49 protein-coding genes (1 of these 49 running past the window's edge) are annotated in these 57671 nt (G+C 55.2%); 17 read left to right on the plus strand and 32 right to left on the minus strand.

The genetic code is table 11. The annotated features are described in order from the left end of the window. Nucleotides 1–427: 427 nt before the first annotated feature. Complete coding sequence (gene fba, locus FHS21_RS24500; protein ID WP_112528799.1) at nucleotides 428–1492, minus strand: class II fructose-bisphosphate aldolase; 1065 nt, start codon at nucleotides 1490–1492, stop codon at nucleotides 428–430. Between the two features lie 260 nt (nucleotides 1493–1752). Further along, nucleotides 1753–2925: an acetate/propionate family kinase gene (locus tag FHS21_RS24505; RefSeq protein WP_112528262.1), complete on the minus strand. Its 1173-nt coding sequence runs from the start codon at nucleotides 2923–2925 to the stop codon at nucleotides 1753–1755. Between the two features lie 682 nt (nucleotides 2926–3607). On the opposite strand from FHS21_RS24505, the gene FHS21_RS24510 reads away from it, so the two are divergent. The 4 genes from FHS21_RS24510 (at nucleotide 3608) to FHS21_RS24525 (ending at nucleotide 13293) form a co-directional block, all read left to right on the plus strand. Further along, the gene (locus FHS21_RS24510; protein ID WP_183664584.1) at nucleotides 3608–5311 is read left to right on the plus strand and encodes an ABC transporter ATP-binding protein/permease; all 1704 of its coding nucleotides are present in this window, start codon (nucleotides 3608–3610) and stop codon (nucleotides 5309–5311) included. A 270-nt stretch (nucleotides 5312–5581) separates the two neighbouring features. Further along, nucleotides 5582–8047, plus strand: coding sequence for a phosphoketolase family protein (locus tag FHS21_RS24515; protein ID WP_112528266.1), 2466 nt, complete (start codon nucleotides 5582–5584; stop codon nucleotides 8045–8047). Nucleotides 8048–8080: 33 nt separating this feature from the next. Beyond that, entirely contained in the window at nucleotides 8081–11968 is a 3888-nt protein-coding gene (locus tag FHS21_RS24520; RefSeq protein ID WP_312879929.1) for a GH36-type glycosyl hydrolase domain-containing protein, read from the plus strand. A gap of 5 nt (nucleotides 11969–11973) precedes the next feature. After that, the gene (locus tag FHS21_RS24525) at nucleotides 11974–13293 is read left to right on the plus strand and encodes a glucoamylase family protein (RefSeq protein WP_112528270.1); all 1320 of its coding nucleotides are present in this window, start codon (nucleotides 11974–11976) and stop codon (nucleotides 13291–13293) included. 51 nt (nucleotides 13294–13344) lie between these two features. Here FHS21_RS24525 and FHS21_RS24530 read toward each other — a convergent pair whose 3' ends face one another. Both FHS21_RS24530 and FHS21_RS24535 read right to left on the minus strand, forming a co-directional pair. Beyond that, complete coding sequence (locus FHS21_RS24530) at nucleotides 13345–13719, minus strand: hypothetical protein (RefSeq protein ID WP_158482232.1); 375 nt, start codon at nucleotides 13717–13719, stop codon at nucleotides 13345–13347. Between the two features lie 539 nt (nucleotides 13720–14258). Then, a complete protein-coding gene (locus FHS21_RS24535; RefSeq protein ID WP_112528272.1) occupies nucleotides 14259–14828 on the minus strand; it encodes a histidine phosphatase family protein in 570 nt (189 codons plus the stop codon). Nucleotides 14829–15354: 526 nt separating this feature from the next. Here FHS21_RS24535 and FHS21_RS24540 point away from each other — a divergent pair. Beyond that, nucleotides 15355–15732, plus strand: a complete 378-nt coding sequence (locus FHS21_RS24540; RefSeq protein WP_112528274.1) for a nuclear transport factor 2 family protein — start codon at nucleotides 15355–15357, stop codon at nucleotides 15730–15732. Between the two features lie 153 nt (nucleotides 15733–15885). Here the strand turns inward: FHS21_RS24540 and FHS21_RS24545 are convergent, their stop codons facing one another. Both FHS21_RS24545 and FHS21_RS24550 read right to left on the minus strand, forming a co-directional pair. Next, nucleotides 15886–16149: a hypothetical protein gene (locus FHS21_RS24545; protein WP_112528276.1), complete on the minus strand. Its 264-nt coding sequence runs from the start codon at nucleotides 16147–16149 to the stop codon at nucleotides 15886–15888. Between the two features lie 872 nt (nucleotides 16150–17021). Further along, a complete protein-coding gene (locus FHS21_RS24550) occupies nucleotides 17022–17663 on the minus strand; it encodes a cysteine hydrolase family protein (RefSeq protein ID WP_112528278.1) in 642 nt (213 codons plus the stop codon). A 186-nt stretch (nucleotides 17664–17849) separates the two neighbouring features. On the opposite strand from FHS21_RS24550, the gene FHS21_RS24555 reads away from it, so the two are divergent. Next, complete coding sequence (locus FHS21_RS24555; RefSeq protein ID WP_112528280.1) at nucleotides 17850–18263, plus strand: winged helix-turn-helix domain-containing protein; 414 nt, start codon at nucleotides 17850–17852, stop codon at nucleotides 18261–18263. Here FHS21_RS24555 and modC read toward each other — a convergent pair. From modC to FHS21_RS24575, 4 genes are all read right to left on the minus strand, one after another. After that, nucleotides 18235–19308, minus strand: coding sequence for a molybdenum ABC transporter ATP-binding protein (modC, locus tag FHS21_RS24560; protein ID WP_183664586.1), 1074 nt, complete (start codon nucleotides 19306–19308; stop codon nucleotides 18235–18237). The genes FHS21_RS24555 and modC overlap by 29 nt on opposite strands. Next, nucleotides 19305–20006, minus strand: coding sequence for a molybdate ABC transporter permease subunit (gene modB / locus FHS21_RS24565; RefSeq protein ID WP_112528284.1), 702 nt, complete (start codon nucleotides 20004–20006; stop codon nucleotides 19305–19307). Before modB ends, modC begins: the two co-directional genes overlap by 4 nt. Nucleotides 20007–20080: 74 nt before the next feature. Further along, nucleotides 20081–20875 (minus strand): molybdate ABC transporter substrate-binding protein, encoded by a 795-nt coding sequence (gene modA / locus FHS21_RS24570; protein ID WP_183664588.1) that lies wholly within the window; start codon nucleotides 20873–20875, stop codon nucleotides 20081–20083. Nucleotides 20876–20978: 103 nt separating this feature from the next. Then, nucleotides 20979–21221, minus strand: a complete 243-nt coding sequence (locus FHS21_RS24575; RefSeq protein ID WP_162701882.1) for a DUF982 domain-containing protein — start codon at nucleotides 21219–21221, stop codon at nucleotides 20979–20981. A gap of 525 nt (nucleotides 21222–21746) precedes the next feature. Here FHS21_RS24575 and FHS21_RS24580 point away from each other — a divergent pair. Further along, on the plus strand, nucleotides 21747–22160 hold the full coding sequence (locus tag FHS21_RS24580) for a DoxX family protein (RefSeq protein ID WP_112528290.1): 414 nt from the start codon (nucleotides 21747–21749) through the stop codon (nucleotides 22158–22160). A 365-nt stretch (nucleotides 22161–22525) separates the two neighbouring features. On the opposite strand, the gene FHS21_RS24585 is transcribed toward FHS21_RS24580, so the two are convergent. The 4 genes from FHS21_RS24585 to FHS21_RS24600 form a co-directional block, all read right to left on the minus strand. After that, the gene (locus tag FHS21_RS24585; RefSeq protein WP_112528292.1) at nucleotides 22526–22918 is read right to left on the minus strand and encodes a UCP034077 family protein; all 393 of its coding nucleotides are present in this window, start codon (nucleotides 22916–22918) and stop codon (nucleotides 22526–22528) included. Between the two features lie 183 nt (nucleotides 22919–23101). After that, nucleotides 23102–24070, minus strand: coding sequence for a substrate-binding domain-containing protein (locus FHS21_RS24590; RefSeq protein WP_112528294.1), 969 nt, complete (start codon nucleotides 24068–24070; stop codon nucleotides 23102–23104). A 33-nt stretch (nucleotides 24071–24103) separates the two neighbouring features. Beyond that, nucleotides 24104–25426: an ABC transporter permease gene (locus FHS21_RS24595; RefSeq protein ID WP_183664590.1), complete on the minus strand. Its 1323-nt coding sequence runs from the start codon at nucleotides 25424–25426 to the stop codon at nucleotides 24104–24106. Beyond that, on the minus strand, nucleotides 25423–27021 hold the full coding sequence (locus FHS21_RS24600; RefSeq protein ID WP_183664592.1) for a sugar ABC transporter ATP-binding protein: 1599 nt from the start codon (nucleotides 27019–27021) through the stop codon (nucleotides 25423–25425). Before FHS21_RS24600 ends, FHS21_RS24595 begins: the two co-directional genes overlap by 4 nt. Before the next feature lie 83 nt (nucleotides 27022–27104). Here FHS21_RS24600 and FHS21_RS24605 point away from each other — a divergent pair, with 83 nt between their 5' ends. Continuing rightward, complete coding sequence (locus tag FHS21_RS24605) at nucleotides 27105–27809, plus strand: GntR family transcriptional regulator (RefSeq protein WP_112528300.1); 705 nt, start codon at nucleotides 27105–27107, stop codon at nucleotides 27807–27809. Here FHS21_RS24605 and FHS21_RS24610 read toward each other — a convergent pair. The 4 genes from FHS21_RS24610 to FHS21_RS24625 all read right to left on the minus strand — a co-directional run bounded on the left by FHS21_RS24610 (nucleotide 27806) and on the right by FHS21_RS24625 (nucleotide 32202). Further along, nucleotides 27806–28378, minus strand: coding sequence for a DUF1349 domain-containing protein (locus tag FHS21_RS24610; RefSeq protein ID WP_112528302.1), 573 nt, complete (start codon nucleotides 28376–28378; stop codon nucleotides 27806–27808). The genes FHS21_RS24605 and FHS21_RS24610 overlap by 4 nt on opposite strands. A 23-nt stretch (nucleotides 28379–28401) precedes the next feature. After that, nucleotides 28402–29463 (minus strand): ABC transporter ATP-binding protein, encoded by a 1062-nt coding sequence (locus FHS21_RS24615; protein ID WP_112528304.1) that lies wholly within the window; start codon nucleotides 29461–29463, stop codon nucleotides 28402–28404. Next, nucleotides 29460–30974: an ABC transporter permease gene (locus FHS21_RS24620; protein WP_112528306.1), complete on the minus strand. Its 1515-nt coding sequence runs from the start codon at nucleotides 30972–30974 to the stop codon at nucleotides 29460–29462. The genes FHS21_RS24615 and FHS21_RS24620 overlap by 4 nt, the downstream gene beginning before the upstream one ends. A gap of 208 nt (nucleotides 30975–31182) precedes the next feature. Next, nucleotides 31183–32202 (minus strand): iron ABC transporter substrate-binding protein, encoded by a 1020-nt coding sequence (locus tag FHS21_RS24625; protein ID WP_112528801.1) that lies wholly within the window; start codon nucleotides 32200–32202, stop codon nucleotides 31183–31185. A 248-nt stretch (nucleotides 32203–32450) separates the two neighbouring features. On the opposite strand from FHS21_RS24625, the gene FHS21_RS24630 reads away from it, so the two are divergent. Then, complete coding sequence (locus FHS21_RS24630; protein WP_112528308.1) at nucleotides 32451–33200, plus strand: DUF1868 domain-containing protein; 750 nt, start codon at nucleotides 32451–32453, stop codon at nucleotides 33198–33200. Between the two features lie 144 nt (nucleotides 33201–33344). Next, nucleotides 33345–35144, plus strand: a complete 1800-nt coding sequence (locus tag FHS21_RS24635; RefSeq protein WP_112528310.1) for a GGDEF domain-containing protein — start codon at nucleotides 33345–33347, stop codon at nucleotides 35142–35144. Between the two features lie 42 nt (nucleotides 35145–35186). Here the strand turns inward: FHS21_RS24635 and FHS21_RS24640 are convergent, their stop codons facing one another. From FHS21_RS24640 to FHS21_RS24655, 4 genes are all read right to left on the minus strand, one after another. Then, nucleotides 35187–36569 (minus strand): virulence factor family protein, encoded by a 1383-nt coding sequence (locus FHS21_RS24640; RefSeq protein ID WP_183664594.1) that lies wholly within the window; start codon nucleotides 36567–36569, stop codon nucleotides 35187–35189. After that, nucleotides 36566–39187, minus strand: coding sequence for a bifunctional lysylphosphatidylglycerol flippase/synthetase MprF (mprF, locus tag FHS21_RS24645; RefSeq protein ID WP_112528312.1), 2622 nt, complete (start codon nucleotides 39185–39187; stop codon nucleotides 36566–36568). The genes FHS21_RS24640 and mprF overlap by 4 nt, the downstream gene beginning before the upstream one ends. Nucleotides 39188–39373: 186 nt before the next feature. Then, nucleotides 39374–39853: a hypothetical protein gene (locus FHS21_RS24650; protein ID WP_112528314.1), complete on the minus strand. Its 480-nt coding sequence runs from the start codon at nucleotides 39851–39853 to the stop codon at nucleotides 39374–39376. A gap of 302 nt (nucleotides 39854–40155) precedes the next feature. Further along, entirely contained in the window at nucleotides 40156–40851 is a 696-nt protein-coding gene (locus FHS21_RS24655; RefSeq protein WP_112528318.1) for a fumarylacetoacetate hydrolase family protein, read from the minus strand. 155 nt (nucleotides 40852–41006) lie between these two features. Between FHS21_RS24655 and FHS21_RS24660 the strand changes: the two genes are divergently transcribed. Then, nucleotides 41007–42305: a glucoamylase family protein gene (locus tag FHS21_RS24660; RefSeq protein ID WP_112528320.1), complete on the plus strand. Its 1299-nt coding sequence runs from the start codon at nucleotides 41007–41009 to the stop codon at nucleotides 42303–42305. 71 nt (nucleotides 42306–42376) lie between these two features. Beyond that, a complete protein-coding gene (locus FHS21_RS24665; RefSeq protein ID WP_112528322.1) occupies nucleotides 42377–43288 on the plus strand; it encodes a diacylglycerol/lipid kinase family protein in 912 nt (303 codons plus the stop codon). A 47-nt stretch (nucleotides 43289–43335) separates the two neighbouring features. Here FHS21_RS24665 and FHS21_RS24670 read toward each other — a convergent pair whose 3' ends face one another. From FHS21_RS24670 to FHS21_RS24705, 8 genes are all read right to left on the minus strand, one after another. Beyond that, entirely contained in the window at nucleotides 43336–43758 is a 423-nt protein-coding gene (locus FHS21_RS24670) for a hypothetical protein (RefSeq protein ID WP_112528324.1), read from the minus strand. 124 nt (nucleotides 43759–43882) lie between these two features. Next, nucleotides 43883–44764, minus strand: a complete 882-nt coding sequence (locus tag FHS21_RS24675) for an alpha/beta hydrolase family protein (RefSeq protein ID WP_376772205.1) — start codon at nucleotides 44762–44764, stop codon at nucleotides 43883–43885. Between the two features lie 3 nt (nucleotides 44765–44767). After that, nucleotides 44768–46387 (minus strand): NTP transferase domain-containing protein, encoded by a 1620-nt coding sequence (locus FHS21_RS24680; RefSeq protein WP_183664596.1) that lies wholly within the window; start codon nucleotides 46385–46387, stop codon nucleotides 44768–44770. Then, on the minus strand, nucleotides 46384–47097 hold the full coding sequence (locus FHS21_RS24685) for an XdhC family protein (protein ID WP_112528328.1): 714 nt from the start codon (nucleotides 47095–47097) through the stop codon (nucleotides 46384–46386). Before FHS21_RS24685 ends, FHS21_RS24680 begins: the two co-directional genes overlap by 4 nt. A 2-nt stretch (nucleotides 47098–47099) precedes the next feature. Further along, nucleotides 47100–47432, minus strand: a complete 333-nt coding sequence (locus tag FHS21_RS24690; RefSeq protein WP_112528330.1) for an XdhC family protein — start codon at nucleotides 47430–47432, stop codon at nucleotides 47100–47102. A gap of 21 nt (nucleotides 47433–47453) precedes the next feature. Beyond that, complete coding sequence (locus tag FHS21_RS24695) at nucleotides 47454–48686, minus strand: vWA domain-containing protein (RefSeq protein ID WP_112528332.1); 1233 nt, start codon at nucleotides 48684–48686, stop codon at nucleotides 47454–47456. Between the two features lies 1 nt (nucleotide 48687). Further along, nucleotides 48688–49599 (minus strand): AAA family ATPase, encoded by a 912-nt coding sequence (locus tag FHS21_RS24700; protein ID WP_112528334.1) that lies wholly within the window; start codon nucleotides 49597–49599, stop codon nucleotides 48688–48690. Nucleotides 49600–49612: 13 nt separating this feature from the next. Continuing rightward, nucleotides 49613–50068, minus strand: a complete 456-nt coding sequence (locus tag FHS21_RS24705; protein ID WP_112528807.1) for a flavin reductase — start codon at nucleotides 50066–50068, stop codon at nucleotides 49613–49615. Nucleotides 50069–50293: 225 nt separating this feature from the next. On the opposite strand from FHS21_RS24705, the gene FHS21_RS24710 reads away from it, so the two are divergent. The 5 genes from FHS21_RS24710 (at nucleotide 50294) to purB (ending at nucleotide 55264) form a co-directional block, all read left to right on the plus strand. Continuing rightward, nucleotides 50294–51376, plus strand: coding sequence for a branched-chain amino acid ABC transporter substrate-binding protein (locus FHS21_RS24710; RefSeq protein WP_112528336.1), 1083 nt, complete (start codon nucleotides 50294–50296; stop codon nucleotides 51374–51376). Beyond that, nucleotides 51376–52380: a P1 family peptidase gene (locus FHS21_RS24715; RefSeq protein ID WP_112528338.1), complete on the plus strand. Its 1005-nt coding sequence runs from the start codon at nucleotides 51376–51378 to the stop codon at nucleotides 52378–52380. The genes FHS21_RS24710 and FHS21_RS24715 overlap by 1 nt, the downstream gene beginning before the upstream one ends. A 70-nt stretch (nucleotides 52381–52450) precedes the next feature. Continuing rightward, on the plus strand, nucleotides 52451–53128 hold the full coding sequence (rpe, locus tag FHS21_RS24720) for a ribulose-phosphate 3-epimerase (RefSeq protein WP_112528340.1): 678 nt from the start codon (nucleotides 52451–52453) through the stop codon (nucleotides 53126–53128). Further along, nucleotides 53125–53853 (plus strand): DUF2259 domain-containing protein, encoded by a 729-nt coding sequence (locus tag FHS21_RS24725; RefSeq protein ID WP_183664598.1) that lies wholly within the window; start codon nucleotides 53125–53127, stop codon nucleotides 53851–53853. Before rpe ends, FHS21_RS24725 begins: the two co-directional genes overlap by 4 nt. Nucleotides 53854–53947: 94 nt before the next feature. After that, nucleotides 53948–55264: an adenylosuccinate lyase gene (purB, locus tag FHS21_RS24730; protein WP_183664600.1), complete on the plus strand. Its 1317-nt coding sequence runs from the start codon at nucleotides 53948–53950 to the stop codon at nucleotides 55262–55264. A gap of 423 nt (nucleotides 55265–55687) precedes the next feature. Here purB and FHS21_RS24735 read toward each other — a convergent pair whose 3' ends face one another. Together FHS21_RS24735 and FHS21_RS24740 are read right to left on the minus strand one after the other, a co-directional pair. Then, nucleotides 55688–56497, minus strand: a complete 810-nt coding sequence (locus FHS21_RS24735; RefSeq protein ID WP_246411198.1) for a VOC family protein — start codon at nucleotides 56495–56497, stop codon at nucleotides 55688–55690. 306 nt (nucleotides 56498–56803) lie between these two features. Then, on the minus strand, nucleotides 56804–57671 hold the 3' portion of the coding sequence (locus FHS21_RS24740; RefSeq protein ID WP_112528348.1) for an NAD-dependent epimerase/dehydratase family protein. It continues 116 nt past the right edge of the window; 868 of the gene's 984 nt are visible here — the last part of the coding sequence; its start codon lies beyond the right edge, outside the window; the stop codon is at nucleotides 56804–56806.

A 57671-nucleotide genomic window follows, 5' to 3' on the forward strand; every position in this document is an offset into this window, starting at 1 on the left:
CCGCTTCAGGCAGCCAACGGTCTGATGATGTTCGGGGTCACCACGGCCCTCTTCATCTCCGTTATCCAGCAGGTCACCGCCAAATGGATCGCCGCGCAGTCAGCCCGCACATAGAATGCTGATCGGACGATAGTGGTTGAGTCCTCCAAGTGCCCCCAAGCTTCCGGATGGATACTATCTTGATAACACTACAGTGAGCGTTATCATCAAGTCATGTGCAATCTTTACAAGGCCACCACCACCCACGAGGACATGCGCCAGCTGTTCCTGCCGATCAACATCTGACCAATCGGCTGACGCAGATGGATGTCTTTCCCGACTACCCCGCTCCTATGCGAAGGCCCACCTAAAAACGCGCCGATTGGAATTGATTGATCCCGCCATCGCCGTGAAAGTGAGTTGCGCCCACGCGTCTACCCCGCATCCTTCAACTGAATATGGGATCCAGATTCCCAGACTGATAACGTTTCGCCATCTCGGAAACAGGCAGCACCTGGATCGCAGTAGCATTGCCAGACGCTCCGAATTCCTCGAAACGTTGACGACAGAGCTTGGTTAGCGCACCCATCGCGGGCCTAAGATATTTGCGAGGGTCGAATTCGCTGCGATCCTCCGTCAGAACTTTGCGTATTTGCCCGGTCATTGCCATACGGCAATCGGTATCGATGTTGATCTTGCGCACGCCATTCCCAATGCCCCGTAGGATTTCCTCCACAGGCACTCCCCAAGTCGGTTTCATCTCGCCGCCGTATTTGTTGATGATCTCTTGTAGTTCCTTTGGCACTGAAGATGAACCGTGCATCACGAGGTGCGTATTCGGCAGCTTGCGGTGAATTTCTTCGATCACATTCATTGCCAGCACCCTGCCATCAGGTTTTCGGCTAAACTTGTAGGCTCCATGTGACGTACCCATAGCAACAGCCAGCGCGTCGACTTTCGTTTCTGCGACGAATTTCACCGCCTCATCCGGATCGGTAAGCAGTTGATCGTGGCTAAGTGGCCCTTCGGCACCATGACCATCCTCTTTTTCGCCCATTCCAGTCTCTAGAGAGCCCAGAACGCCAAGTTCGCCTTCGACCGATATGCCTCCAAGATGCGCCATATCAACCACCGTTTTCGTGACCCCGACGTTGTATTCCCAGCTACCCGGAGTCTTGCCATCAGCCATGATGGAGCCATCCATCATCACCGAGGTGAACCCCGACTGGATGGCGGTCATGCAGGTGCCGGGCTCATTACCGTGATCAAGATGGACGCAGACCGGAATTCGGGGGTAGATTTCCGTCACTGCGTCCATCATGTGCTTCAACATAATATCGTTGGCATAAGCTCGAGCACCACGCGAGATTTGCAGGATGACAGGAGCGTCCACTGCGTGCGCCGCCTCCATTATTGCAAGCGCCTGCTCCATGTTGCTCATATTGAAGGCAGGTACGCCGTAGCCTTTCTCGGCTGCGTGGTCGAGCAATTGTCTGAGTGTGATGCGTGCCATCAGGTCCTCCATTCGATACGGTTGCGTTAGAGAACAGGTTTTTCCGGATGGGTCGCGAGCCCACCCGTCCGACGCATTGCCATTGGCCTGCATAAAAAGGAAGGCGATCACGCTGCATCGCGGATCGGCCCAATTGTCCTTCAGCGTGGTGTGGCTCGCTCGCCTAAGTACAAAATAGCCCATTTCGGCAAAGAATTCGATGACGTTCTGCTAGTGTGAAATAGCGGTGTCATGGAATTGGGCGACCACCGGTCTTGTTTCTATACAGAAACCATACCAAGGGTATGCTGGGCGATCATTAATTCTTCGTCCGTAGGCACTACATAGAGTGCGATCCGGCTATCGGCTGTTGAGACAAGGATTTCCCCGGCTTCGTTGCGCGCAGGATCCAACTGCGCCCCCAGCCAATTAAGCTTGTTTGCGATCCGCTCGCGCATGATTGGCGAGTTCTCGCCGATTCCAGCGGTGAACACGAACGCCTCAAGACCACCCAGCGCTGCAGCAAGCGCACCTGCATTGAGACTGATCCGATGGACGAAATGGTCGAGCGCCAACGCGGCGCGGGCGTCGTCGCTTGCCAGAAGATCGCGCACATCATTGCTGATGCCGGACAATCCTTTAAGCCCAGACTCATTGTAGAGCATGTCCTGCAGTTCTGACGAGGTCATACTGCCCTGGTCGATAAGATAGAGCAGAACGCCAGGATCGATCTGCCCGCATCGCGTCCCCATAGGCAACCCATCAAGGGCCGTAAATCCGAACGTGCACTCCAGGCTATGCCCGTCCCTTAAAGCACACATCGAAGCCCCACTGCCAAGATGCGCAACGATCACGCGTCCCTGGGCAACATCCGGTGCAATCTCCCTAAGACGACCTGCCACATATTCATAAGATAACCCGTGGAAGCCGTATCGCCGTACTCCCTCCGCAAAAAAATGCGCAGGTATTGCATAATGATCCGTTACAGGATCGTGCCCGCAATGAAACGCCGTGTCAAAGCAGGCAATCTGCGGGAGGCCTGGCTGGCGCTCCAGCAATGTCCGGATGGGGGCGAGGTTGTTGGGCTGGTGAAGCGGCGCAAGCGGTACATATCGCTCAAGATCATCGAGGACGTGTTGATCGACGCGTACTGGACGTGCGTAGTCCGGCCCGCCATGGACGACCCGATGACCAATCGCGACAAGCTGACCCTCATGTCGTTCCCGTAACCACGTTCCGACATGATGCATGGCCGCGGCGAGGTCTGGAACATCCCCGGATGTGTAGCTCCTGTCCACGACCTCCTCGCCGTCTGCGTTCTTGACCGTAAAGTGAGGCGCGGTTCCAAGGCCCTCCACTTGGCCCTTAACCAGCTTCACCAAGGCGGTTCCGACGGCGAACACCTCGAATTTCAGGCTAGACGAGCCAGCATTGACGACGAGAATCGTGTCCATTGATCACTCCTCTTCTGTCGGCGCAGTCCGGAGACGCAGCTCGGCAAACACCATGCAAATTTCTTGGCCGCAACGGACCTTTCTTAGCACATGACGCAACCAATAGGCAGCGCCACCGTGTCTTAGATATGGCTTTCATCGTGAGCGCGAACCTTGCGTCGCGACCTGCCTGATCCAAACAGGTTAGGCATTGCGCTTCCCGTGAGATAGTCGAAAACGAACGCGCGCCGTTCCCCGTTCCGACAACGATAGATTCCATGTTGCCGTTGTGGTCATGGTCAGGAAAAAAAGATAAAATCGAACTCTGTTGAATAGTTTCGATCCGCCAAGAACGTCGGACCTTTGCGAGCCTTTGATAAAACTCGGCACCGATCGGTTTCGAAACCGTCGTTGCTGGTCGCGAACCTAACTATGGTGGGATGAGGGTGCGCGGTCCGGTGGTCATTAGGATACGGAGCCGGCCCGCACAGAAGTCGGGTATCTTGCAAGGTGAGTCTGATCGCCAGCATACTGAATCGACCCGCTTCCCAGGGTAAGCATCCCATCGGAGCGCCAGCGCGCCCTGGTCCAGAGAATTTGGTGGGCAAGTACGAGGCTATCGGCCTTCTCGTCCGTCCCGCCGCGTCCTCACCGCCGGATGAGCGGTGTGCAACTCAATTCAATCAAAATGCCGAGGGACGTCATGGATAAACAGGAAACTCCCCTCAAGACAACAGCAGTTCGCTTTGTACGCGCGGTCAAGATCTTTATGACCTCCGAGGCCGGTATAAAAGCGAGATGGCTGCTTGTCGGCTTGGTCCTTCTCTTGTGCGGAATTAACGCACTGAATGTCGTTAACAGCTACGTTGGCAGGAATTTTATGACTGCTATTGCGGACCGAAAATCGGCGGAATTTATCCAGCAAGCGATCTTCTACATTGGGGTCTTCGCGGCCTCCACCGTCGTTGCCGTCTTTGCGCGATTCACTGAAGAGCGTTTGGCGCTGCTTTGGAGGGAGTTCCTCACCCGGCGGGCAGTCAAACTTTACCTGGCCGATGCAACCTATTTTCACTTGGGTTATTCGGGGACACTCACGCATCCCGATCAGCGGATTGCTGATGACGTGCGTGCCTTCACAATCACCACGCTCTCATTTATCCTTATGGTATTCAACAGCGCGCTCACAATCCTGGCCTTTTCGGGAGTGCTGTGGTCGATCAGTCCTTTGCTGTTTGTCGTGGCGATGTTCTATGCCGCCTGCGGCTCCTATGTAACGATTGCTCTCGGCCGCCCTCTCATCAAGCTGAACTATGATCAACTCGACAAGGAGGCCGGTTTCCGCTCCGGTCTTATTCACGTTAGAGAGAGAGCTGAAGCAGTCATGGTGGCGCGTTGTGAGGAGCAGCAGAATGCACGTCTACTGCAGCGCCTGGACGAGGCGATCGCCAACTTTCGCCAGGTCACGGCCATCAATCGGAACGTCGGTTTCTTTACGACGGGTTACAATTGGCTGATCCAGATCATCCCTGCCCTGATTGTCGCTCCCGCTTTCATCAGAGGCGATGCCGAATTTGGCGTCATTACCCAGTCGGCCGCAGCCTTCGCGTTGCTTGTGGGTGCGTTTTCGTTGATCGTCACGCAGTTCCAGTCAATCTCTACCTTCGCGGCAGTGGTCTCCCGCCTTAGCTCCCTTCTTCAGGCTATCGAACAGTCGCATGCACCCGGCTCGCCATTGGCCATCCAGGTTGACGAAGACGAAAACTGTCTTGGTCTCGAGCATCTGTTCTTGCTGTCTTCGACAGACGGCAAACCGCTCATACGGGATTTGTCGGTATCTATCGGGTTAGGAACCCGGGTACTGATCACAGGGCCAAATCAAGCAGGGAGCGTGGCTTTGTTCAAGGCGATGGCGGGTATTCCGACCACAGGCAGCGGCCGCATCATCCGCCCTGGCGCTGGCGGCATCCTGTTTCTCCCACAGCAGCCCTATCTGATGCCAGGTACATTGCGGCAGACACTCGTACCTCCGGATAAGTCTGCCGACATTTCGGATGACCGAATTCTGCATCTTTTACATGAATTCAATCTCGATGTCGGCCAAACAGGCGGGTTAGACAAAGAAAGCGACTGGGACGCGGTACTTTCGCTGCGCGAGCAACAGCTGTTGGCCTTGATCGGTATTATTCTCGCGAGGCCTCGGTTTGTCTTCCTTGACCGGCTCGACACAACGCTCGGGGCCGACGAATTCCGCAAAATCCTTCACACCCTTTCCGAGCATTCAATCACCTATCTCAACAGCGGGGCAGCTCGCGGGCCTGAGGGTCTGTACGACGCGATCTTGACCTGCAGCCAGAACGGCGAATGGACCTGGACAACCAACCCGCCTGAACACGAACCCATATTGTGAGAGACTGCAGAGCTGCTTCAGTCACTGAAATATAAAATACATATCGAGCGCGACGAAGCCGTTTAAGTCGTGTATAGTTCATAGCTGCCAAGTGCACGAGGATTTGTGTACGTCGGATGACGCGTGCGCGGTAAAGCGCTTCAACGCTATTAGCGAAAGCGCAGCCAAAATTGATTGCCGGGCAAGTTTCCGGAACGTTTCACATAAAACAAAAGCGCAGATCGATATTGAGCCACGGGACCCCGTCCGGGTCCTCAACGGGAGGCAACAATGGTTTCGCTTACAACTGCAAGTCGTGCTCGGGTCTCGAGTGAACCAAGTTCAGCGGATAAAAATCCACTCTCTGCCCAAGAACTGAACTCAATGGATGCTTATTGGCGCGCCTCGAATTACTTGTCGGTAGGCCAGATCTATCTTCTCGACAATCCGCTCCTGAAAGAGCCATTAAAGCGCGAGCACATCAAACCACGGCTGCTCGGACACTGGGGCACGTCGCCAGGTTTGAACATGCTCTACGTCCACCTCAATCGCGTGATCAAACGCGATGATCTCGACATGATCTATGTTATTGGACCCGGACACGGCGGACCTTCGCTTGTTGCACACGCTTATCTCGAAGGGACCTACAGCGAGTTCTATCCCAATATCAGCCAGGACACTGAAGGCATGAGGAGGCTGTTCAAGCAGTTCAGCTTCCCCGGCGGCATCCCCAGCCACGTAGCCCCGGAAACACCTGGCAGCATGCACGAGGGCGGCGAATTAGGCTACGCCCTCAGCCACGCCTACGGGGCGGCGTTCGACAACCCGGACTTGATTGTTGCGTGTGTTGTCGGCGATGGCGAGGCGGAGACAGGTCCGCTCGCAACGGGCTGGCATAGCAACAAATTCCTGAACCCTGCGCGCGACGGATGCGTGTTGCCGATCCTGCATCTGAACGGCTACAAGATCGCCAACCCGTGCTTCCTTGCCCGCATTCCCAGGGACGAACTGCAGAAATTCTTCGAGGGAATGGGTTACGCGCCATATTTTGTCGAAGGCGATGATCCTAAGAATGTGCACCAGCAATTGGCCGGTGCACTGGATGCGGCCGTAAAGGACATCAAGAGAATTTGGACGGATGCCCGCACCAAGGGCAACTTGAAGCGTCCAGCCTGGCCGATGATTGTTTTCCGCACGCCAAAGGGGTGGACCTGCCCGCCCGAGATAGATGGCAAGAAGTGCGAAGACTATTGGCGCGCGCATCAGGTGCCGATGGGCGACATGGACAAGGCAGAACACATCAGCATTCTTCAGGAATGGATGAAAAGTTATAGGCCCGAGGAATTCTTCGAAGATGACGGCCGGTTCAAGCCCGAATTGGCGGCGCTCGCGCCTACCGGGCATCGTCGCATGAGCGACAACCCGCATGCGAACGGCGGTTTAGTGCTGCGCGACCTGAAGATGCCCGACTTCCGCGATTATGCAGTATCGGTGCTCAGCCCAGGTGCAACCATAACGGAGTCCGCGCGGGTGATGGGCAAGTTTCTCCGCGATGTCATGAAGATGAACTTAGGCAGTAAAAACTTCCGCCTGTTCAGTCCCGACGAAAACAATTCAAATCGGTGGCAGGATGTTCTTGAGGTCACCGATCGTTGCTATATGGCAGAGATTTATCCCACTGATGATCATCTGTCACCGGATGGCCGGGTGATGGAAGTGCTCAGCGAGCATCAATGTCAGGGCTGGCTGGAAGGCTATCTGCTGACCGGCCGGCATGGGTTTTTCTCCTGTTATGAAGCCTTCATTCACATCATCGATTCAATGTTCAACCAGCATGCCAAGTGGCTGAAAGTGTGCAACCATATCCCCTGGCGGCGACCAATCGCCTCGCTCAACTACTTTTTGAGTTCCCACGTCTGGCGGCAGGACCACAATGGTTTCAGCCACCAGGATCCAGGATTCCTCGATCATGTGGCCAACAAAAAGGCAGAGGTCATTCGCATATATCTGCCGCCGGACGCCAATACACTTCTATCGGTCACCGATCACTGCTTGCGCAGCCGCAACTATGTCAACGTCGTGGTGGCCGGCAAACAGCCTGCACCGCAGTGGCTGACAATGGATCAAGCGGTCAAGCACTGCGATGCGGGCGTCGGTATCTGGGAATGGGCAAGCAACGACAAGGGCGGTGAGCCCGACGTGGTGATGGCTTGTTGCGGCGATGTACCAACGCTCGAGACCCTGGCCGCAGTTGAGCTGATCCGGGAGCACATTCCGGAATTGAAAGTCCGCGTCATCAACGTCGTGAACCTCATGAAGCTCCAGCCGACGAAGGAGCATCCGCATGGATTGTCGGATCCTGACTTTGATGCGCTGTTCACCAAGGATAAGCCAATCATCTTCGCCTTCCACGGCTATCCATGGCTCATCCACCGCCTCACCTACCGCCGGACGAACCATGGTAATCTGCACGTTCGCGGCTACAAGGAAGAAGGCACCACGACGACGCCGTTCGATATGGCGGTCCTGAACGAAATCGACCGCTTCCACCTGGTCGAAGACGTTATTGACAGGCTCCCGCAATTGGGTGCGCGCGCTGCCTATTTCAAACAGGCAATTCACCAGAAGCTGGTCGAACACAGGCAGTATATTGAGACATTCGGCGACGATATGCCAGCAATAAGCGGCTGGAAATGGGGCTTGAAAGGCGGGGACAAAAAGTCGGCCAGAACCTCGACAGAAGGGGATAACGCCTGAGCTAAGCCGCAAACCAGCCAAATGGAGGTTCCTGTGCCAGCGAGCGAGCCTGAGACGGTACGACACGATGCAATTCCGGATCTGGCGGAAACGAATTCCGACGTCGTCTTGCTATCCAACGGCCGTTATAGTGTCTTCGTTACTGCAGCGGGCGCAGGCTACGGAAGCTGGCAGGGCATTGACGTTACGCGGTGGCAAGCGGACTTCACGCGCGATTGCTGGGGACAGTTTTGCTACGTCAGGGATCTGGCCGACAACAGGCTGTGGTCCATCGGAAGGCAACCGATCGATGAGCCAGGAGTGGTCCGGGAACACGCCTTTCACGGAGACAGGGCGGAATTCCGCTGCCATTCCGGCGACATCGAGACTTTCTGGAAAGTCTGTGTCACTGGAGATGCCGACGCCGAGGTTCGCTTGCTGACGATGATCAATCACGGCGCGAAAGAGCGAATCCTTGAATTGACAAGCTATGCTGAAGTCTGCCTCAACAATCGTCGTGCAGACCAGGCACATCCCGCGTTCACCAAACTATTTGTCGAAACGACATACGACCGCAAGACGGGCGCTTTATTTGCACGCCGCAGGCCCCGCGATGTGAACGACAAACCGACTTGGGCAATCCATGTATCGTCATCAGGCCAGCAAACCCACCAGGAGCTCGAATACGAGACTGACCGCCTCCGATTCCTTGGACGAGGACGCACGGCCGCCAATCCTGCAATATTTGACGCCCGGACATCGCTTTCCGGGACGACCGGCCCTGTCCTCGATCCGATCGTCAGCCTGCGACGGACAGTCCGTGTTGGTCCAGGTGCGGAAGCGCACGTCGCCTTTGTGACGGGAGCCGCGGACAATCAGTCGGCCATCCAGGCAATCGCCGAGCAATACTCAAAGTTCGGTGCGGTCGAGCAAGCGTTCTGCGGATCATTGGAGAGATACAAGCGTGAGCTCGATGAATTCAGGCTCACACCCGGCGACGTTTCGGTGTCCAACTTATTGGCCGGATATATGGCGGTTGGTAATCCCACTAAGCGACAGGAGGTGGCGCATCCACAAGCACGATTTGACCCCAACGTGCTCTGGGCTCAAGGCATCTCCGGCGACTTGCCGATCGCGTTGGCGAGTGTCGATGCAAAACGAGACGAAGCTCTCATTCGCCAAGTGATGACGGCCCACGACTTCTGCCGGCGCAGAGGCTTGTTATTCGACCTCGTCCTGTTTGATGAGGGCGATGGTACCAGGGAACTGGAGCAGACTTTTTTCTCGCCGCTGCAAACGGAAATGACCGGCAAGTCTGGAGGGATTTTCGTTGTCTCCGGCAGCGGTACCGCAGGGAACGACCTGGCGACAATTACCGCTGCGGCGCGCCTCGTTCTAATGGGCAACGGCGGGTCTCTTGCCGACCAGTTCCCTAGAGTATCTTCCCCTGCTTCGTTACCTCCAGGGGAGTTCGCCGCTCGAATGAGTGACGATACGACAGAGCCGTCCCCCGTCGCGCCAGAAAATTTGCATTATTGGAACGAATTCGGGGGCTTTTCCGATGGTGGGCGCGAGTATGTTATAACGGTAGGGAGGTTCAAATCGGGATCCACGACCTTACCGCCGGCGCCGTGGACAAACGTCCTCGCGAACCCCAGCTTCGGCTGCCTGACGACCGAATCCGGCCTTGGCTATTCGTGGTCGGGCAATTGTCAGATGAACCGGCTTACACCGTGGACGAACGACCCGGTTTCGGATCAGCCGGGAGAAGTCGTTTACCTGCGAGATGAGGAAACAGGAGAAGTTTGGACACCGACCCCTCTGCCCATCGGACATCATGCTGTGGTCACCGTCCATCACGGTCAGGGTTATACGCGCTACGCCAGTCAGAGCCGACATCTAAAACAGGAGATGACGGTTTTCGTCCCGCCCCAGGACAGCCTCAAGATCATCCGCCTGAAACTCTGGAACGAGGACACCCGAAGCCGGCACTTAACGGCAACCTATTACGTCGAATGGGTGCTGGGAACGCAACGCGAAAAGGCTGCAATGCAAGTGGCGTGCGACCACGATGTCGATTCAGGTGCTATCATCGCGACAAATCCTTGGTCAGGCGATTTCGCTGGAAGGATCGCCTTCGCGGCCACCGGTCCAGTGGCGGGGTCAATGACATCAGATCGCACGGAGTTTCTTGGCAAATACGGTTCCGTATCTCGTCCTGCCGCCTTGCAACGAGCTGATCTGGCGGAACGCTTTGGTCCATCGGTCGATCCGTGTGCCGCTCTAAAAGTGGATATCGTCTTACCCGCGGACGAAACCAGAGAGGTTATCTTTGTACTCGGGCAAGCCAAAAGCCTGGATGAAGTCCGGAGACTTGTGCGTGAATACGCCAACCCGGATCGTGCGGGCGAGAGCCTGTCAGCGGTATCCCGGGATTGGGACGACGTTCTGGACAAGGTACAAATCACGACGCCGGATCTCGCCATGAATTTGATGATGAATAGATGGTTGTTGTACCAGGTACTCGCGTGCCGGGTATGGGCCCGCACATCAAACTATCAGTCCGGTGGGGCATACGGTTTTCGCGACCAGCTTCAGGATGTGATGGCACTGATCCATAGCGCACCAGGTGAAAGCCGCTCACAAATCCTGCGCTCGGCAGCACGCCAATTTGAACAGGGCGACGTTCAGCACTGGTGGCACCCCCCATCCGGAGTCGGAGTGCGTACCCGGATCACCGACGACCTCTATTTCCTTCCCTATGCTGTTCACCACTACATCTCGACGACCGGCGATGTTGAGCTGCTTGATGAGGTCGTACCCTTCCTCAAATCAGCGGTGCTTAGAGACGACCAGGAGGAAGACTTCAACACACCAGCCATCAGTGAGCAAACGGGCACGCTCTACGAACACTGCGTCCGGGCGCTGAAGCACGGTTATCGACTTGGGAGCCATCAGCTCCCCCTGATGGGAACCGGGGACTGGAACGACGGCATGAACAAAGTCGGTGCTGAAGGCAAAGGGGAAAGCGTCTGGAACGGATGGTTCTTTTTGTCGGTCTTGAGATCGTTCGCGACAATCTCGAAGTCTCGTGGGGACAAGTACCGTGCCAAGTGGTGTCGTGATCGAGCCGAGGCATTGCGCGTAGCCCTCGAGTCTAACGCCTGGGATGGTGCATGGTATCGCCGGGCATATTTTGACGATGGCACGCCGCTTGGTTCGGCCATGAATGATGAATGCCAGATCGATGCCCTCCCGCAAGCGTGGGCTGTCATTTCGGGCGCGGCCGATGCTGAACGCGCGGCGCAGGGGTTGAGGGCGGTCCACGACCGGCTCGTTCTCAAAGAGGACAAGTTAATCAAACTCTTCGATCCCCCTTTTGATAAAGGGGTGCTCCAGCCAGGCTACATCAAGGGCTATGTTCCGGGCATTCGTGAGAATGGCGGGCAATATACGCACGCGGCAACCTGGGTCGTCTGGGCCACCGCATTACAGGGTGACGGTGATTTAGCCTTGACCCTTTGGAACTTCATCAATCCGATTTGCCACGGAACGACGAGAGATCTGGTTCAGCGCTACAAGGTAGAGCCATATGTCGTCTGTGCAGACATATATGGCGCTCCTCCCCACACAGGCCGAGGCGGGTGGTCGTGGTATACCGGCTCTGCCAGCTGGCTTTATCGGGTTGCCATGGAGGCAATCCTCGGTCTGCGCCGGGAAGGTAGATTTTTGCGGTTTGAGCCCTGCGTTCCCACGAGTTGGCCCACCTATGAGATCACATATAAGCATGGTTCGGCTACCTACCGCATCCATTTCGACAATGCCAAAGGGATCGGCCGAGGCGTCCGGTCGGTGAGGTTGGATGGCAAACCCGTCACAAACAAAAGGGTCCCGCTTGTTGAAGATAATCACACGCACGACGTCCAAGTTACGATCGGTTAGCGGTCATGATCGAGTTACCCTCTACCGATGTTGATCTCGATCGCCTGCCGATGGTCAGTGACCTCGGCCGGCTGCAGTTCACCACCCTGCTCTATTACCTTCACTGCACAAATCCGGACAACGGCCTGGTTCGGGACAAAACGGAACCGAACACGCCGGCAAGTATCGCCGCCATCGGCATGGCACTGGCGACCATTCCGGTCGTTGTCGAACGGGGCATAATAATACGCGAATACGCCGCAAAGATCACCCGCAAGCGACTGCGTTACCTGATGTCATGTCCGCAAGGACCAGAACCAGACTCATCCGGTTACAAAGGCTTTTTCTATCATTTTCTTGATATGGAGACAGGACGCCGTGTGTGGCAGTGCGAGTTGTCGACGATCGACTCGGCCTTTTTGTTCGCGGGAGCTTTGACTGTCGCCACCTATTTTGATCGTGACACCCCCGATGAGGCGGAAATCCGTCAGCTCGCAATGGACCTTTATGAGCGTGCCGACTGGAACTGGGCCCGAAACGGCCGCGCAACGTTGACGCACGGTTGGCGTCCGGAAAGCGGTTTCATTCCCCATCGGTGGCGGGGATACGACGAGGGCCTGCTGCTTTACATCATAGGCCTCGGCTCACCAACGTATCCATTGCCGCCCGAAAGCTTTGCGGCATACACTGACACCTACCAATGGAGAAATATCTATGGCCGGGAGCTGCTTTATTCCGGGCCTCTGTTCACGCATCAGCTATCCCATATGTGGATAGACTTTCGCAGCATTCAGGACGAGTTTATGCGCGAACATGATAGCGACTATTTCAAAAATAGTCGGCATGCAACCTTTGTCCAGCAGCAGTATGCGATTCACAATCCGATGCAATATGCCGGCTATGGAGAGCATTGTTGGGGATTTACCGCCTGTGACGGGCCCGGCTGGGGCACTAGCACGATAGACGGGGTCGACCGGGAGTTCTTCGACTACAACGCCCGCGGCGCTCCTTTCGGCCCGGATGATGGCACGGTCGCGCCGTGGGTCGTTGTGGCATCACTGCCGTTTGCGCCAGAGATCGTCGTTCCGACCATCCGTAATTTTGGCCGCATGAACATTGGCATGAAACGGCTCTACGGTTTCAAACCGTCATTCAACCCGACTTATGCGGTCAACGACAACCCAACGGGATGGTGGGTAAGTCCCCATCACTTTGGCATCGACCAGGGGCCAGTGGTCTTGATGATCGAAAATTACCGCAGCGGCCTGCTCTGGAACATCATGCGTCGATGCAAGCCGGTCGTTACTGGATTGCGCCGGGCAGGATTCTCAGGAGGGTGGCTATAAACCGCCCTCGATGACGTGCAAACAGGAGACGTTGTTGCAGGCCAAGAAGGATCAGCGCTGCAGATAAAATGCCTGGCCCGCCGACCGCAATTCCTCAAGTGTCTTTCCCGAGCAGCTTCCCGGCCCTTCTCCGCCCATAGCCGGTTCGGCAGCACCGTTTATTGTCACTCTACCGGCCAGGTTATCGGGTGAAATATAAATGGCAACTCCGTCTGCTCCAATTTTGGATAAATAGTAAGCGTGATGTACGCCGCTAACCTCACAATTTACCAAGAAGGGAAAAGCAGCGAAGGATATATCCTTGGCGTGTGCTTGTGAGCTAAAAATCGCAGACAATAGAGATAACGCAAGAGCCAAAACATACCTGAAGGAAACCAGTCCGCGCACCTCTACGCAAAGATCCCGCCTAGATTCTGAGTGTTCCATTTGTTGAATCCTGTGCCCGACGCTCTTCAAAGGTTTAGTATAACCCTGACGGAGTTACCCGACAAGTTTGTCGCGCTGCAGTTAATCATAAGAATGCCGAGTCAGTGATTCAAATGAGTCGGCTTCACACTTAATTTGAGAGCAGTTTATTTGAGAATCCTTTGCTGAGCCATGCGGTTTGAGAAGCGATACCGACTATTGACCGTTGTCCGTTGCTGAAGATGCAGTCGATCAGGCGTCTCCTATTCAGAAATCTTACTAATCCAGATAGAAATCTTGACGAGACTCTTGGCAAAGCAGTTGAGCGTGTACGGCCGCATTCTCACGATTAACTGCTGTACGACACGTCCGACCTCAAACAGGCAGGTCTTCAGGATGGAGCTGCAAAGCATACTCCTGCAACCGTTCACGCAGCCTGTCCAGAAAGCGTTTGGCATCGGTTCATGTTGCAACCCCGAACACCCTATCATCGGTATTCATGGAACCGACTTGGAAAGCAACACTGTCACGGTGATCGCGGCCGACAGCTCTTTGGGTGGCTAGTCAGCGATATGTCCGTTCCAGATCCTCACTGCTGGTATCTCGTGGTAGTAGGCGAGAACGCTCAATGTGCCCGTATTCAGGAGAAAATGCTGTCCGGCACGCGGCGGCAGCCCAATCCATCGCGCCCCAAGCACGCGCAAGACATGCCCATGCGCGAATAGGGCAACGTCCCCGGCCGCAGCCCTCGCCCTGGCTACAACTTGATCCACACGCGTAGCCACCTGCCTCGGTGTCTCTCCGCCCGGGCATCCATCCCGGAATATCAACCAGTCCGGTCGCTTTGCCCGGATTTGCTGGGGCGTTAGCCCCTCGTATTCGCCGTAGTTCCACTCCATCAAGCTTGGGTCGATGATGGCACCTTCTCCGAGGCCCGCCAGGCCACAAGTCTCCCGCGCGCGCTGTAGCGGGCTCACGAGGATGAGCGAAAACGTCCGCCTAGCCAACATTGACCGCATCCGTTCTGCCTGTCGTCGTCCGTTGTCAGTCAAGGGGACATCTGTTGTGCCCGTGTGTTGCCCGCTCAGACTCCACTCGGTCTCGCCATGTCTAATCACGAATACTTTCACGTCCCGCCCTCCTAGCTTAGTCGTTGTAAGCCTCCGTCGATTGCAGCGCTTCCAAGCCGTTGGTGATTTCGGGTGTGTGGTCGCCGTACGGAGCGATGTACTCCATTTCAAAGAACAAGTTACAACGTAGTGCAGTGGATCATTTCATCCGCCGGACGGCACCGATGCCGACTTGTCGCCTTCACCCACAACATTAACCTGCTTTACCGAGAGGCACCAGTTCAGCCAGGTCTCGGGCGTGTTTCAGCATCCGTCACCATCCTCAACCGAGGCGTCGATGGTCCAGGTCGTGAGAAGACGACTTGGTCGATGATATCGCAAATCCCGTCGGGCACGCGAAGAACACGGCATGACGCTGCTGCTTTCCTCTGTGACTTCATTCTGACCACGTTAGTTCACTGGAGCTGGTTTGAGCTGCAGACAGGCGAAGCTCTCATGAAGCTCTCATAATGAACATGAGCGAATGGAATTCCCTGGGCCACTGTGGTTCTATCGCCAGCGACCCCGACTTAATGGAGACGCGGCGATGGATATTCGATCGACACTGAAGGAGCTATGTGAGGCCTTCAACGCGCACGATCTTGATCGCATCATGACGTTCTTTTCGGATGATTGTGTATTGGAGATGCCGCGGGGAAACGATCCTTGGGGTTCTCGTTTCCAGGGCAAACAGAACGTACGCGAAGCGCTGGCAACACGCTTTGAGGGTCTACCCGATGTTCATTACGGCAACGACCAGCATTTTGTCGATACGGATACGGATACCGAGACTGGCATCTCAAAATGGACCCTTACCGGCACCACCCCCGATGGAACGAGAAAGGAAGTCCGGGGTTGTGACTTCTACACATTTCGGGACGGCAAGGTAGCCCGCAAAGACTCTTATTGGAAAATGGTGGAGTGAAGATGTCCACGCGAGGGCGGCTGAACGATCCTAGCTGTTGCTCCTCCAATTCTTCAAGACTGAAAGAACTGACTTTCAGATATCGATCTAGAGAGCACAGTGGTGAACGGCGGCTTTGCGCCAACACCAGACACCACTGATCGAGTCACTGCATTAAGAATGATGGTCACGGTACCAATTCTCGAATTCGTCAGACGTGCGTACTCCATGGTCCATCACGGCCTCATAGACCAGGGCACTAGGTATTTTGGTCGCGCCCTCATCCTCAGTAGCTAGTACGTGTTTGATCTGCAGGATTGTGCCGCGATCCGCATCGGACAGGCGTGGTAGCAAGGTTTTCAGGTGAACGAGGTCTGGCTGCCTTTCCGGCTTGTCAACCAACCAGATGTCGAGGGTCCACGCGGTCCCATCAGCCATCCGAACAGAAAGCCACAGGGACAGGCCGTCAGGATATTTTTCGGGCTCTATGTTCCAATCCTTGGTATCATTTCGGATAGCAAATTTTGTAAGGAGGCAGAGTTTTGTGGTTCTTCACTAATTGTACCAAAAGACATTGGTCGGGTGAGTTGGGGTACAATCGAGGAATTGTTTTTGCCTCCAGATATCTCGTTTGTATGTGATATGACGGGACCATTTCCGGCGCTGCTTATCTCGTATTTGCGTTTGACACTCGACTGAAACATTTCCTCGCTCCTTCTTTCAGCTCATTCCTGTCGCTGCGCGCATCTGCACGCACACACGCTGAACCGGAATTTTGGTGATTTCAATTGGGCCAAAAAACAGCCACAAAAAGCGTTCGCAAAAAGTCGATGCCAATGTGTATGGCCGGAAACTGGTTGAATTTCAATAGCTTACTGAATTCGCCAAGATTTCGCTGCGTGCAAGAAAAAAGGAAAACGAATCCTTCGTAAAGAATTCCCGCGGTATTATTTTACCGCAAAGAAAGTTGTGGAAAACCGCTCCCGATGGGCGTTGCAGATGTTCCATTCGCATTTTTTCGAGCGAATCAACCTGACGGTGGCAAGCGGAACAATTGCGAAAGTCGGCATATTCCGAGGCATCATGCCAACTATTAAATAATTGATTTTAAAGGCCTAATACGGTCACCTAGATATATTACTGCGGCAATACTTCCGGGTGCAGTTGAGCACCGGATAAGTCGTTTCCCCGCGCAATAGGGGCCCGACACATCACTGAGCGATATCGAGAGTTCGATATCGCTCAGTCTCTTTTATCAAAACCGCTTGTGGTTTTGCATATGGGAAACACCCCCACCACCGTTCCACAGCTTAGCTACTAGCCCAGACTGTCGACAATTCCTCAATCGTGCAAAACATTGCATCGCCCTTGTACCTCATGCCTTCCATCGCGCGGTCGGCCGCTTCCGCGTCACCACCGCCACAAGCATCGGTCACCACGATCGGAATAAGTCCAAGATCTGCACCATGGCCTACGGTGGGTTCAATCCCAATTTCAGTGGCAACACCACAGACAACAAAACTCTTCAACGCACAATCACGCATGGCAATTGCCAGAGGCGTACCCTCAAAGGCCGAGAATGTGATTTTGTCAAAAATCACTTCGTCATCGCTAACTTCGAGTTCCGGGGCAAGCGCGAAGCCTGGGCTATCGCGCAGAAACCATGGTTCCACGTCGTCCGCCGATGTTTTACGTTGCCAAGCCATCATTTGCCGGACCTGGAAAACGCCAGCCATCCGCTTCGGCATGGACATGTGGCGCATGAAGAATATGCGTATCCCTTCCGAACGGGCAACTTTCAGAACCTGCAGCACGCGTTCCAAGACCCGTGGGCCATCCTTCAATTGGCGCAATATGCCAATCTGCATGTCGTAGACGAGGAGAGCTGTTGTCTTGGGTGACGCTGCTTCAGCGAGGTTCTCGGGAACGATGAGGCCGCGAAAATTCTGCATCGAGTCTTCTCCTTGGCTGACCTTGGGCAACTTGTTTTTTCGGCAAATCAAGAATCTACGTTATCATCATCGCGTGCAGAAATTACAACCGGCCACCAAGAGAAGGCACAAAGTCGAGATGGCCGTGTACATCACTGTGCGCATTGCTATAGATAAATGCGACAGTCTAACGGTGCGGTCACGACGATGGGTCGATCTTCAAGTAAAAATTTGAAAACAGTTTTGCGTATCGATTTTCCGGACAATGAGAAAATCGGTCGTGGAAAGATGCAGTTGCTCGAGCACATTCGCGAAACGGGCTCTATTTCAGCCGCTGGCCGCGCCATGGATATGTCGTACCGCCGCGCCTGGCTTCTCGTCAGTGCGATGAACGCCATGTTCTCCCAGCCGGTGGTGGATTCTCAGCGCGGCGGCAAACAAGGCGGCGGCGCTGTGGTCACCGAATTCGGCGAGAAATTGCTCAGCCGTTTTCGTACCATGGAAGAGAAAATCGAAACTGCAGTTGCGTCAGATATTGCTTGGCTCGACGCCAATCGCAGCCACAACGTGTCCTCGGCATCCGACGCCGATATCAGTGAGGCTCCAACGCGACGGTCTTGATAATCGCAAAGACCAGCATGCCCGGCCGCAGACCAAGCCTTCCGCAGGATAACTCAGTAATGCGTGACAAGATTATCGTTCCCTGACAATCGACTTGAACATCTGCTGTACCCGACTCGAAGGTGATCGCGCTTACGGTCCCTTCGAGAATATTGAGCGCACTTAGCTGTTCAGGTCGAATCGTCGAAAGCATCACATCCTTGGCAAGGATGTGGACGCGAACGCGCTTTCCTACAGCAACCTCCGTTCCTGAAACATAAATTTTGGATGTTCGGAACCCGATGGTCGTCAGCTTGTGCTTTGGATCGTAATTTACGACCTTCCCCTCCACCAATGAACCTGCTTCGCGGCGATCGGTTGCGATTGAAATTGAGGTTTGGCTCAAAACATCAGCTGCGGTGCCGACCATTGCCACCTTGCCTTCGCTCATAACAATGACACGATCGGCAAGACGTGCCACTTCTGACACCGAGTGGCTCACATAAATGATCGGGATATTCATTTCATCGCGCAGAGCTTCAAGATAGGGAAGGATTTCGATCTTCCTTGTATCGTCGAGCGCCGCTAGCGGTTCGTCCATAAGGAGCATACGTGGCGACGACAACAAGGCACGGCCGATCGCGACGCGCTGCTTTTCTCCGCCTGACAGTTTGCCCGGACGCCTGTCCAAAATAGCGCCTATACCAAGAAGGTCGACAATCTTCGACAAATCGTCCGAGCGTCGTGATGTCGGAGTAAACCAGCGGCCGTAGTTGAGATTCTGCTGAACTGTCAGATGGGGAAAGAGCCGCCCTTCCTGAAACACATATCCAAAACAGCGCTTGTGTTTGGGAACAAATATTCCCTTCCTCGTATCAACCAGTACGTCGCCGTCAAAAACGACCCTGCCCTGGTCAGGCCTTGAAAGGCCCGCGATGATGCGGATGATCGATGTTTTTCCCGAACCTGAACGTCCAAACAACGCCGTGACGCCGCGGTGGGACGTGAAGGCGGCGTCAAGTACGAATTTTCCAAGCGTATGTTTTGCTTCAAAAGTCAGGGTCATTCGATGTCTACCCTGCGTCCGACAAGGTAGCCCATGAATTCGGAAGCCATCAAAGCGGCCATGGAGATGATGACTGATATGATGGTCAGGCGGAAGGCACCTGCGTCACCGCCCGGCACCTGTGTGAAAGTGTAGATTGCAGCTGAAAGTGTCTGTGTTTCCCCCGGGATATTGGAAACGAACGTTATCGTCGCACCAAATTCGCCCATTGCCTTGGCAAACGAAAGAATCATGCCGGCGATGATGCCTGGCAGGATGAGCGGCAAAGTGACCGTCGCGAATACCCATAGCGGACTTGCACCAAGCGTACCGGCGGCATCTTCAAGCTTGCGGTCAACTGCTTCTATGGATAGCCGGATGCTGCGAACCATCAATGGGAAACCCATCACCCCGCAGGCCAATGCTGCGCCCGTCCAGCGGAACGATAGTACAATACCAAAATGTTCGGCCAGAAAGGCTCCGATCGGGCCACGTCGACCAAAGAGTATGAGAAGAATAAAGCCGGTGACGACGGGAGGAAGAATCAACGGAAGATGGACGAGGCCATTGAGGATGGATTTGCCCCAGAATTGTCCTCGCGCGAGCAACAGACCGACGAGAATGCCGAGAGGGAGGCTGGCGAGCATCGCGACGAACGCAATTCGAAGAGTAAGGTGAACTGCTGTCCATTCTTCATTGCTCAGTGTGAACCAGTCCAAAAATGTCAGCCCCCTGCCCTGTCGTGTGCTCTTGCGAGGCTCCCGCAGTGCTAGAAGCGGGTACCAGCGGGATTTTACTTGAGTACGGTAAATCCCTGCTTCTCAAAGAATGGCACAGCTTTTTCTGATTTGATGTAATCAAACAGCGACACCGCATCAGCATTCTTGCTGTCGCTCAGAATTGCGACCGGATAAATGATCGGAGGATGGCTGTCTTCGGGAAACGTACCTACGATCTTGACTTCTTTATCAGCGGCCGCATCGGTCTGATAGACGATGCCGTAGGGTGCTTCGCCACGCGACACCAGCAACAATGCAGCGCGCACGCTCTCCGCGCCGGCAACCTTGCCTTCCACTGACGACCACACACCAAGGGATTCAAGAGCGGCCTTGCCATATTTGCCTGCCGGAACCGAATCCACGGCACCCATAGCGAGACGCCCCTCGCCCAAAAGTTTGGCGAGATCAAAACCCTTCTTGATTTCGACGGGCTCTGCCTTGTCTTTCGATGCCACTAGAACGATGCGATTACCCAATAGATTTTTGCGCGTGTCGGCCTTGATCAAATTTTTCTTTGCAACATAGTCCATCCAGTCGAGATCAGCCGAGATGAAAATATCGGCGGGCGCACCGGATTCGATCTGCTTTGCCAGAGCCGAACTCGCTGCGTAGGAGATTGCAGCTTCCTTACTGGATTCCTTCTGCCACGCGGCTGTTATGTCGTCGAGTGCATTCTTGAGACTAGCCGCTGCGAAAACGGTTACCTTTTCTGCAGCTTGTGCAGAGCCCGCCAGCGGAATTATACCAAGCCATGCAACCGCAAGCGCGGCGACAGTCATTTTTATCCAGTGACGACGATGAATTCCCATATCCAACCTCCGATAGACTCCGAAATATTTTCCTAAATATATCGGTGCCTCGCGGATAGCTAGTGTTATATTTTCAGGAATATATTGAATGAAGAACGGATCATTAGCGTGACCGCTCATTGACGTAAATTGATGCCTCCTTGGCCGCATCAATGAAGGCGCGCCTGACTTCGTCGGGATCCAATTGACCCGCCCCGGCTTCGAGGCATGCTTGCTGCGCTGCGGCATATTTTTCGCCACAGTTTTTAGGCCAGTATTTTGCAAGAACTTCAGCAGCCGATTCAACGCATGACACACGTCTTATAAGGCGCATACGATCTGTAATGGTGACATGTTCAAAAGCCATTCTCGTCATATTGATTGAACGCGATTATTCAATTTGAGTTCCAACACCGTGTTTGAAAACGACCGGCAAGGAATGCAAGCGGATTCGCCTATCCCGCCGCAGTGCGCGTCGATTTGCGGAAGATCGTCGGCGAATCCGACCCAACGGGAGCCTCAATCGCTAATATGCGGGGAAAATGGAGATAATAGCTCGGACGAAAGTGTTCCTGGCTCGGCCAAACCAATCCACAAGCAAACCCGCAATGACACCGAGGCCTGATCAGTTTGATTAGATGCCGGCAGTACGCATCAGCAACAATATTGATGTCCACAGCACCAACATGCTGGCAAGGCCGATGACATAGTAATTCGGTGCTTTTTCCATATGGGCGTTATAACGCGTGCCCCTTGTCAATCTGTTAAATTGAAACTTCAAAATTGATACAACCGAGCAGCCGGAAAAAATTATTCGGGCCGAGCTGTCGGGACAATCATACCCGGCGCGTCCTTGGTGAAATCTTGAATTTCAACCATTGGAGGACGAGTTATGGAATTCACTTCACAGACAACAACTGTCTCGAACAAAGCGATTTGGGCCGGTCGCATTCTCAGCGGCCTCGTTATCTTGTTCATGCTCTTCGACGGCATCATCAAATTGGTGCCACTGGACATTGTCATGCAAACCAATGCTCAACTGGGATATCCGGACAGCGTCAATCTTGCGCGAGGTCTGGGAGTCCTCGGCCTCGCCTGCACTGCGCTTTACGCGTTTCCGCGAACTTCGGTTCTCGGCGCAATCCTTTTGACTGGTTACCTTGGCGGAGCTATCGCCACACAACTGCGCGTCGGCAGCCCCATCTTCAGTCATCTGTTGTTTGGCGTCTATCTCGGTCTGATGGTCTGGGGCGGCTTGTATCTGCGCGATGTTCGTGTCCGATCGCTGATTGGCTTCACTCGTTAGCCGAACACCAGAACTAGATCTTTTGAACCGGTGCGAGAAGTCGTTTCTGCAACCCTTTATAGCAACGCATATACTTCATGCAATTTTAACACGAATTTAAGTCAATCTACTTAGGGTTTAGCGAGCACAGTCAACACGATGGCAATCAAATGCGTGGAACTCACCACAGACAGCTTGAACCTCGAGACTTTCTGATCCTTGCGATTCTATTTGTCTTGGTTCTCGGGGCATGCTGGCTTGTGGGTACAAGTTTCATGGATACGGCTAAGGCCGGGCATACTCCAAATGCCGGATTGGTAAGCGAAGCGCCCTGATCGGTGGTACCAGATACCGCTGGCATGCATTGTGTACCAAGCAGATGAACATTACTGCGTGGTGACCATCGGACCAGACGAATCTTTCGGCGCAGTGAACGGCATGGTGAATACTTGCCCTGCGATTCCTGCGGCGAGTCCCGACGAAAAAGTCAGCGGCGTACAACTGCTCAGCGCATCGATTGCCGATGCAATGAATTGCTGGCGAACCTTGTCATCTCCGTCGATAGCGATGCTCGTAGGCCGCGGCTTGCCTATCAGCGTTCCATCACGTTTGAAGCTGAAGCTCAAGGTTACGGAGCCCGTAGTGTCGGACGGTGCTTGCCAGCACGTGTCAATAGCGCGCCCTACATCGTCCATCGTCTTCAGCGGCTCTGCTTTGGATTGAGCAGAAAAACAAATCAGAAGTGCGGTAGTGACTGCGAGAGGTTTGAAAACGTTCATATCGTTACTCCTGCCCTTCAATGCCACAAGATCAGGATCAGTTGCAGCACGGAACATGATCCTGATCAACCAACACATTTTACCACTATATTGCTGTGATAAAATAGAATTCGGCGTAAAAACGAAGGATAGGGTAAATATTGACAGGCCGCACATTGAGCGCGACCTGCCGTTTTCTTTTGATTATTGTAGCCCGTTGGCTTTCAGTATCTCTGGAGCATTTTCCTTGGTAATGGCTTGCGTATCCAGGACGATCTTCTTTTCCACCTTTTCGCCTGCAAGCACTTTTAGAGCCTGACGCAAACCTTCGGCCCCGGGGGTTGGGTAAAGGAACGTCGCGGCCAACTCCCCCTTGTTCACCCATTGAACGCCTTCGTTCGGTAGGCCATCCACGCCGATAAAGAGAATGTTTTTCTCGCGGCCGGCGTCCTTTGCGGCCAGGTAGGCGCCATAAGCCATGGGATCATTGTGACCGTAGACGAGCGTTATGTCTTCATGATTGCGCAGCGCAGTCGCCATGATGTTATAGGCTTGATCCTGCTTCCAGTCGCCTGACTGCTTGTCGAGAAGGTACTTGATCCCTGGCTCAGCGTCGGTGTTCTTGTGAAAGCCGTTACTGCGATCGTGGCTGGCCTGCGTGCCGAGCCCGCCCCAAATTTCGACGACTGTACCCTTGGCTTTACCTTTGCCACCAAGGAGTTCGACCGCATACTTACCCGCCGCTTCCCCGATGACGACATTGTCGCCGCCGATCCACTGCGTGTACTTTTCTGTATCGACGTTGCGATCCAGTACTATGACCGGAATACCTGCATCCATGGCTTTCTCGACAACGCCTGTCAGACCTGCAGACTCCTTCGGAGAAATCAAAATCGCATCAACTTCCTGGCGAATGAAGTTTTCAACATCGGCGACCTGTTTTTCCGTCTTATCCTGCCCGTCCGCAACGAGGAGCTCGACATTGGCGTGTTTCTTGGCTTCAGCCTCGAGGTCTTTGTTGAACTGGACGCGCCAAGGCTCGACGGTCGTCGTCTGGCTGAAACCGATCACATACTTATCCTTCGCACCTGCGACGGACGCGTTGAATGCGAGCGGCGCGATCAAGGCTGTCGCCATGGCCCATTTTGCAAATTGTCTGCGGTTAATGCTCATTTTCTCTCTCCCTTTAGGTTTAACTGCTGTGAGTCAGTCGCCCGATTCTCGCGGATTCTTGATTTGATTGGGCCCGGATTTGTCGATCGCATCGCGCGCCCGGAGTTGCGACAGAAAGAACAACCATCCGCTGGAACGCCGCTCCTGGAGAAGAACAGCGATGATGATGATCGCGCCCTTCAGAACAAGCTGGGTGTTGCTGTCGATGTTGTTGAGTTGGAGGATATTGCTGAGAAACCCGAATATCAGGACACCAACGAGCGTGCCGATCATCGACCCTCGCCCGCCCATTAGGCTCGTACCGCCAATGACAACGGCCGCGATGGCATCGAGCTCAAGTCCCGTCCCGGCATCCGGCTTTCCCTGCCGATACTGCGCAACATAAAGAATACCGGCCAGAGCAGCCAGGTAGCCCGATATGGCATAGACGGTGATCTTTACACGCCAAACAGGCACACCGGCCAAGCGGGCAGCTTCTTCGTTTCCCCCGATTGCGTACACATAGCGCCCAAATTTCGTGAATTTCAGGATCAGCCAGAAAAGCACGATTATGCCGGCGAAGATGACACCCGGGACTGGGATGATGCCGAATATCAACGAGCGCAGTGCCTCGAAATCTTCCGTGGCATTGCTTCCCGTGTAAACGGGCCAGACGGCGGTGTTCTGGCCTGCAGTCAATCGTGCGATTCCGAGGCCGGCGACCATCATGGCCAAGGTGACTATGAAGGGTTGCAACCGGCCCCCGACGATGATCAATCCGTTGATAGTACCAAGCATGAAACCGACTGCCGGCACGACCAAGAGGACGAGGAAAACTCCTGCCTTCCCTTCCGAGGTCAATGCCACCCCAAATGCCAGGACAAGAGCAGCTGCTGCGGCAATGCCCAGCAGCGGTTTTGAGATGGCCGGCGGGTTCGTGCCTGCGTCGAGTGTAGCCCTTCGCTGCAACTTTGTTCCGAAGCTGAGAACACCAAACACCACTAAAAACGCCAGCAGGAATATCGCTGGGACACCTAGCAAATAGGCGGAGGACCAGCCTTCATTGGTCAAGAGCATGGCGCAGACCACAGACCCCAAAGCTAGCACTGAGCCAACAGAAAGATCAATTCCCGCGATCAGAATAACCAGCGTCATCCCTACCGCGGTGATGCCGGTAACGGAGATTTGTCTGAATACGTCGGAAAGATTTCCAAACGACAAGAAGATGTTATGACCTTTTGATGAGACGGGAGAGGAGATAACGCCCACCAAAAAGAGCAGCGCCAGTCCCCAATAAAGCTTTGTGGACTTCAGAACGCTCTTCAACCGTTCGGTGCTGCTTGATGATTGCATGATCTGCCCGCTTGTATTCGTCATGCAGCCTCTCCCGTGAGGGCATTTCCCAAGGGTGTCGCAAGCTCCATTACCCGTTCTTCCGAGAACTCCTGACTCTCGATGATCCCCGCGGCCCTGCCTTCGCACATCACAAGAATCCGGTTTGAAAGTGCTAGCAGTTCCGGCAGTTCCGAACTGACCATCACGATGGCCACCCCTGATTGGGCAAGCTTTCTCAGAAGGTCATAGATCTCGTCCTTTGCCCCAACGTCGATCCCGCGCGTCGGCTCATCAAGCAGAACAACGCTTGGCTTAGTTTCGAGCCATTTGCCAAGAACGATCTTCTGCTGATTTCCGCCGCTCAGTTCGTCGATCTGCTGATCCGGACCTTGGCAGCGAACGCGCATAGCCCTGATCATCCGGTTGGCCACGGCATTCTCCTGAAATCGTGTCACCCAGCCGAGCGGCGCAATCCATGGCAACGAAGGCAGAACAGCGTTCGATCGAATGTCTGCCTGCATCAAAAGACCCGTACCTTTGCGATCCTCTGTGAGAAATGCGACCCCCCTGGCCACCGACCTTCGGGGCGTAAGTGACTGAGCGTCAGAACTCGCTCCAGAACGCTGGACCGAACCTGAGCGCTTGCCAATTGCCGAGCCGAATATGAGTTCCAGCACTTCGGTCCGGCCCGAGCCAAGCAGACCGCCAATGCCCAGTATTTCACCGGCATGAAGGTCGAAACTCACGTCATCGACCACATCATGAATCCGGCCGCGGGAATTCGGTCTCTGAAGGCCGAGATTTTTGACGGACAATACGAACGGATTGCCGGTCACTGATGCTTTCTTTTCCTGCTTTTTCAGCTCTCGTCCAACCATCATGCGGATCACATCGCGCTCACTGATATCGCCAGAGAGCCGCGTTGCAATAAAATTGCCGTCGCGCAGCACAGTGATCTTGTCAGCCAGAGCGAAAACTTCACTCATACGATGTGAGATATAGACAATCGCCACCCCCTGGCGCGCCAGTCCGCGAACGAAGCTGGCGAGGCGCTGTGCCTCTGCCTCCGACAAGGCGGATGTCGGCTCGTCGAGCACAAGCACATCCGCATCCAGGGAAAGCGCGCGTGCAATCTCCACGAGTTGCTGCTCTCCAACACGCAAATTCTCGACGTCCACACGTGGGTCGATATCAATGCCGAACCTTGCGAGAATTTCTGCACTTCGGGCTTCAATTTCCCTGTAGTCGATAAACAACCCGGCTTTGAGCGGTTCCCGTCCCAGAAAAATATTCTCTGAAACGCTGAGGCTTGGAATAAGATTGAGCTCTTGGTGGATGATCGCGATGCCATTGCGCTCCGCTTCCTTGGGCGTCGCAAAATCGACCGCGCGTCCACGAACCGTCATCTGTCCGCCGCTTCGACGATGAACTCCGCTCAAAACCTTGACGAGTGTTGACTTGCCTGCGCCGTTTTCACCCATCACAGCATGGATTTCACCGGCATAGACATCAAGATCGATGCTTCGCAGGGCCACGACGTGAGCAAAGGATTTGCTGATCCCGCGCAACGAGACGATTGGGGACTGGCTCTCCAAAATGCTCCTCCCAAAACATTCTTTCAAGTTGGTGTGTAACATGTTAGATGTTATTGGATCAGAGTCAAATATTTTAGTTTTGAGCGTTCATCGGATTTTCGCAGAACAACAATGGGGGTCTGAACTTGCAGCTTCGTTCTCCGAGCAGAAACTTCAAAGAGCAAAAAGTTGTCTCGGTCACGCGCAAGGACCAAGTTTATACAATATTGAGACAGGCGATCATTTCGTCGCAGTTGTCACCGGGCGAAACCATTCGCAAGGAGCTTGTTGCGGCGCAACTGGGTGTTTCCCGCACCCCGGTCAGCGATGCAATAAACCGACTCGCGGATGAGGGCCTTGTCGAGATTTACCCGCAGACGGGAACCTTCGTTGCGCGGCTTTGGCTCGATAAGATAGAAACGGCGCAATTCGTCCGTGTCGCGCTCGAGACAGCCGCGATTCGCCGCACTGCGGAACGCGCAACCCCTGAGACCATCGCTCGTTTTCGGCAGAATCTGGAGCGTCAGCGAAAGGCCGCCGATAAGCAGGATTTCGAACAGTTCTACGAACTCGATGAAGCGCTGCATGACCTTATTTGCGATGCTGCAGGACTAGTGGGGTTGCGTGAGATCGCTTCAAAGGAACGCAGTCAGATCGATCGCGTTAGAAGACTTTTGCTCCACTACGAAACCCGGATGATCGAGACTTTGGCAGAGCACGAGGCGATCATCTCGGCCATAGCCGACAAGGATCCCGACAAGGCCGCCAAGACGATGGAAGCACATATAGCCCAGATGGGCAAAATGCTCTTGCATCTTAGAAATAAACGCCCGGAACTGTTTGGAAGCTAGTCGTGAAGATTGCGCGAAATGGCAGAACCGACAGTCAGATCGCGAAACGTCGCCTCGAAACCGCCTCTCTCTGGTGAGCACGCCATCATACCTACTGAAGCGTCACCCGATGAAAACGGGGCCAGACGGGCGAGTTGCCATGCTCCACCATTGACAGAGAACTGCACCCGTACTGCATCCCCGTGACGCGTCAGTCGCACGTTTATCTCATCTTTAGTAGTCGAACCATGAAGGGGGATGACGGACCAATCCGACGTGCCGTTGGTGACCACGACGCTGAAATGCATCAGACCATCCGTGTATTCGATCCCGGTCTTGATCCAACGCTGTGGGTCGATGCGCAGCATCAGCCCCGCTTGATCATAGAGCTGTTGATAGTCACCGCAAACCGTAACGCTGGCCGTAAAATCACCACTGACCGGCGTCAAATAGGCATGGCCATTGTCACGCTCGAAACCGTAAAACGTCTGCTGCCAGAAGTCGGTCTTTTCCTTGGTCGCGAGGTGGAGTTCGTTGGCATCGCCGCTGAAGGCCGCCGGTTCATTCAACCAGCTGAACATATTGCCCATGGATCCAGATCTCGCACTTATGTTTATTCGAAGACATGTGCCTTACCAAGCACGACTATCTGAACACGACTCCCAACCGCGGGCAAATTGATACTTGTCGTCTTGATCACCAGCGAAGGCTTGTCCAGCGTATCGTGACTCTTACCGGCCAATGAAATGGCGATAGAACATGAAGCACCGCCGAATTCAGTCCGGATGATATTCCCGTAAAAACCCGTATCATCATTGGCGTCAACAGACACCGGAGAAAGAACCACCTGCTCCGGCCGCAGCATGATTTTCGCAGGACCTGAGCGAAGTGAACTGGTTTCTATACGGCCGAGTGGGCAAACGGCCCAGCCATCATTGAGCTGTGCATCCAGGATGATGACGTCACCCAAAAAGGCGGCCGTGTATGGATCGCGCGGATTCAGATAGAGATCTTCGGGTGAACCCACTTGCAGAAGCTTGCCTTCGCGCAAAATGGCTACCTGATCGGCAAACGAGAGAGCTTCGGCCTGATCGTGGGTAACCAATATGGCGGTGATCTTCTGAGTGCGCAGCACCTCGGCCACCGATGACCTGATACCTTCGCGGAGACCTGCATCAAGAGCAGAAAACGGCTCATCGAAAAGCATTAGTTTCGGCTGTCTGGCCAGTGCGCGAGCGAGTGCAACACGCTGTTGCTGACCTCCTGACAATTGATGCGGACGTCTATCCCGCATAGCCGGTGTGAGTTCGACCAGATCCATCAGGGCCAGAATGCGTTTGTCGCGTTGCGGAGTATTTCGTTCGAGCCCAAACCCGATGTTGTCGCTGACAGTCAAATGCGGAAATAAAGCACCATGTTGTGCGACGATGCCTATACTGCGACGATGTGCAGGCACCACGGCCGGTCCGTTCGCCAGAACACTTCCGTCCAACACGACCCGACCGGTATCAGGTACTTCGAACCCAGCGATCAAACGTAGCAGCGTAGTTTTTCCAGACCCGGAGGAGCCCACGACAGCGGTGCGACTGCCCGCCGGCACATCGATGGTGACATCGTCGAGAGCGGCGACTTTTCCATAGCACTTGCTGATACCGGTGACGGTGAGAAATGTCATCGTCCACCCATTCTTTTCGATTGTGCATAAAGCAGAAGCGTCATGGGCAGGGACAAGAGCACCATCATGAGCGCGTAGGGTGCCGCACCCACATAGTCAATCTCGCTGGTAAGCGACCAGAACTGCATCGCAAGCGTCCGGGTGCCGTTTGGTGCCAGCATCAGCGTCGCCGTCAACTCGTTGGTTATTCCCAGGCCTACCAGTGCCATGCTGACCGCAACGCCGGGAGCAGCAAGGCGCATGGTAATCTGCCTGACTGCCTGCGCGGGTGACCGTCCGAGCGCCATGGCTGCCTGCTCAAGCTCGACCGGCACCTGCGCAATACTGGCGCGCAAACCAACGAGCGACCTGGGAAGGAATAGCAGGGCGTAGGCGAGGAGGAGCGTAAATACTGTCTGATAAAGAGGAAGCGCGACGCGTACGGTTACGGTCACCAGTGCCAATGCCACCACCACTCCCGGCAAAGATCCGACATAGTAGTGGCACGCCTCCATAATCCGTTGAAAGCGGCCCGGCGCTCGAACTGAAAGCCAAGCCATTGGCACGCTGATGATTGTGGTCAGTAGAGCGCCTGCAACTGCAAATATGATGGTTTGGCCAAGAGCCATGCCAATCAGGTCTAGGCGCCAGCTGCCTATGCCGCCGAGAGACAGCCAACGGGTGAGAGTGACGAATGGAACGCCGAGAGACAGCCCGGCTGTGATCAGGCAAATCAGAAAGGCGGGTATCGCCAACAAACCCAATCTGTATTTGACCGGATCGCGTGCAGCACCCGAGCCGACCCGGGCATAGCGTTCATTGCCTCGCAAAAGTGCTTCAAGGCCCAAAAGGCCGAAGCAGCAAACGACCAACACGCCACCAAGCATATTGGCCGCGGGACCATTAAAGGCCGACTGAAACTGATCGACAATGGCCGTCGTGAACGTATCGAACCTTATCATGACGTAGAGACCATATTCGGCAAGGAGATGAAGCCCGATGAGCAACGAGCCCCCGCAAATAGCGAGACGCAATTGGGGTAACACTGCGAAAAAGAAGACACGCCACGGACCGTTGCCCAGAGAAGCGGCCGCATCCTCAATTGCCGGATCCAACCGGCGGAGCTGGGCGGAAACCGGCAGATACAAGAATGGAAAATATGCCAAAACCGACACCAGAACGCCGCCGAAAAGCCCATGCAGGCCGGGTATCAGGCTGACCCACGCGTAGCTTTGCACAAAAGCTGGGACTGCAAGTGGAGCTACTGCGAACCAGGACCAGATGCGCGCTCCTCGCAGGTCGGTGCGCTCCGTGAGCCATGCAAGCGTGACTGCAAGGATGATGGATATCGGGATCGTGACCGCGAGCAGCAGTGCGGTATTGATCAGAAGCTCGCCCACTCGCGGCCGGAAAATCAGGGTCGAGGCGGTTTCCCAGCCAGTCTGTATGCCGATCCAGATGACAAACCCGACGGGCAGCAGCGAGACAAGCGAAACGATCGCTGCTGCCAGAACCATAGGCCCATTCGACATCCACCGGCGCCGGATGAGCGGGTGGGAAGCTTGGAGAACGTCGCCTGGCTGGTAAAGTGACTGGCTTGGCGGCAAAGTAAATTGCTTTCATTGTTGCGGCTATAGTTCAGTCAACAACTGACTATAGCTGCCTGGAATTGAGCGACATCCCCGATGGAAGCACCGGGGATGTCGCTGGCGAACTGTTAGCTCGACCAGAGTGTTACGGCTAGAGCAAACCAGCAGCAGTCATCAGCTCGGTGACCTTTTTGCTGTCGAGCTTCGACGGCTCGACTTTAGGAGCTTGCAGGTCAGCAAGCGGAACCAGTTTGGGGTTGGATGCGGCTCCCTCACCTACGGCATATTCGAAGGAAGTGCCGTCTCGCAGGATCTCCTGGCCGCCTTTGCCGGTAACCCACTTTACGAATGCCTGTGCCTGCTCCTTGTGCTTGCTGGAGGCCAAAACGCCGCCACCTGAGACGCTTATGAATGCGCCCGGATCTTCATTCTTGAAGTAGTGTGAGGCGATGTTTTTGCTGTTCTCTCCGGTCTTGGCCTGATCACCAAAGTAATAATAATGGTAGATAACTGCACCCTCGACCTCGCCGGCATTGACGGCCTTCATGGCAGTGCTGTTGCCCTTGTAGGGAGTGAAATTTTCCTTCATTGCTTTTAGCCAAGCAGCGGTTGCTTCTTCGCCTTTCAGCTGGAGAAGCGCACCGACAATTGCTTGGAAGTCAGCCCCGGACGGCGATGCTGCCCAACGGCCTTTCCAGCTTGCGTCCGCGAGATCCAGCATGGACTTTGGCAGTTTGTCCTCGGTCAGCTTGTTCTTGTCATAGACGAAAACGGTAGAGCGGGCTGCAACACCGACCCAATGACCATTGGCCGGGCGATAATTTTCGGGCACCTGAGCAAGCGTATCGGCGTTCAGAGGCTCGAACAGGTTGGCGTTGTCGACGAGCGCCATACCCGGTGAATTTTCGGTCAGGTACACGTCCGCAGGTGACGCTGCTCCTTCCTGGACAAGCTGGTTGGCGAATTCCATATCGCTACCGTTGCGCAAGGTTACCTTGATTCCCGTTTCCTTGGTGAAGCCAGCGGCCCAGGCTTCGGTCAGGCTTTCATGTTGTGCGTTATAGACGACAATGCCTTCCGACTCACTCTGCGCCGTTGCCAGCATTGTTGAGCCGGCAAGACCGGCGGCAAAAGCCATAACTCCGGCCAAAGATGATAGAGAGAATTTCATGGCGACCTCCGTTTTTATGAGCATGCGGCTTGAACAGCTACACTTGCTTTCCGATAATCATTTATGATGAAAATTGTCAACTTATATCGCATTGAGAACGGTTGCCGAGTGGCATGCACCAGCGACTTCTACTGCACCCGATTGCGTTCATATCGTTGACAAATACACCGGGCAAATTGGGGTTCACTGTGCGTTTCGCACCGACTCTCAAATATCGCTCAAAGCGAACCGCATGCCATGGAATTTGTATGTCTCAATCCATCAAACCGTCCCTCGCCCGATACGCCGCCAGCAGCAATTTCGACACGCCCCGCCATTTGGGAACACGCTATGACGCGAAGGGAACTTTCCTGCCGGAACCAGGTAATACTGTGATCTGTCATCTGGTGGACGGTTCGGCCTCGGAGCGCGCTGTCATTGAGGTGCGAAACCGCATGCTGTCGATGCCCGACGCCGGTAAACTGACGTTCACACCTATATCCAGCCTGCACATGACGTTGTTTCAAGGCATCATCGAATATCGCCGCGCACTGCCGTATTGGCCGCTGGATGTTCCTCTCAATACCAACATTGACGAGATGACCCGTCTATATTTGGACCGTCTCAACCCATTCGGAGGCTTAGGGTCGTTCAAAATCAAGGTGATTGACGTCACTCCCGTGGGTCTGACCGTCACTGGAGCAAGTTCGGAAGACGAAGCTCTCATCAAGAAATGGCGCGACGCACTCGCCGTTCCGTTCGGCTACCGCCATCCAGATCACGACAACTATGTCTTTCATATCACCTTCGCTTATCCCGTTGACTGGTTAGCTGATGAGCGCCTTCCCGTCTGGCAAGAGCTGCTGGACGAGTGTCTGCTCTATCTTGAGAGGACAGCGCCCATTGTTGAAATTCATCCACCCGCCTTTTGCAGCTTCAATGACATGAACCACTTTGAAGAACTGCTGGTTCTGGGCAACAAGCATCATCTAGCATCTGCGTCGAGCATGGCGAAATAAGCATGCGCATCGCCGTTCCGGTTGCGTCGACTGCCGGGCGCCGCAGCCCATAACTTCATAAAACTGTCATATTTGGGAAACGGAAAATTGAAGGATCAGGGGAAAATATACATCTAAATAATTACCCCTCCCCGGAGTTTTCCCATGAGTTTTCGTCCAGCGGAAATGTTGGTTTTGTGTCGTTTTGGCGATGATCAGCTCGTTACACTCGCAAAACTAGCTATCGAAACCGCCTTTCAGCCCGTCGTCGAAGCCGCAAGCGGTGCGACATTTGGCTATGAATCGTTGATGCGTGGCTATGACCGACTTGGCTTCCAATCACCTTTGGAACTTCTGGACAAAGCTCACGACGTCAATCAATTGCTGGAACTTGAGCAAATGATCAACAGTCGCGCCTTTGCCGAGTTCGGCGGACTGCCCGGCTATAACCAGCGAATGCTCTTTATCAATATGGATGCAAGGCTCATTGGCCTCGGCAGCGATATCGTGGAACGGCTCACCAATCATTTAACCAAAGCAGGGATACGCCCTTCCTCAATCTGCTTCGAACTGTCAGAACGCTTCGACAACGCTCAGGATCCGACCTTTTCTGAACTCATCAAAAAGCTGCGCCATTCCGGTTTCAAGCTGGCCATCGATGATTTTGGTGTCGGCTTCAACGGCCTCAAGCTGCTCTGCGACTATGCTACGGACTATGTCAAAATCGATCGCCATTTCGTGTCAAAGCTGGATTCTACACCGCGCAAACGGCACATCGTCAAACAGATCGTTCAGACAGCGCATATGCTTGGCGCCAGGATCATCGCTGAAGGAGTGGAAACCGAAGCAGAATTTGTAATCTGCCGGGAACTTGGCTGTGATCTCGTGCAAGGATATTTCATCGCACGCCCTACCACCCATTTTGGCGAATTGCAGGATTCGTATCCTCACCTCGAACAGGCGGGATCCTTACGCAGGCAGACCACAACGCTGGATAGCATCCTGATCAGAGCGCAGGTACAGCGCCTGCCTGCCGTGCGAGAAAATGATGATCTCGACAAGGTCTTCGAGCTTTTCCGCAACAACCCGCAGCAAAGCTTCTTTCCCATCCTCGGTGCTAATGACGAGCCACGCGGCGTACTGCACGAGCATCATGTCAAAGGGAGAATTTATCACCCGTTCGGTCGTGACCTATTAAAGAACCGCATCTATCAGCGCGGGATCGCGCACTTTGTTACCGAGGCCCCCATTGCCGATATCAATACGCCTGCGGAGCAAATGCTGAAAATCTTCGCCGGCATGAATGGCAGCGATTGCGTGATCCTGACAGAAAATCTTCGTTATGCGGGCGTGCTTTCAGCGTCGTCGCTTTTGAAAATCATCAATGAAAAGCTACTCAAGACGGCCCAGGACCAGAATCCGCTGACCAGCCTTCCGGGTAACAGATCCATTCGCGACTATGTCCAGGATGTCATGCGCGACGGCTCCGACGCGCGCTATTTCTGCTATTTCGACTTCGACAATTTCAAGCCCTTCAACGATCACTATGGTTTTCAGAAGGGCGATCTCGCCATTGCTCTTTTCGCCTCTTTGCTCAGACACCATTTCGTCGGAGAAGACAAATTCCTGGGCCATGTCGGTGGCGATGACTTTTTTGTCGGCATAACAGGAGGAACACGCGGCGAGCTGGAACCAGTATTGACACAACTGTTGCTAGATTTCAGCGTCAAAGTCTGCGAACTTTACAGCCCGGAAGACTGCGCAGCTGGTGTTATCCTCGCCCATGACAGGACGGGCGGCGAACGTCTATTCCCGCTGATGCGCTGCAGCGTCGCCGTACTGGAAATCGCGCAAGGCCATATGCAGGTCGACGTAAACCGCGTTAGCGCATCAATCGCCGCCATCAAGGCTTCGGCAAAGGAAAGCGTGGCAGGTCTGGTTTTTAGCGGATTGAGCGAAATGTAGCGTCGCGGCCCACGGACAGAAGCCCAGGCCGCGACATGATCGTTACTTTGGCTGCCGCGATGCAACAGCTTCCATCAGCTTGCCAGCAAGCATCTCATATTTCTCATCATAGTGATGGTCGCCGGCAAGCTCGATCTTCTGAACTGCAGAAAGCGATGGAGCCGTGCATGCCGTGTCATCTTCTTCCGAACCATAAACGCATAGGACCTTGTCCAGCGGCAGCTTCGCAACTGCCGGTGCTACCTCATTATCGCCGCCCAAGCCAAGCCACGCACCAACAGAAACCTGAAACGGCGTGGTCTCTTCCGTGCCGATCAAGCCGACAAGACTGATGCGGTCTTGCAGCTGTTTCGGCAGGAAGGGCCAAGAGAACGGGATCGTATTGGCGCCGAAGGAATAGCCGAGCAAAACCACGGGCAATTTGCCGGAGGGGTCAGCTTTGGCGACAATCCTCGTAATGTCCTTGGCAATGTCTTCCGGTTTGCGCAGCGACCAGAAATAGCGGAGCGAATCTACGCCGACCACGTGCACACTCTTTTTCGCAATGATGTCGCCAACTGATTTGTCGATATCACGCCAGCCGCCATCGCCGGAGAAGAATACCGCGAGGTATTTAGCCTGGCCATCAGCGGCAGGAACGTCGATGGTGGGCAAGGCCTCCGCTGAAGCATCTTCCTTGGCAATATCGACTGCTGCGTCAGCCGCTATTACAAACCGCTCAGCTTTGGTGGCACCAATTTTTTCCTGCGCTAGAAAAAATCCGGCACTCGGAGGACCCTTGGGATCAGTGTCTGGCTTCTCTCGCACAATCGTCGCCGGATTGGGTAGATCGGCGTCATAGGAATAGCTGAACCCCTCGCCCGGAACGGCTTCGTAGTCTGCACCTTCGCACGAGGGAAGCTTCGTTTTGAGCGCCACAGATGGATCGACTGAAATCGCACCAGCGAGCGTCGCGGCCGGAGCGTCGGACATCGACGCATAAGCCATGACCCCACCCTCGCCGATTCCGATAACCACCGGATGCATATAGGTATCGACAGCAATCTGGCGCTGAGCTTCTTTTGCTATGCCTTCAAGATCGGAAACAAAATAGGTGCAATCGCCCGTGTCCTGATCGAGTTCCTTGCGCCATTTCTCCAGGTCAACCGTCAGTACGAGAAAATCGCGATCCAGCAGCAGTTTCGTCAAGGTTTCATCGTCAGCACCGAGACCACCCTTCTGCGACACCAGGATGGCAATACCTGTTGGCTTGCCAGCCGGTTGCAACAGCGGGACGTCGTTAAGACGCTCGGACGAAATGAGAATGCGGCTACCCGAAGACCCGAGACCAAACCAAGGGAAAAAATGGAGCGCTGCGGAAAGACCAACGCTAACGATGACAAATGCAAGTATAGCGAAGAGGTAGGGCCTGCGAATAAATTTCATCGTTTAAAGACCTCGAAGGGGCTGCCGCTCACCAGGTTTGTCGCATCGATCAGCGAGCGAGGTGTCGCGAGGCCCGGGGGGCAAATCAGATAATAGGGCGTCCATTTCGGGCCGAACTTATCCTTGAAAGCGCGCAGTCCGTCAAACCGATAAAATTCGGCGCCGCGGCGGTAGATAAATGAACCGATACGGTTCCACCGGGAGGCGAGATGGCTATCGGAAAGGCCTGACAGGGGCGCAGCGCCAAGATTGAACCAGCGATAGCCTTCGCCCTTCGCAGCCATCAGGAGGTTGGCGAACAACCCATCCATGATGACGCTGGATGCATCAGGCACATGCCGCATCAGATCGACGGCAATTTCCTGATTACCTGCACCGCGCCACACATTGGCAAAGGCCACGATCGTGCCTTCCTTGCGCAGGACTGCAATGTCGAAGTGTGAAAGGTAGGCATTTTCGAACGAACCGAGCGAGAAACGCTTCTCGGAACCAGATTTCATTTCGAGCCAGGCGTCTGACACGGCGCGAAGCTCATCCATGATATCCGCGGTTTGGCCTTTTGGAAGGATTTCGAAGCTGATCCCTTCCTTTTCCAGACGCCGGGCGGCATAGCGCAAGGGCTGGCGCTTGGAGCCCTCAAGCGAGAAATCGCTAAGGTCAACGCGTGCGACTTCGCCAAGCTTCAGCGCAGTCAATCCCATATCCAGGAACAGAGGCAGTCTTTCCGGACCTACCCCGTAGAATACCGTTCTAGTACCGGTGCGATCTGCCAGTCCTCGAAAAGCCCAGGCCAGATCGGCAATCACATCATCGCTGCCCACTGGTTCCCCCATTGAAACCAGACTTCCGCCCGAACGGGCATACATGACAAAGCCTTTGCCTTTGGGATCCATCAGGAAGCGCTTGTCACCAAGCAAAGCAAGCGCATCCGAAGCGCTCGGGGACATAGCAACGAGATCTGGCACTTGTTCCGGGATGGGCTGGGCGCGCAGTTTACTCCGGCCAACACCATTGATGATCGTATTGATCGTTATCGCCGCGAGAACGGTCAGGATGAGTACAGAAACGCGAAGGAAACGCGATGCCTGCGCATCCCAGGCAAACTCCCACCACAGTTCATTCGCATATTCGACATGCCGATAGGCGAAAAGACCGAGCCAGAGAATGGCAAACGCCGTTGTGCCGACGCTGGCCAGCCAGCCCCAGGACAAGCTGAAATGCTCGCCCAGCGGTTTGCGATAAAATGAATCGCGAAATAACAGAAGCGTGCCTGCCATCAAAGCAAGCATGAGCGCTTCTTCCCAGGCAAAGGCCTTGCTCAATGCGAAGATTGCCCCAAGGCTGAAAAGGATCAGCGCGAGGAACCAGGCGCGCCAGAGACGCCGTGCGAGGCCCCGCGCGACGATCAGCAACGCCAACCCGACGAAGCTCGCGCCAAGATGGGACATTTCCAGAAATGGTAAGGGCAATACGTCGGCAAGCATTTCCAGCCGGTGGTGAAGATCGGGAATGACCGCGGAAATAAGCAGAACGATACCGCCAAGAAAGGCGATGCCAGCCGAGAGCGGCGGGATGAGCGGCTCGAACATTCGCACAGCGGAAATGGTTGGGCCGGCAATGAGATGGCGGCGGCGCAAGACTTCAGAAACGACGAAACCAGCTATCGCCGCCAGAAACGGAATGAGGGTGTAGATGACGCGATATGCGACAAGCGCCGCTATAGCGTCGGGATTCTGCCCCAACCCAAGGCCCGCAACAATGGTCGCTTCAAATGCACCGATGCCGCCGGGTGCATGGCTGATGATACCAAGTGCGACAGCGACCACGTAGACAAGAGCAAACGCTGGAATACTGTTTACAGAGCCTGCCGGAAGCAGGACATAGAGCGTCGCAGCGGCCGCGGCCACATCCACCAGACCGGCCAAAATCTGCAGCAGGGCGCCCTGCGACGAGGGTAAGCGAACCGATAGCCGGCCGATGTTAAGCGTGCGCTCGCGGCGAGAAAGCCAGTACAACAGGACCGCCACGGCAAGGAGAACCAACATACCGATCAGTTGATCGAGAACCGGTCCGAACGATAGTATCCAGGGTATCCGTGAGGGATCGATGACGAGGGCGACAGCAATCAGGATGGTGAAAGCAAACCAGATCGCCATCCAGGACGTACCGATAATCCGGCCAATATCGGCAATATCGATGCCTTCAGCAGCATAGACCCGATAGCGAAGTGCGCCGCCGGTAAGCAGGGAAAATCCGAGAGCGTTCGAGATTGCATATCCCGCACCGCCCGCCATGGCTGAGATGTGATAGGGCACCCGCCCCGGTGCGATGGTTTCGACAGCAACCACATCATAGAGCGCAACGGCGGCGAAACTCACAAAAGTAAAGAATAGCGCAGTCATCAGGACGCTGCCTGGTATGGCATGGAGGGACTGCTTGACATCACGGATAGAAATGCCGCTAGAAAGATGATCCAGAACCAGCAGGCCGATCACGGCAACTGCTATTCCGAAAAACGCGAACAATGCGGATTTTGTCTTTTTGCCCCACGGCAGTCTTGACTGCGCGCGAGCTTCGATCCTGCGTGTTTGCTTGTCGTTGCCAGGAATGGACGTCATAAGGGGTTCCGGAGCCAGAAACGGATTAAGTAATTTTGATTTCACCATGAAATTGTGACGGCGTCATTAGCCCTGCAATAATGGCGGGATTGAGCCGAGAAAAGGCAAATTAAACAACACCCGCATCAACGCCGGTTAAACACGTTGGACCTGTTAATTGAATACTGGTGATAGGGTCGATTCGACTTAAGCTGCATCCAGGACCAGGTGGCGATGGCTTCCCGGTGCTTTGACACGACCGACGGCGGCTGATGGTGGTTTTAGTCCCATGCCTTCAGCAATGGCTGTCGCAACAGAATTGCTGTTCTGAACGAGAAAGGAGTAACGCAGCTTGGACACCCGGATCCGCTCGGCAACATCCACTGCTGTGCGCCAACGCGCGGCAATGGATGACACACTACCTTCCATAAGCAGCGTCGTGCGCGATGTAGGCCGCACATAGAATTCAGGACAATATACGAGGTCGCGTTTCGCATAGTCAGTGACCACCGCAGTCAGGGGCCCGCGAATCGCGCAATAATTGAAACTGCCATCCGCATGGGCAGCACCACCATTGATTTCGTAGAGTGGCCTGCCGGTGTCATCGGTCCAGACAACAAAATTATGGCTGACAATCCCCGCGAAACGCGGGATGGGATAAGAGCCAAAAAGAATGCGGTGGTTCATGAAGCGTGACTTTAAGTGACAGAATTATGACTAAGGAAGTTCCTCAATAGAGCATTTTTCAGCAAAGACAATACTCAGGTCTTTCACAGAATTTTGAGCTTTTTATACTTAGCCGACACACTATCACTGCAGTTGAAATCAACAACGGGAAATCCGCGCGGAAACATCCATTTCTGAGCCAAAACTGAATTATTCGTTGGAATATTTGCGGCGTTTTTCGAAAACAATGCGATGAAATTTATTTTGCGCGTTTTGCAGATTGGCAGAAGCAACTGTTTCATTTCGTTGACAAAACATCAGCGTCAGACAACACGCACGCGTATTTCACCAATTCCGTCCACCCCTCCAATCATTTCGTCGCCAGGCAAAATCGCGCCCACGCCAGCTGGAGTACCCGTATAGATGAGATCACCGGCTTGGAGCGTAAACAGTGTCGAGAGGTAGCTGATCGTCTCCGGCACTTTCCAAATCATTTGATCCAGGTCGCCGCGCTGTCGTTCAGCTCCGTTGACTTTCAACCAGACTGCTCCCTTGGCCGGATGACCGATGTGTGTGGCAGGCACCACAGCCGAACAGGGCGCAGAAGCTTCGAATGCCTTTCCAACTTCCCAAGGACGGCCAAGCTTCTTGGCTTCCCCTTGCAGATCGCGGCGAGTCATGTCGAGACCAACCGCATAGCCAAATATATGATCGAGCGCATTTTCAGTGGCAATGTCGGAGCCACCCCTTCCGAGCGCAACAACCATTTCCATTTCGAAATGGACATCCTTTGTCGCGGACGGATAGGGGAAATCGCTGCCACCAGTGAGAAGGCAATCCGGATTTTTTTGGAAGAAAAACGGCGGCTCGCGGTCAGGATCATGTCCCATCTCGATGGCGTGATCGGCATAATTCCGCCCGACGCAATAAATCCTATGAACCGGAAACAGCTTATCAGAGCCGATAACCGGCAAGGACGGTTGCGGAAGCGGCTCGAAAACAAATTCATTCTGATGCATTCTTACGCCTCACCTCAAATTAATTGGCTGATCTCGATCTCAGTCTTCTCAGACAGCATGACACATACTAGGTGTTATAGAGATCAGACAAATCGCCAATGCAACCTGTCATAGGCAGCGGCATAAAGCCCTCAACAAGGATTCCGACCTTTCCCATGCATCAGAGACTTGATTTGCGAAATCCGTTACATGCGGACGACAGCGATGATTTCCTGCTGGAACAAGTCCAGCGGGCGAGTTTCCGCTATTTCTGGGAAGGCGCTCATCCGCAAAGCGGTCTCGCGCGCGACCGCTCCGGCCGGACGTCCGATCCAACTAATGACCTCGTCGCTATTGGCGGATCCGGCTTCGGTTTCATGGCTATCCTCGTTGCCGTTGAGCGCGGCTGGATTACACGCGATGAGGCACAGGTCCGTATTGAAAAGATGCTGTCGGTGCTCGAACGCACGAAACGCTATCGAGGCGTCTTTCCGCACTTCATCAATGGTGTGGATGGCACGACCGTACCCTTTACCCGCTTGGATGATGGTGGTGACCTGGTTGAAACGTCGCTTCTCGTTCAAGGACTGATTTGTGTCCGGCAATATTTTGCCTCCAACGGCCCCAAAGACACCGCCATGCGTGACAGGATCAATCGGCTGTGGCGATCGGTCCAGTGGGATTCCCACATCAAACCGGGGGAAAAGGTTCTCTACTGGCACCACAGTCCAAAATTTGGTTGGGCCCGCAATGTGCCGATCCGGGGCTGGAACGAAGCGTTGATCACTTACATTCTGGCTGCCGCCTCCCCTGACCATGGCATCGATCCAGAGATTTATCATGAAGGTTTTGCGTCAGATGGCGCCTTCGTCAATGGGCGACACTATTATGGCGTCAGGTTGCCACTCGGCCCGGACTTTGGCGGCCCCATGTTCTTTGCGCACTATTCTTTCTGCGGCCTGGATCCGCGTGGGCTTACAGACCAATACGCCGATTACTGGTTGCAAAATTGCAGCCACGCGGAAATCAACTACATGCACAGCGTTCACAATCCACATGGTTATATCGGCTATGGTCAAGATTGCTGGGGCCTATCTTCCAGTCACGGTCCGAGAGGCTACCGGGTAAGTTCGCCCGGTTCAGATTTCGGTTTGATTGCGCCCACTGCCGCTCTCAGCAGCCTGCCCTACGTACCAGAATTCTCGATGCGCGCCCTGCGCCATTTCCTGACACTCCCCCATGGCAAGGTGAACGGCAGGTTTGGCTTCGTCGATGCGTTTTCGCCTTCCAGAAAATGGTTTGCCAGAACCTACCTCGCGATAGACCAGGGCCCTACCATCGCCATGATCGAAAACCACAGAAGCGGCCTACTGTGGAAGCTCTTCATGAGCGCGCCGGAAATCCAAAATTCTCTCCAAAACCTTGGCTTTGCAAGCCCTCATCTGGGCGGACCACGGGAACCAAACAAGGGTTGAGGCATTGCTTCTGTCAGGGCAATTGATCATCTTCTGATCGAACTCCGCGTCCTCCCAATCAAGGATCAAACATGAAAATCCATGCTGTTTTCAACCGCGATGGCGGTACGTTTCGCACCATGGATATCAAGTTGTTCGCTGAAACAGCCAAGGAAATTTTTGAAAAGCATAGCCATACGTTTGAGAGCGAGATTGTAGCTGGCAAAAGCATTGTGAGGGCGTTGCAAAAAGTTGCGGCCGAAGCGGGCGAGCACGTTCTGATGGCAGGAGGCGGCGACGGCACGATTTCGGCCGCCGCTGATGTTGCCTGGAAAGCCAAGGTGCCGCTCGCTGTACTTCCCGCTGGAACCATGAACCTCTTTGCACGCGCCTTGAAAATTCCGCTGGACCTCAATGCAGCCTTGGAAAGCCTGGCCAGCGGCACCATTCAGGCGGTCGACATTTCCACCGCCAATGAGGAAAGCTTTGTTCACCAGTTTTCGATTGGTTTCCAGCCGCAAATGATCAAGCTTCGCAACACCTTGGAGTATCGCTCCCGCTGGGGTAAGCGTCTTGCAAGCATACGCGCATTCGCCAAAGCCATGGGCAATCCGCCGCGCTTCGCCGTGCGCATGGTCATCGACGGCACCCCGATAGAGCGAACCGTTTCCGCTATCTCGATTTCGAATAATCCTTATGGTAGCGGCGTTTTACCGGTACCTGACAACGTCGACCACGGCGAATTGGGCGTCTACGTTGCCGGAGGCCTGACCCCTGGCACTATAGCAAAGTTGGCGTTCAGCGTTCTGACCGGGTCGTGGCGCCGCAATCCCGACGTGGACGAAATTCTTGCCAAGGAAGTTGAGTTGCACTTTCCACACCTGCGGCGCAGCGCAAAAGCGACTATCGACGGAGAGTTGATCCCTCTCCCACGGGACGTCAAAATTGTCATTCACGCGGGAGAACTTCAGGTGCTTGTCCCTCAAGACACACTTTCCATATGAAAACGGCGCGGTTTTGACCGCGCCGTTCAGTCCAGCTGAATACGATGTCAGCTACTTTTCTTGGATTTCTTGACTGGCGCCGGCTCTCCAGCCGCCTTCCTCGCCGCCGCCTCTTCGGCAGCAAGCTGATCGGCGCTCTTTGGCATTGTGTCGACGACAGAGCGCACTTTACCCTTGTCGGTAACGGTGCACATTGCATCGCGAATATCGACCTTCAAACGCACCTGGTTTAGGCCGCCACCCATTGGCTCGGCATCGACGGCCTTGATGTTGCTTTCGCCCATGAAATATTTGGAAGATGCTGCAGCAATGCACGGTTGAGCGAGAGCGGCGTTCACAGGTGGACGTACGGGCGCAAAAGTCGGCATGGTCGGCATCATGCTGGGTGCCCCGGTCGTAGAACATGCTGCCAGTGGAATAAGGACTGCCAAAGGGGCAATCCGGCTTAAAATATCGGTAGGCAGGCGCATGGTTCTCTCCGCAAAGTCTTATCGCAGGATTGGATATAGGCCGGAAACTATTCGGTTTTTATCATTTGTCTAGTGGCACAACTGCCACAATGGGACTTTATTGCCACAAGTCCATCCCAGTACGTCAGCGGGAGGTCGACAGCATCCAGTTGAGTACCCCGCGCCAGTCGGTCATGCGAATTGGCGTACCATGATTGCCGCTCTCAAATCGATGAAACCGCGCGGGATACCCCGGTGCCGAGGTCCGTATCGTCTGGTAGAATGCCTGCTGCTTTTCGACGCCAAAAACCGGATCACGACTGCCATGGCCGAAGAAGACCGGCACACGACGTTTGAACGGAGCAGATCCGATGAAGTGCTCATCCCATAGCGATCCGAGAATGATCAGGCCTGAGATGTGCGTGGACGTTTCGGCATCCTGCGCCAGCTTCCAGCACAATGAGCCGCCCATCGATCCACAAGCGACGAAGAGTTTTGCTTGTGGCGATTGCGCCTTGAAATAATCTATCACACCCGCAACTTCGCTTTCGCCCTTGTCTCCGAAGTCACTAAATTCTGGTGTGATATAGAGTCCTCCATTGCGATCCATCAGGTTTTTCAGGCGATTGAAGTTACCGCCGAATGTGAAGTCGTTCATGCCTTGTTGGCGATTGCCGCCCTGGCCGTGCAGATAAATGGTAATGACAGACGCGCCGGAAAGTTTCCCCACCGTCATGACCTTTAGCGGTCCCTTGTCTGTCATTACGACAAGGTCCTTTTGCGAACGTTTCGGCTGAAGTGAGATGTAGTTCTGTTTGACGCGTCGTTCCGGCACCTGATCGCGACCGTTGATATCCCGCATTTCGTTATAGTCGACCACGACATAGTCACCACCGTCGCCGGTCTTCAGAATTCCGGGATAGGCAAAGAGATCATCTTTGTAGGGTTCGAGCTGCAATGCCGCCGCGGGGCTCGAAAGGCAAACCAAAGCCAGTGCGCCGAGAATAAGGGACCTGATCAAGCGAATTTCCTATCGGATGGGCTCGGTAATAGTACCACCCGCGCGATGCAGCATATCCGGCGTATCGACGTCAAGGGCAGCCGCCTCGCCAAGCTCCACATCGATGACAGGAATATCGCCACGCTCGATCAAATGACGTGCACCAACATCACCGGCCAGACTGAATACTTCGTTGAACAAGATACGCGGCAGGATGACAGGATTGCCGCGCTTGCCTTCGAAAGTCGCCCTCACGACAGATTGACCGCCGGCACTTTGAAAACGACTGATCATGGCCTGCAGATCAGTCGGGGACAGAGCAGGCATGTCGGCCAGGAGCATCATCACGCCATCGGACGACGATGGTACGTTCCTGATCGCGGTCTGCAGCGATGAGGCCAGCCCGCTGGCGTAGTCCTTGTTGAGGGCGATCACCACATTGAGCCCATCCAGCGCCGCGCTGCATTCCTCTGCCATATGCCCGAGCACGGCGACGACAGGACGCCCACCCGCCTCGATCGCAGTCTGTGCCGAGCGGCGTATCAGCGGCACATCATCGAAAGTGGCCAGCAATTTGTTTGGCCCCATCATGCGGGTTGACTGACCGGCAGCGAGCAGAGCGATCGCAACGTCGGGCCGCGCCGCCAACGGGCGTGGATCGCGCGGCTGCGGACGCGTTGGAATTTCCATCAACAAGCCCCCGACACCCATTCCGACGATATCTGCCTTGGTTACCGGCACATTTGCCATCAGCCGGTCGAGCACCCAATCAAAGCCGTTTTCCTTGGGGCTCCTCGCGCAACCGGGAGCGCCGATCAAGGGTTTTTCATCAAGTTCGCCAAGGATCAGCAGGTTTCCCGGATCGACCGGCATGCCGATATGACTAACGTCTCCGCCGGCCTCCCTGATTGCCGCGGGAACGATATCGTCCTGATCGACCACAGCGGAGGCACCAAAGACGACGACGAAGTCATTTGCATTCTGCAATTTGCGTATCGCTTCCGCCAACGGTTTGCTCGCATGGGGCGGGCGTAGTTCGGATGTCACAACTCCATGATTGGCTGCAATCCGTGCTTCGATGACACGGCGCGTCTTGTCGAGCACTGTCGGCTTGATTGATGGCAGCGTCGTCTGGATCAAGCCAATGCGTGAGCCTGCAAAACCGCGCACTCCAAAGGCCGTGCGACCACGTGCCAACTCCGCGATCCTGTCAATTACAGACACAGGGACTGCAAAAGGAATGATCTTGATGGTCGCAACCATCTGCTGCTGCTCAACCCTGTCGAATGCTTTCAACGTGGCGATCGTCACGGAAGGATCGACCGCATTGATGGCATTGATCAAGTCAGCATCCACCATGAAAAGCCCCGCCGTTTCGGCATAGCAATTGACCCTGCCGGTCGATGCTGGCCCCGCTTGCACGCACGACCATCTCAATGCTGCAGTTATTCGTTTGGCCGCTTCGTTCTCTTCGAGATCAGCGTCTTGCAAGCGCGCTGCAATAACGTGGGTCACGCCTGCTTCGCGCAATTGCTCAAGGTCAGCTTCGTTGAGGACATGTCCCTTTTTCAGCTTCAGGTTCGCTGTATGGGTCGAGTGCGCAAGTATCGCGCCAAGCGCGTCCTTGAGAGGGATTTCACCAAAGATCATGCTGTCTTTTCCAGATGCCGCGCGGTTTGGAGTCCTCTCGCGCGAAATGCCTTGATCACCTCGGCCATAACTGCAACGGCGATCTCAGCGGGGCTGGCAGCACCGATATCAAGGCCGATAGGCGAATGAATCAAAGCGATTTCATCCTCGCTGAACCCCAGCGCCTTGAGCCGCTCAACACGCTTTGCATGGGTCTTGCGGCTGCCCAGCGCGCCGACGTAAAAGCATCCCGCTTGTAGAGCCCGCTCCAGCGCCTGATCATCGATTTTCGGGTCATGCGTGACGACAGCAACCGCCGTATAGGGATCAAGTGGTCGCTGCTCGAGTATATCCTGCGGCCATTCTGCAAAGAGTTTGATATCCGGGAAGCGCTCCGGCGTGGCAAACGCCGTACGCGGATCGATAATTTCCATATCGTATCCAGCAATCTTTGCCATCGGAGCCAAGGCCTGGCTGATGTGCACAGCACCAATCACCACCAGACGCGGCGGCGGCACGTGGACATTCAGGAAGAACGATCGGCCCTCAATCTCGACGAGGCTCGATTTTCCTGACAGGAACGCCTGCCTGACCGCATCGCCCAGCAGACCGGCAACCGGATCGCCCTCCTTGATCACGCGGTCACGCCCGTCGCCAAGATCGGTCAGCAACAATGCCGCACGGCGGGCTTGCCGTTCTGCATTGAGTTTCTTCAGACAATAGGGATCCATGCTCAGCCCAGCCGTTCGACATAGACTTTGATACGTCCGCCGCAGGACAGACCGACCTGCCAGGCGGTTTCGTCGGCGACGCCGAATTCAAGCATCCGCGGGGTGCCCTGGCTGATCACATCCATGGCTTCGGCAATGACCGAACCTTCAACACACCCGCCAGAAACCGAACCCTCGAAATTGCCCGCCTCGTCGATCACAAGATGGCTGCCGACGGGACGCGGTGCCGATCCCCAGGTTTCCACGACTGTGGCAATAGCCACGTCACGGCCCTCCGCCATCCAGCTCTCGGCGATCAGCAGTGGATCGCGTATTTGTTTAGTAGGATTTTGCATTGTACGACAGTACCACAAACTTCAATATTGGTGCAACCAGCGCTTCGGATCGTCATCGTTGCCGCGCGGTCGGCTGAGCGCCCGGCACAGATCCTCCAAAGCATTCATATTGTGCACAGCACGGAAGTCGTCAACGTAGGGTAACATTGCTTTTACACCACGGGCACGTGGCTCAAAACCTTCAAATCGGAGTAAGGGATTGAGCCAGATCAGCCGGCGGCAAGATTTCGATAGCCGCTCCATCTCCGCTTCCAGGCCGCTCGTATTCTCGCGCTCCAGTCCGTCGGTGATGAGCAGCACTACCGCACCCTGGCTGAGAACGCGTCTCGACCAATGACGATTGAATTCCCGCAAGGTTTCGCCAATGCGTGTACCGCCTGACCAGTCCTGTACAGCACCCGTACAATGGGCGATCGCATCATCCGGATCACGATAGCGCAGGGACCGCGTGATGTTGCTCAGCCGCGTGCCAAAGACGAAGCAATGAACCCGGCGACGCTTGGCCATCATCGCATGCATGAAATGCAGGAAAATGCGGGTGTATTGGCTCATTGAACCCGAAATATCGGCAAGCACGACCAATGGCGGATGCACTTCGCGACGCGAGCGAAATTTCGGTAAAATGAGATCACCACCGGTCCGCAGGCTCGCACGCATCATCGCTCTCGGATCGATACGAGCGCCCTTGGGATCACTGCGGAAACGCCGCGTCTTGACTTCATCGACGGGCAGCGTCAGTTCATCCATCGCCCGGCGCGCCTGGCTGAGTTCTTCGGCCGACATCTGGGCAAAGTCCTTGGTCCGCAGCACTTCCTTACCGGAAAATGTCAAACGTGCGTCCACATCGATATCGGGCGGGGATTCTCCCGGCTGGTTGCGCGAGCTTTCCTTGAACAGCGCTTCGGCGACGCGAGCTTCGGCAGCCCTTGCCTTCGATCGTTCGCGCGCCAAGGCAACGGGCGAGAACATGGCCAGCATTTTCTCGATCAGCTCGCGGGAGCGCCAATAAAGCCGGAACGCCTCATCGAATGTCGCATGATCCTCGCGGCGGTTGACGAGCACACTGTGCAATGTCCAATAAAAATCATCCCGAGAGCCGATACCACCGGCCAAAACCGCCTCTATCGCGTCCCTGACGGAAGCCGGGCCAACCCGCAACCCGGCCTTTCGCAAGGCGCGGGCAAAATAGACGATATTGTCCGCAAGGCGGCTTTCCGTCCTTGCTATCTCGGGTGATGAGGCGAATGTTTCCATGTTACGCCGCGTTCAGTTCGGCCTTGACCTCATCGAGTATTCGCCGCCCCTCGCCGCCGGAAATCCTGGCTATATCATCCTGATATTTGAGCAAAACGCCGATCGTGTCGGATACGGTTTCCGGATCCAGTGCCAACTTGTCCATTTCGGTCAAGGCCCCCGCCCAGTCGATCGTTTCGGCGACACCCGGTAGCTTGAACAGATCCATATCACGCAATTTCTGCACGTACCGGACGATTTCATCCGACAGGCGTTCATTGGCTGCAGGGACTTTGCGGCGGACGATCTCAAGCTCCCGTTCAGCGGAGGGATAGTCTACCCAATGGTAGAGACACCGGCGTTTCAGTGCGTCGTGGATCTCGCGAGTCCGATTGGTCGTTATGATGACGATTGGTGGTTCGGCAGCACGGATTGTTCCAAGTTCCGGAATCGTGACCTGATAGTCCGACAGCACTTCGAGCAGGAAGGCTTCAAAGGCTTCATCGGTTCGATCAAGTTCGTCGATAAGAAAAACCGGGGCCTTACCCGGTTTACCCGACAGCGCTTGGAGGACTGGCCGCCTGATAAGGAATTTCTCTGAAAAAACATTGCGCTCTATAGCTTTCTTATCAACCTTGCCACTCGCTTCATCGAGACGAATCTCGATCATCTGCGCTGCATAGTTCCATTCATAAACAGCAGAAGAAACGTCGAGCCCTTCATAGCATTGCAGGCGGATCAGCGGCCGGTCGAGCGTCGCCGCGAGTACTTTGGCGATCTCAGTCTTGCCGACGCCCGCCTCGCCTTCCAGAAACAATGGCCTCTTCATTCGCAAGCTGAGGAACAGCACCGTCGCCAACGCACGGTCCGCGACATATCCGCCAGCCTCGAGCAGAGCCAGCGTATCTTCGATCGATTGCGGCAGTTCAGCCATGACGTCTCCGGCGCTAGTCTCCCGAACTGTGATAGGAGCGGTTGAGATAGATCAATGAACGGCCCGGATCGCCCATATTGAGGGCGGTGACCTTGCCATAGATCACATAATGCGTTGCGACTTCGTGCGTTGCAATGATGCGGCAATCGAAGCTTGCCAAAGCGTTGGTGAGCACTGGTGCACCGGTTTGCAGTGTCTGCCAATGTCCTAGCGCAAACCTGTCCGGCTGGGACAGATCGCCCTTGCCGGAAAAGGCTTCGGAAAGCGCCTGCTGTTGGAACGACAGCGTATTCAGTGCAAAAACCTGATTTTCGATGAACAGGTGATTGAAATCATGATTGCGGTTGAGACACACGAGCATCGTCGCCGGATTGTCAGAAACCGAGCATACTGCCGAAATTGTAACGCCGCGGCGGCCTGCCGGACCATCGGTGGTAAGGATATGAACCGCCTCGGCAAAATGGCTCATGGCATTGCGAAATGCGAGCGGCTCTATTTTCTGATCTTTGGCAATTAGCACTATTCTATTTCCGTTGTCCGAACCATCACTATCGCAACATGTGTCTCAACCATAGGGGCAGGTCATATTTTCCGATAACTTCCTTTTATATAGCGCGAGATTGCTAAGAATGAAGGAAACAGCTACCGAAAACGTGCAACTACTACCCATCAAAGAGGAAACGACATTTTCGCAATGAACCCCACAATACGCGCCGCAACATTTGGCCTTTGCATAGCTGTCGCAAGTGTCGCACATGCGGAAGACAAGATTGGTGTTATCGCGCCGCTTTCCGGTCCCTTTGCGCGCCTTGGAACGCAAGTTGTCGATGGTGCGACGATTGCGGTGGCTGCGAACAAGAGCGGCCAGGCGGTGTCAATTACAACCGCCGATGACCAATGCAGTGCGGCAGGCGGCGACGCGGCGGCAAAGCAGCTGGTCCAGGCAGATGTTGCGATAGTCATTGGCTTTCTCTGCACTGAATCGCTCGAAGCCGCCCTGCCTATCCTCAATCAAAAGGGCATTCCAGTCATCACTCCGGCAATACGGGCGCAAACACTGACCGAGCTGCGCGCCGATCAGCCTTATCCGGTCTTCAGGACCGCGCCATCCGGCCGCAATGAGGCCAACGAAACCGGTGATATCCTTGCCGGGCTGTGGCGCTCGGAACCGTTTGCCATCATCGATGACGGCACGATCTTCGGACGTGAACTTGCGGCAGGAGTGCGGGCCCGTCTGGAGGAAAAAGGCCTGAAACCGGTCTTTGCCGATACGTACCGTCCCGGCCTCGACAATCAGAATGCACTGGTCAGCCGGCTGAAACGCGCAGGCGCCACACAAGTTTTCGTTGGTGGTGAACGCGACGATGTTGCGGCCATAGGGCGAAGCGCCGCGGCGCTAAACTATGCACTTGTCATTGCCAGTGGCGAGGCTCTTGAGGCGGCAGGCGATGGCAGTGCGCTCGCCGTCGGCACATTGATGATCGCACCACGCGAGCCACAAACTCTGGAGAGTGCCCGAAACGCCAAGAATACGATCGAGTTGGCCGGAAAAGTTCCGGAAGGCTATACGATACCGGCTTATGCTGCGACCGAAGTGGCAATGCAGGCGTTAACCACCGCGCAATCACAGGCAGGATCCCTGCAGGAGATTCTGCGCACCAATGTCTTTGAAACTGCTCTTGGCACCATACAATTCGATGCCAAAGGCGAGCGTATCGCCGATACTTACCGCCTGCAGAAATTTGATGGAAATCAATTCGTTCTGGAGACCAACTGATGTTGAAGGCCGGTCCACGCAACCTCATCACTGACGTCGCTGGATTAAAAGTCGGGAACGCTTCCGACAGCAAGCTCAAATCCGGCTGTACAGTCTTGTTATGCGAGAACCCGGCAACCGCGGCAGTCAAGGTGCTCGGCGGTGCGCCGGGTACGCGCGAAACCGACCTTCTCGAGCCCCACAACACGGTTGAGCAGGTCAACGCGCTGGTTTTATCGGGCGGATCGGCATTCGGTTTGGATGCCGGGTCGGGCGTTCAGGCCGCCCTTCGGGAAGAGGGCATTGGTTTTGAAGTCGGAACACAGCGTGTTCCAATCGTTCCGGGCGCCGTTCTCTTCGATTTGCTGAACGGCGGCGACAAGGACTGGGGCCGTTACCCGCCCTATCGTGAGCTCGGCTATGAAGCAACGCAGTCGGCATCGAGTGATTTCACGCTTGGGACCGTGGGCGCCGGGACAGGAGCAACTGTCAAAGGGTTGAAGGGCGGGCTGGGCTCAGCCTCGTCGGTCCTCGAAAGTGGCGTGACCATCGGCGCCCTCGTCGCGGTCAACGCGCTTGGTATGGTAACCGTAGGAAAAAGCAGGCATTTCTGGGCTGCGCCTTTCGAAATAGGCAATGAATTCGGGGGACTTGGCCTGCCGCACCCTTTTCCTGCCGATGCCGCCGAAATCGGCACCAAGTTCAGCGACGCGGCGCGGGATGCCAACACGACAATAGGGGTCATCGCTACCGATCTGATCCTTACGAGCGCTCAGGCCAAGCGCTTGGCCATCGCCGCCCATGATGGTTACTCCCGCGCAGTCTGGCCGGCACACACGCCTTTTGACGGTGATCTGGTGTTCGCCCTCGCCACCGGAACCAGCGGCAGAACGCCAGAAATTGCTGAATTTATTGACCTTTGTGCCGCGGCGGCCTCAACAATGGCGCGCGCCATAGCACGAGGCGTTCATGCCGCTACGCCTGCGGATAACGATCCCTTTCCGGTCTGGCGATCACTTCGCTGAACAGTTTCGATTGTGCGATACAGCCGCGCGTGATAACCGGCGCCCACAGAATTTCTACCGGAGACAGATCATGAGCCGTCCGCTCGTCATATCACCTTCCATTTTGGCCTCGGATTTTTCGAAACTCGGCTCGGAAGTAAACTCGGTTTTGCAGGCAGGCGCCGACTGGATCCATATCGACGTGATGGACGGACATTTCGTCCCGAACATCACCTTTGGTCCGGAAGTGGTAAAGGCCATCCGGCCGCTGACGGACGCGGTTTTCGATACGCACTTGATGATATCGCCCTGCGACCCCTATCTCGAGGCTTTCGCCAAGGCGGGTTCGGACATCATCACCGTCCACGCGGAAGCTGGACCGCATCTGCACCGCTCGCTCCAGGCCATTCGGGCGCTCGGCAAGAAGGCTGGCGTTGCCATCAATCCCGCGACACCAGAATCCGCCATCGAATACGTGCTGAACGATGTGGATCTCATCCTCGTCATGACCGTCAATCCCGGTTTTGGCGGGCAGAAATTCATTGCCGAAGCGCTGGAAAAGATCAAGAAAATCAAGGCGATGATCGGTGACAGGCCTATTGACCTCGAGGTCGATGGCGGCATTACCCCTGAAACGGCTGCGCTAGCAGTACGTGCTGGCGCCAATGCGCTGGTCGCCGGGTCCGCTATTTACAAAGGCGGAAGCGAAGCCGCCTATAGGTCCAACATTGACCTCATCCGCAGTTCAATCCGCCAAGGATCACAATGATATTCCGCCGCGTTTTTCTTAGCCTTGTCGTTGCGTCTTCGCCAGCCGCGGCACGGGCCGGAGACGCCGCAAAGCTTGATATCATTGGGTTTTCCAAGGATGGCGGCATATTTGCCTTCGAAGAATATGGCGTCCAGGACGGCTCTGGCTTCCCCTATGCCAACCGGTTCTATATCGACACGGCAACCGACAAGTTTCTGGCCAAAACGCCGGTTCGGGTCAGGCTAGACGACGAAAATTCGTCACTGGAAAACGCCCGTGACAAGGTGGGCCGCGATGCACAAGGCGTGACATCGCTCAGCGATGAAGAATTGCGCGCCAATGCCGGCAATGCGGTAGCGTCGAACCCTGTCACGGAGCTTTCGGCTGATCCGTTCAAGGTCAAAATCAACCCGCGATTCGTATTTCCCGCGATTGATCCCGCGCTGACTATACAGCTTGAAGAGATCGCCGTCCCGCCGAGTGAAACCTGTCAAAACCTGAGTGAAATCAAAGGCTTCCGCCTGACACTGCTTGAAGACAAGACTGACGCCAAGCCCGAAATGCTCCACGAAGACGCCTCCGTTCCTGCCAGTCGCGGCTGTCCGCTCGGCTATAGTATTGGCGCGGTCCAGACCCTATATCCGGACGGCGGAAAACCGGTAATCGCGGTCATGATTGCAGTGCGCGGAACGGGATTCGAAGGCCCGGACTATCGCTGGCTGGCAGTTACCAGGCAGCGCTAGACGCATCCATGGCAAAAAGTCGCCAAATGGCGCGTTGAGTGATCGGCCTAGCTCTGATAGACCGCGTTTAAAGCCTAAAAGGACAGGAAAACACATGATCCCGCGCTATTCGCGTCCCGAAATGGTCGCCATCTGGTCTCCGGAAACGAAATTCCGCATCTGGTTCGAAATCGAGGCGCATGCCTGCGACGCGCTGGCGGAGCTTGGCGTCATCCCGAAGGAAGCGGCCAAAACCATCTGGGAAAAGGGCGGTGCAGCCACTTTCGACATCGAGCGCATCGACGAGATCGAGCGCGAGACCAAGCACGATGTCATTGCTTTCCTTACACATTTAGCCGAAATCGTTGGCCCTGACGCACGTTTCGTACATCAGGGCATGACCTCGTCGGACGTGCTCGACACCTGTTTCAATGTGCAGTTGATGCGCGCCAGCGATATCCTTCTGAGCGATCTGGACAGACTTTTGGCGGCGCTGAAAAAGCGGGCTTTCGAACATAAGGATACGGTCACCATCGGCCGCAGCCATGGCATCCACGCCGAACCGACTACCTTCGGCGTCAAGCTGGCGCAGGCCTATGCCGAGTTCGAACGCTGCCGTCATCGGCTCGTCGCCGCACGCGCGGAGATTGCAACCTGTGCTATCTCCGGCGCTGTCGGCACCTTCGCCAATATTGATCCGCGCGTGGAAGAACATGTCGCCAAGGCATTGGGAATGCAGGCAGAACAGGTTTCGACGCAGGTGATCCCGCGTGATCGTCATGCCATGTACTTTGCAACCCTTGGTGTTATCGCATCGTCGGTCGAGCGCCTCTCCGTCGAGATCCGCCATCTGCAGCGCACCGAGGTTCTGGAGGCGGAAGAGTATTTTTCGCCCGGCCAAAAGGGCTCATCGGCCATGCCGCACAAGCGCAACCCGGTGCTGACCGAAAACATGACCGGGCTCGCCCGCATGGTCCGCGCTTTTGCGCTGCCAGCGATGGAAAATGTCGCCCTGTGGCACGAACGCGATATTTCGCACTCTTCGGTCGAGCGCATGATCGGCCCTGACGCGACGATTACCCTGGATTTTGCACTGGCGCGTATGGTCGGCGTCATCGAAAAGCTGTTGGTCTATCCGGATAACATGTTGAAAAACATGAACAAGTTCCGCGGATTGATCCACTCGCAGCGGGTGCTTCTGGCACTGACGCAGGCTGGCGTTTCCCGCGAGGATTCCTACCGTCTGGTGCAGCGCAACGCCATGAAAGTGTGGGAGCACGGGGCCGATTTCCTCGAAGAGCTGCTCGCCGACGCCGATGTTCGCGCTGCCCTGCCCGAAGCGACGATCCGGGAGAAGTTCGACCTTGGCTATCACACCAAACACGTCGATACGATCTTCAAGCGCGTGTTTGGCTCAACTGGCAGCAACTAAATTAAAGCCCCAGGTTGATAAAAGCATTCCGGATTCGAGGATTCTTGCATAGGAATTGAACATTCCTGAATGTGAATCGGACGAAGTTGCGCAATTCACCCGCCCAAATAGCGGTTGCATCGGGTGAAACAGCTGAAAACCGCCAGTAGGAACGGGATGGTTCGGGAAATTAATTGAACGAGCGTTCGATTAATTTTTCCGGGATTTTGCGTGCTGACGTTGTGATTGGTTGAAACGCCGTAACGGCGGGTACGGAAGGGTTTTGGTGCGTGGTTCGACAAGCTCACCATGAGGAGGGTGAGTTGATTGCAGGGAGCCGATTTCTGCAACTTTGGCGATTATCATTACAGCCACAACCTCCCTCATGGCGAGCTTGTCGAACCACGCACAGTGGCACACCAACCCAGAGTGCGTAAGCTCCCACTAACCCTTTTCCGGCACAATCCTGATGACATTGCCCCAGGGGTCAACGATCTCGCGTTCCTCTTTGGCATCGGCGGAGCTGAACTCGGCCCAGGCCAATCCGGAGCGGTCATTGTCGCGGCGCCCTGCCCCGCGGCTTTGCCAGGAGTTGGCGGCGACGTGGTGATGGTAACCGCCGGTTGACATAAACACCGCGCTTCCGCCAAACCCGGCAACCGTCTGCAACCCGAGCTCATTCTGCCACCAGCTTTCGGCCTCTTTGGCGTTGCCGACGCGCAGGTGCAGATGGCCAACCATCGTCCCGTCCGGCGCCATGTCGAAAGGTACCTCGTTGCCCGGTTCGCCCAGCAGATTGCCGACATCCAGCGCCTCGGTACCCATCTGCACGGATGAGCCGTTCCACTTCCAGCTTTCATGCGGACGGTCGGCATAAATTTCAACGCCGTTGCCTTCCGGATCGGTCAGATAGATCGCCTCGCTGACCAGATGGTCGGAAGCGCCGACGATCGGCGTGCGCTTGTCAATTGCCCGCCGGGCCCAGCGGGCGAGATCGGCACGCGCCGGCAAGAGAAAAGCGGTGTGATAAAGGCCAGCGCTTTGCGGATCATCCGCGCGAACAGCAGAGGCCTGCTCTATCTCGAGCAGCGGCGTTTCGCCTGCACCCAGAATGACCGACTGGCCCTTGCGCGAAATCTCGCGCAGGCCGACAACGTCCTCATAATATTTCGCCAGCGCATCGGCATCCCTGGCTTTGATGCCAACCTTTGACACATGGGTCGGCGCCGTTGCTGCAAAGGAAATCTTGTCCATTTTTGTCTCCGCGCGGGTACTTCCCGTCGATACAGCAAGGGCGGCAGCGCCAACAACTACATTCCGGCGCGTGAGCTTCATACTCATCCCCTCGCAACACATCAGTTTCGTTATCGGTAAGGTCGGATTTATCGAGGCCCGAAACAAGCCCGGCACGAGCGAACAGCTTGTTCACAAATACTGAACCAAGTGATGGCCATTGTTTACAGCACAACGTCCCCCATGGTGAGCTTGTCGAACCACGCAAAACGCCGGTGCGTGGTTCGACAAGCTCACCATGAGGGAGGTAGGGGCGGTAGGGAGCCATCACTCTACCGGGTAAGGCCCCTCGGTGAAGCTCCGGGCATGATAGCCTTTTGTGCCGATCAGGCGGGCCAATGGGCTGCGTGTGTCCTCGCCGCGAGCCAGCCGCCCGATCAGATACCTGAAATCATATTCCGGCTGCCAGCCGAGTTCTGTCCGCGCGCGCTCATTGACGTAGACGCGATCAATGCTCGGCAGCATTTTCCAGCCGCGGCGCGCAAACTCTGCCGCGTATTCGGGCACACGGCGCTGCACGGCACGCGGGGCATCGGTGCGCAGATCGGCCAGATCGTCTGGCGTAAACGGCGTCGTCGCACTGATGATATAACGGCGAAAGCCGAGTGCCGGCGCTTTTTCGGCAGCCAGAAGATGCGCGCTGACGATGTCCTCGATATCCACCCGGCGATAAAGAAACTCATTCAGCTTGATGTTTTCATCGGCAAAGCCGCTTCGCACGTCCTTGTCGTCGTCCTCTTCCGGGAAAAACCGTGACGTGCGCAACACCATCGTCGCCAACCGCTGGTTGCGATGAAACAGCTGGCAAAGGTCTTCAGCCGCCGCTTTGGTCACCCCATAGATGTTCTTCGGGACAGGTCGCACATTCTCGGTGATCCAGGCGGCAGGCGCAGCTTCGGGTGGCACCAGCGCATCGCCAAAGACACTCGTCGTACTGGTATAGATGAAGGATTTGACGCCCGCCGCCACCGCTTCTTCCAGAAGGTTCAAGGTGCCGGTGATATTGGTATCAACGAAATCCTGCCGCATGTGCGTGCCGACATGCGGCTTGTGCAGCGTGGCCGCATGGAAGACGGTCTCGATACCCGCCATGCAGCGTTTGACGAAAGGCCCGTCGGCTATAGAACCGACATGG

The sequence above is a fragment of the Phyllobacterium trifolii genome (genome assembly GCF_014192095.1).
Lineage (GTDB): Bacteria > Pseudomonadota > Alphaproteobacteria > Rhizobiales > Rhizobiaceae > Phyllobacterium > Phyllobacterium trifolii.

Bases quoted from the DNA above. Each gene is read 5' to 3' on its own strand.
- FHS21_RS24545 (WP_112528276.1), bottom strand. From the start codon at position 16,149: ATGGCTGATGGGACCGCGTGGACCCTCGACATCTGGTTGGTTGACAAG.
- FHS21_RS24710 (WP_112528336.1), top strand. From the start codon at position 50,294: ATGAACCCCACAATACGCGCCGCAACATTTGGCCTTTGCATAGCTGTC.
- FHS21_RS24580 (WP_112528290.1), top strand. From the start codon at position 21,747: ATGGAATTCACTTCACAGACAACAACTGTCTCGAACAAAGCGATTTGG.
- rpe (WP_112528340.1), top strand. From the start codon at position 52,451: ATGAGCCGTCCGCTCGTCATATCACCTTCCATTTTGGCCTCGGATTTT.
- FHS21_RS24650 (WP_112528314.1), bottom strand. From the start codon at position 39,853: ATGAACCACCGCATTCTTTTTGGCTCTTATCCCATCCCGCGTTTCGCG.
- fba (WP_112528799.1), bottom strand. From the start codon at position 1,492: ATGGCACGCATCACACTCAGACAATTGCTCGACCACGCAGCCGAGAAA.
- FHS21_RS24630 (WP_112528308.1), top strand. From the start codon at position 32,451: ATGTCTCAATCCATCAAACCGTCCCTCGCCCGATACGCCGCCAGCAGC.
- FHS21_RS24575 (WP_162701882.1), bottom strand. From the start codon at position 21,221: ATGGCTTTTGAACATGTCACCATTACAGATCGTATGCGCCTTATAAGA.
- FHS21_RS24680 (WP_183664596.1), bottom strand. From the start codon at position 46,387: ATGATCTTTGGTGAAATCCCTCTCAAGGACGCGCTTGGCGCGATACTT.
- FHS21_RS24665 (WP_112528322.1), top strand. From the start codon at position 42,377: ATGAAAATCCATGCTGTTTTCAACCGCGATGGCGGTACGTTTCGCACC.
- FHS21_RS24640 (WP_183664594.1), bottom strand. From the start codon at position 36,569: ATGAAATTTATTCGCAGGCCCTACCTCTTCGCTATACTTGCATTTGTC.
- FHS21_RS24715 (WP_112528338.1), top strand. From the start codon at position 51,376: ATGTTGAAGGCCGGTCCACGCAACCTCATCACTGACGTCGCTGGATTA.
- FHS21_RS24540 (WP_112528274.1), top strand. From the start codon at position 15,355: ATGGATATTCGATCGACACTGAAGGAGCTATGTGAGGCCTTCAACGCG.
- FHS21_RS24625 (WP_112528801.1), bottom strand. From the start codon at position 32,202: ATGAAATTCTCTCTATCATCTTTGGCCGGAGTTATGGCTTTTGCCGCC.
- FHS21_RS24725 (WP_183664598.1), top strand. From the start codon at position 53,125: ATGATATTCCGCCGCGTTTTTCTTAGCCTTGTCGTTGCGTCTTCGCCA.
- FHS21_RS24690 (WP_112528330.1), bottom strand. From the start codon at position 47,432: ATGCAAAATCCTACTAAACAAATACGCGATCCACTGCTGATCGCCGAG.
- FHS21_RS24670 (WP_112528324.1), bottom strand. From the start codon at position 43,758: ATGCGCCTGCCTACCGATATTTTAAGCCGGATTGCCCCTTTGGCAGTC.
- FHS21_RS24655 (WP_112528318.1), bottom strand. From the start codon at position 40,851: ATGCATCAGAATGAATTTGTTTTCGAGCCGCTTCCGCAACCGTCCTTG.
- FHS21_RS24595 (WP_183664590.1), bottom strand. From the start codon at position 25,426: ATGACGAATACAAGCGGGCAGATCATGCAATCATCAAGCAGCACCGAA.
- purB (WP_183664600.1), top strand. From the start codon at position 53,948: ATGATCCCGCGCTATTCGCGTCCCGAAATGGTCGCCATCTGGTCTCCG.
- FHS21_RS24585 (WP_112528292.1), bottom strand. From the start codon at position 22,918: ATGAACGTTTTCAAACCTCTCGCAGTCACTACCGCACTTCTGATTTGT.
- FHS21_RS24600 (WP_183664592.1), bottom strand. From the start codon at position 27,021: ATGTTACACACCAACTTGAAAGAATGTTTTGGGAGGAGCATTTTGGAG.
- FHS21_RS24735 (WP_246411198.1), bottom strand. From the start codon at position 56,497: ATGGACAAGATTTCCTTTGCAGCAACGGCGCCGACCCATGTGTCAAAG.
- FHS21_RS24660 (WP_112528320.1), top strand. From the start codon at position 41,007: ATGCATCAGAGACTTGATTTGCGAAATCCGTTACATGCGGACGACAGC.
- FHS21_RS24525 (WP_112528270.1), top strand. From the start codon at position 11,974: ATGATCGAGTTACCCTCTACCGATGTTGATCTCGATCGCCTGCCGATG.
- FHS21_RS24530 (WP_158482232.1), bottom strand. From the start codon at position 13,719: ATGGAACACTCAGAATCTAGGCGGGATCTTTGCGTAGAGGTGCGCGGA.
- FHS21_RS24590 (WP_112528294.1), bottom strand. From the start codon at position 24,070: ATGAGCATTAACCGCAGACAATTTGCAAAATGGGCCATGGCGACAGCC.
- FHS21_RS24550 (WP_112528278.1), bottom strand. From the start codon at position 17,663: ATGCAGAATTTTCGCGGCCTCATCGTTCCCGAGAACCTCGCTGAAGCA.
- FHS21_RS24635 (WP_112528310.1), top strand. From the start codon at position 33,345: ATGAGTTTTCGTCCAGCGGAAATGTTGGTTTTGTGTCGTTTTGGCGAT.
- FHS21_RS24685 (WP_112528328.1), bottom strand. From the start codon at position 47,097: ATGGATCCCTATTGTCTGAAGAAACTCAATGCAGAACGGCAAGCCCGC.
- FHS21_RS24515 (WP_112528266.1), top strand. From the start codon at position 5,582: ATGGTTTCGCTTACAACTGCAAGTCGTGCTCGGGTCTCGAGTGAACCA.
- FHS21_RS24610 (WP_112528302.1), bottom strand. From the start codon at position 28,378: ATGGGCAATATGTTCAGCTGGTTGAATGAACCGGCGGCCTTCAGCGGC.
- FHS21_RS24700 (WP_112528334.1), bottom strand. From the start codon at position 49,599: ATGGCTGAACTGCCGCAATCGATCGAAGATACGCTGGCTCTGCTCGAG.
- modA (WP_183664588.1), bottom strand. From the start codon at position 20,875: ATGGGAATTCATCGTCGTCACTGGATAAAAATGACTGTCGCCGCGCTT.
- FHS21_RS24555 (WP_112528280.1), top strand. From the start codon at position 17,850: ATGGGTCGATCTTCAAGTAAAAATTTGAAAACAGTTTTGCGTATCGAT.
- FHS21_RS24620 (WP_112528306.1), bottom strand. From the start codon at position 30,974: ATGTCGAATGGGCCTATGGTTCTGGCAGCAGCGATCGTTTCGCTTGTC.
- FHS21_RS24510 (WP_183664584.1), top strand. From the start codon at position 3,608: ATGGATAAACAGGAAACTCCCCTCAAGACAACAGCAGTTCGCTTTGTA.
- FHS21_RS24505 (WP_112528262.1), bottom strand. From the start codon at position 2,925: ATGGACACGATTCTCGTCGTCAATGCTGGCTCGTCTAGCCTGAAATTC.
- FHS21_RS24695 (WP_112528332.1), bottom strand. From the start codon at position 48,686: ATGGAAACATTCGCCTCATCACCCGAGATAGCAAGGACGGAAAGCCGC.
- mprF (WP_112528312.1), bottom strand. From the start codon at position 39,187: ATGACGTCCATTCCTGGCAACGACAAGCAAACACGCAGGATCGAAGCT.
- modC (WP_183664586.1), bottom strand. From the start codon at position 19,308: ATGACCCTGACTTTTGAAGCAAAACATACGCTTGGAAAATTCGTACTT.
- FHS21_RS24615 (WP_112528304.1), bottom strand. From the start codon at position 29,463: ATGACATTTCTCACCGTCACCGGTATCAGCAAGTGCTATGGAAAAGTC.
- FHS21_RS24705 (WP_112528807.1), bottom strand. From the start codon at position 50,068: ATGAGCCATTTTGCCGAGGCGGTTCATATCCTTACCACCGATGGTCCG.